Genomic DNA, 49,616 nt, shown 5'->3' with positions numbered 1-49,616 from the left:
GTATGCAGAAGCGAGACGATAGCCGTGGTCGGGAAGTACACGTGGTGAATGCGTTGTCCGGAATCGCAAAGCAACTGCTCCGTGCGCAACTGGACGAGTTCCAGATGGGGAGCAAGAGCCTGCCATTCCTGAGTCGGAAGTGCGGCCAGCAGATGGTTGCCATGCAGATCGGATTGAAGGGTCAACATTTTTTATTCGCTTTATAAGAGCGCTTTCGCGCCGTACTTTTATCTGGTCCGCTCGCAGGTTTCGTGAGCGCATCTGGTGGCGTACATCGAAACATGTGGGGCCAGCCCCGTGAGCCTTGCATCGCCGCTTCGTGCCGTCATCGGCTACAGTGATGTTCGTGCTTTGTCGTACATAAGCGAGAGACGTGCCAGGAAGTGTCCGATCTATGTCCGATAAGGCATAGACGGCGATGCACGGAAGATGCGCGGCCGGCGGCCAAGCGCGCGATGCATTTTTGATTCAATTCTGAACATTTGCTGAAGGGGCGCAAATGGCGGGGCACGACCGGCCGAAACGGCTTTCGTCTGTGGGATGCCTTGCCGGGCTTAGGTTTCCGGCGCGTTTCACCTTATCAAACGTAGATTGCGCGCGATGCAAACGTGCCTGGAAGCACGCGTCAGCGGGAACGGCCAAAAATGTTGCAAACCTGTTCATTCCGCGAAGGCGCGAGTCGCGGAGCACGAGCAAGAATGTGGCCAGTAGCCCGGTGAGGCACGCTCGGCGCGACTTCGACCGTTTGCCTGGCGGGTTGTGAACGATGCCAGGCGGCCCGCAAGCGAAATTGCTGAAAGTGTTGCATCGCGCACAAGAGCGCTGCGGCTCTTCCGCAATATCGGCAAAAAGTGTTCAAGACTGAACCACTTTGAGGAGAGCAAGGTTTTGTCGAAGCGCGAAGGTCCAATCGGCATCGCGCGTTCATGTTGCTCACGCCACCAGTTCGCCTTCGAGAACCGATGCCAGGATCATCGCGTAGGCGTTGCGTGGCGCGGTGCGCCGACTCGGCCGATAAACCGCGTCGCCGATCAATACCGGCTGGCCGCTCATTGCGCAGACGCCGGTAGTGCGTGCATGCGAGACGCGCCACATCTGATCGCCATAACAGCAGTGCGTGGAATCGCGCCACGCGATGATCGCCGTCGTCGACGAAGGACGTTCGATCAGGCTGATCGACAACCCGCGCTTCTCCAGCAGATCGCTTTTGGTCAGACGCTCGGGCGGCTTCTTCAAGATGCTGCTCAAACTCGCGTCTTCTGTCTTCACGCCCAGCATGAAAATGGTCCGTGCCCACGGGTCCATGATCTTCGCGCTTGCCTGCATGGTCTGACTCCTCAAAAATGGATGAACCTGCTCGATTAAGAATTTGCAAATGGCGTATGAAACGTCAGACCAGAGCGCGCGTCTTCACGCGCCCGCTGATGACGTGGCGCTGACCGTTCGTTCGCTTGAATGCCGAGGTGTGACGAGGCTGAAAACGAATACCGCACGAAAGCGCGATATCGATAATGTGCTGCGATAACAAGAGCAGTTCTCGCGCCTGTTCGATGCACCGCACCGAATGACGTGCGCGCTTCGCGATGCGGTGACGCGCATCGCCGCTGCCTGAAGTTTGCTGGAAGAGAATCATGGCGAATCCGTTCGTTTCCTTGAGGCTTGCCGGCTCAGTCGGAAGACCGGAACCCATGCATCAAAGTTAATCAAACGGACCCGCTGCGACTAGCCGTACCTTGGGTTGCCGGCGTCGCTGAAAGGTTTGGACAACCTATATCAAGGTTTAGTGTGGTTGATGCTCAGGTGCGCTGCACGCGCGACGGCGTGGTCGCGGACGCGGATGGCTTCACGCCGAGCGCTTCGGCCTTGAGCACGAAGTCGGCGAGCGAGCGCGACTCCATCTTCTTCATCGCCGCACCGCGATGAATCTTCACCGTGATCTCGCTCAGGTTCATCTCGGCGGCGATCTGCTTGTTCATCAGACCACTCGCGACGAATGCCATCACCTCGCGTTCACGCGGCGTAAGGCGAGCGTAGCAGCGGCGCAAGTCCGCCACGGAGCGGTCTTCGTTGCGCCGCACTTCGTCTTTCGCGAGCGCGTTCGCCACGGCGTCGAGCATGTCCTGGTCGCGGAACGGCTTGGCGAGAAAGTCGATGGCGCCGCCTTTCATCGCCTTCACCGACATGGCGATATCGCCGTGCGCCGTGATGAAGATGATCGGCACGGACAGGTCGCCCGCCGCAATCTGCTCCTGCACGGCAAGCCCGCTCTGTCCTTTGAGGCGCACGTCGAGAATGAGGCAGCTCGGAACGTCCGGCATGTCGAAGGCCATGAACTCCTGCGCGGACGCGAACGCCTGCACCTGCAGGCCGACCGAGCGCAGCAGCATGGTGAGCGCGGTGCGCATGGAGTCGTCGTCGTCGACCACGTAGGCGATCGACTGGCTCGCGCCTTCCTCAGTTTCGTGGCTCACTGCATGTCTCCTCTTCGAGCGGCAAGACGAACTGCATCGACGCGCCCTGACCTTCCTGCGATTCGGCCCAGATGCGGCCGCCGTGTGCCTCGACGATGGATCGGCAGATCGACAGCCCCATGCCCATGCCATCTTTCTTGGTGGTGAAAAACGGGTTGAAGAGCGAGCCCGCATCTTTCTCGCTGATGCCAATGCCCGAATCTTCGACCGAAAGCTGCGCGTGACGCTCGTCCGCGAGCCGGGTGGTGACGCGCATGAGGCGCTTGCGTCCGCTCACGCCGGACATGGCCTGCACGCCGTTCATCAGCAGATTGATGACGACTTGCTGAAGCTGCACGCGGTCGCCGCAAACCACTGGCGCGGGCTCGGCAAACGCAGCGGAAAGCTCGACGCGCTGGCTTTGCAATTCGCGCCGCACGAGTTCGACCGATTCTCTCACGATCATATTCAGATCGACCAGCGCGGGTTGCGGATCGCGCTTTTGCGCCATGGAACGAATCTGGCGAATGATGTCCGTCGCGCGCTTGGCGTCGCTCGTCATCTGACTGATCGACTGCACCGCCTCGTGTACATTCGGCGGCTGACGGTTGAGCCAGCGCAACGCGGCGTCGCCCGCGGTTACGATGGCGGCGAGCGGCTGCGTGACTTCGTGCGCAATCGACGCGGCCATCTCACCGAGCGTCGTCACGCGCGTGACATGCGCGAGTTCCGAGCGCGAGCGGTCGAGCGCCTGTTCCGCGCGCTTGCGTTCCTCGATGTCGGTGTTCACGCCATACCAGCGCACGAGATTGCCTTCGGAATCGCGCAGCGGCGCGGCACCGATGTGCATCCAGCGAAACACGCCGTCGCCGCGCCGGATGCGCGCCGTCACTTCGAAGCCGCTGCTGGTGGCGAGCGCTTCGCGCCACGCGGCCTGCAACGCGGCGAAGTCTTCCGCATGCACGATCTCCTGCCAGATGTCGTGGCCGTCGTCCGCGAGCTTCACGCCGTACTCGTTCCAGCGGCGGTTGAGATAAATGAGGCGGCCATCGTTCGATGAACTCCACACCATGCCGGGAATGGCGTCGATGGTCGCGCGCAGTTCGTTCTTCTGGCGCAACAGCTCGCCTTCCATGCGCTTGGCGTCGGTGATGTCGTTGTTCGTCGCGAGAATGGCGAGCGGCTTGCCCCATTTGTCGCGCGAAAGCGTCCAGCGGCTCGACACGACCACCGTCTCGCCGCTCTTCTTCACGCGCTTGAGTTCACCTTGCCAGCTCCCACGCGTAAGCGTTTCGCGGCGAATGTCGTCCACGGGCATGGCCGCATCCGTCTGCGTGAGTCCGTGAATGGGCTGGCCGATAGCCTGCTCGGAAGTCCATCCGTACAGCCGTTCCGCGCCCTGATTCCAGAACGTGATGCGGTCGTCCATGTCGTACACGACGACCGCGTCGTGCGTGAGATTGAGCAGTTCGACCTGCTTGCGCAAGGTGGCGGTGCTCGTCTGATTGCGCAGCGCGAGAAACGACACGGTCAGAATGGCGATGAGACTCACACCGCAACGCGCGATGGAACTGCCTGGGTCCTGCGCGTTGTGCGAGAGCATGAAGCCGAGCACCGTCGCCGCGACGCAGGCCCACGCGACTGCAATCGTGACAGGCCGCGATGCGACCGAAGCCACGAGCAGCACCACTACGACATACAGCACGGCAATGGCGATATCGAGCGGCGTGAATGCGTCGATGAGAAACACCGCGAGGCCGACTACCGTGGCCATCGCCTTGAGGGTGGTGGGATTGCCGAGGAAAGACTGCTCGGCTGCCTGATCGAGCTTCATCGCGGCCTCATTGCGGAAAGCGGCCGCTCATTCACGCCCGATGGCCCGAGTAACGGACTGCCCAGATTCACATTGCGCGGATCTTTCATAGGACGAGAGAGCCTGAGCCCGGAAAGCGGGCCACTTCAAGGATGAGCGCCAGCGCCGCTGGCCCGGATGTCGTCGAGACAGTGCATTACCTGTGCGCCGTCGACAGGCTTGCCGAGCACGCACAGCGCGCCGACGTCCAGCGCCTGTTTGCGCATGGCGTCCGAAGCGAACGCGGAGATGAAGATGATAGGTGGCGCGACGCCGCGATCGACGAGTCTGCGGTACATCTCCACGCCCGAGATGCCTGGCATCTGGACATCCGAAATGATACACGCGACATCCGCGATCGAACCCGAATTCAGGAACGCTTCGCCGGAGTCGTAGAGCCGAACCTCCCAGCCAAGCGAGCGAACCAGGCTTGAGGTCGCGATGCGGACGGATTCGTCATCGTCGATGATCGAAACGACTGGGTTATTGAACACGCAACAAAGTCCTCGGGCCTAGTGTGCGGTGGCGGCGATAAACCAGGCGGCGGGCCGTCGACCGTGATGCCATGTTAAGTAAAAGCATCGGACGTGAGAATCATATTTATGTATGAGACGAAGCCAGTCTAATACCTTCGTATGAGCCGTTTAACCTTGCGTCTCATACCGCTTCATACGCGCGGCCTAACCATTCGGCGCAGGCAACGACGCCGTGCCGACTACTCATGCAAAGGTTTAGGCGCGTCATCTCTAACGGCCGCATGAGCGAACGCACGTAGGGATAGGCTCACCGCGCATCCGGACATAAAGTTACTCCAAGGTCGCAGCAACGAAAGCCTCACCGCTCAAGCAGACGACCTCAACGTATGCGAAGCCAGTGAATCGGCTTCCTAAGTAATGCCATCTGTCCATTACGTCATTCGGCTCCACACGGAAACGCCGAGCCTTTAAAGGAGTATCACAATGAGCAAGTTTCTCGTCAGTCTCGCTTTCGCAGTCAGCGCCGTTGCCGCTCCCGCCATGTCGTATGCGCAGTCGAATCAGCCGGTGACGCGCGCCGAAGTGCGCGCCGATCTCGTGCGCCTGGAGAAGGCCGGGTACAAGCCCGCAGTGAACGACGACGCAACCTACCCCGCAGACATCCAGGCAGCCGAAGCCAAGGTCGCGGCGAGCTACGCGGCCACGCACGGCACGAGCGATGTAGGCGGCGCGGCATTGACCGGTGCGTCCGCCAGCGGCTCGAAGGTGTCCGCCGCTTCCAGAAACTGCGTCGGCCCCGCGGACTACTGCGTGCCGTATTTCGGCAGCTAAAGCCAAGCGGTCCGGCGCCGGTCACTGCGGCATGCCGGACCGCACACGCGTACTGAATGCCACTCGGAGTTCCACATGAAAAACCTGTTGCTCTCTGCCGCGATGTTCGCGGTATCCGCCGCTTTTCTCACCTCGGCGCCCGTCATGGCGCAAGGCGAAAAGCCCGTGAAGAACATCGTGCTCGTGCACGGCGCCTGGGTCGACGGTTCCGGCTGGCAACCGGTCTACGACATTCTGAAGAAGGACGGCTACCACGTCAGCATCGTGCAGGAGCCGCTGACTTCGCTCGATGACGACGTCGCCGCCACCAAGCGCGTGCTCGACTTGCAGCACGGACCGACGATCCTCGTCGGACACAGTTATGGCGGTTCGGTGATCACCGAGGCAGGCGAGCATCCGGATGTGGTCGGACTCGTGTACGTGGCCGCGCATGCGCCAAATGTCGGCGAGGACGAAAGCACGCTCGGCAAGGGCAAGCCGAGCTTCACCTCGAAGCAGGCCGGCGCGATCGAGAAGACGAGCGACGGTTATACGTTCCTGAATCCTTCCGCGTTTCCCAAGGACTTTGCCGCCGATCTTTCTTCAAAGGAAGCGACCTTCGAAGCGCATTCGCAAATGCTGACCGCAGCGAAAGTCTTCTCGGAGCCGCTCACGTCCGCTGCGTGGACCACGAAGCCGAGCTGGGGCATCGTCGCGGGCGCGGACAAGATCATCAATCCGGATCTGGAGCGCTGGTACTACGAGCGCGCGCATAGCCACATGACCGTGATTCCGGGCGCGAGCCACTCGGTGTACGAATCGCAGCCGGTTAAGGTGGCCGCAGTGATCGAGGACGCCGCGAAGCACGCGCAATAACCTGCAATAACGCGACCTTGGATAGACGAGACATCGACACTTCAAAGGTGCCGATGTCTTTTGCATGGCGTACGAGCCGCGACTGTGCAGGATTCAGGCGCGGTTTTTCTTCTGCTGTTAAATTAGGGGCCAGCCAAACCACCGATCGAGAGAATCCGATGGCTGAACAACCCGCATCCCCAATACGCCCGCTCATTCTTATCGCTATCGTCGTGGCCGTCGTGGTCGCCGCGTTCGCGTACACCGCCGGCTGGCTGTCGCCTACGCGACTCACGCCTGCGAAGATCGTCAATAGCCTCGCGCCACCGGGCGGACCCGCGCTCGGCTTCAGACGCAACCATGCGAAGGGCGTCTGCTTCACGGGCAACTTCGAGTCGAATGGCGGCGCGGCTTCGCTATCCAAGGCGCAGCTTTTCGCGCCTGGCAATTACCCCGTGACCGGCCGATTCAACCTTGCGACGCCCGACCCGAAGACCGCCGATTCATCGGCGCGCGTGCGCGGACTGAGCTTGCGAATCGTCATGCCGGACCACAGCGAGTGGCGCTCCGCGATGATCGACGCGCCCTTCTTCCCCGTCGCCACGCCGGAAGCGTTCTATGAACTGCAGCGCGCATCCGCCCGCAAGGACGATCCCGACGCGATGAAGCAGTTCGCCGCCGCGCATCCGGAGATCGGCGCATTCGGCAAATGGGCGTCGAGCGCGCCGTTCACCGGCTCCTTCGCGGACGATCAGTACAACAGCCTCAATAGCTTCGTCTTCACGGACGCCTCCGGGCAAGACCGCGTCGTGCGCTGGTCGTTCGTGCCGGTGGCCAAGCCCGAGACCTTGACGGGCGATCAGCTGAAGCAGAAAGGCGCGAACTTTCTCGATGCCGATATCACGCAGCGCGTGCAGAGCGGGCCGCAACGCTGGACCATGGTCGTGACGGTGGCCAATCCCGGCGACCCCACGGCGGACCCGAGCAAGGCGTGGCCGGACGATCGCCAGAAGGTCGAAGCGGGCACGCTGGTCGTCACCGCGATCGAGGCCGAGCCGGATGGCCCATGCCGCGATCTGAATTTCGATCCGGTGGTGCTTCCGCCCGGCATGCACGTTTCCGACGATCCGTTCCCTGCCGCGCGTTCGGCTGCCTATTCGGTGTCGTTCAACCGGAGGACCGCCGAGGACAAGGACTATCCGCATCAACCGGCGCAAGGAGCGAATCAATGAGCACGATCCACACACGCTTCTCGCCCCTGCAACGCGCGCTGCACTGGCTCATGGCGATTTGCATTCTGGCAATGCTGTTCATCGGCGTCGGCATGGTGTCCACCGTGCGGCCCGACTATCTCACGCTGGTGTCGATCCACAAGCCGCTCGGCGTGACGATTCTCGTGCTCGCACTGATCCGGCTGGTCGTGCGGCTCGTGCGCGGCGCGCCACCGTTGCCCGCCAATATGCCGGAGCCGATGAAGCTCGCCGCCCACCTCTCGCATCTCGCGTTTTATGCGCTGATGATCGGCTTGCCGCTCATCGGCTATGGCATGTTGTCGGCGGCGGATTATCCGGTCGTGGTGTTCGGCGTGCGATTGCCCTCCATTCTTCCGCATAGCAACTCGCTGCATTCGCTGCTTTGGGACGCGCACAAGTACCTGGCGCTTTGCTTCTTCGCGCTGATCGTCGTGCATCTCGCGGCGGCGCTGTTTCATGCGCTCGTCCGGCGCGACGGCGTGTTTCAGGCAATGGCGCCGTGGAGCGATCGCTGACGCGTACACAGGCGGCGCTTCTGTATGATGGCGGACCACCATCATTCGAGGATTCATCGCCATGAGCGCAGCATCGCAATTCGATCAGGTTTCCGTCATCAAGCGCGCGAACGTTTATTTCGATGGCAAGTGCGTCTCGCATACGGTGCTTTTCGCCGACGGCTCGAAGAAGACGCTTGGCGTGATTCTGCCCGGCACGCTCGACTTCGGCACCGATGCGCCGGAACTGATGGAAGTGCAGGCGGGCCAATGCCGTATCCGTCTTCAAGGTAGCGATGAATGGAAAACCTACGGCGCCGGCGAGTCTTTCTCGGTGCCGGGGAAGAGCCGCTTCGATATAGAAGTGGTCGAGACGCTGGATTATGTTTGCAGTTATCTTTGACCTGGTTTAGAGGCTAGGGGCGAAGCGGCTGATCCGGCATGATTGGCCGTTTTTCTCGGCGCCTACGGTCAGACAGCACCGATCATCGACCAGACGCTGAAGATGAGAATCGCGAGAGAGACTGCCGACGCTATCCAGCCGGCCATCGCGCTCGTTCCGCCGCGCAGCTTCAGTTGCTCTGCGCGCTCGCCCGGCAGCAACACCTCAGCCTTGATCCGTTCGACTGCTTTCTCGACATGCGCGCGATAAATCAAGTTGCCTGAAAAAGCCCACGCGAACATCAATGCGTAACTCGACACCTCGCCAAGCGAATCGCTCATCAAGCCGAGCAGCAGGTTCAGCAACGTGCCGCCAACGAAGACCGCGACCGCCTGCCAGTACATCTTGCGATACGCAAACCATACGGGACCGCCAAAGAACGCCGCGACATTCCACGTCGGCTTAATGTTTCCATTCTTGTCCTTGGCTGACCACTTCCCCGCGTAATACTCCACGTTCTTTCCGACAAAAGCGGCCATATCCTTATCCAAGCCAGCCGCTGCCGCAGTCGTAACCGTTCCCTTGATGCCTTCGTTGTTATCGAATTCCATGTCTTGCTTTAGTTGCTGTTGCATCTGTCCGCATGGAAGCGGACTCGAATTACCGAATGCGAACGACGTTTAGAACGCGTTTAATTCGGGCAGCAGACAATACACGCGCGACCCGCACTTGAAAAGTCAGGACGCGCGAGCCTTACAAAAATTTGCGCTTGCTTGTCGCCGTGTTCAGGCGAGCTTCGAAGCCAGACCGCTCACTGAAACACCACGGGCACCGGCCTCGTCAGCAAGTCCACGTACAGCTTGAAGAATCGATCATTATCGAACTTCGTGACATACGTGATCTTTTGCGGCGATGCCCCCGCAGCAGGCGTGTCCGGATACACCCGCACATGGCCCTGGTCCTCGCCGGGCGTCGTGTCGATATCCAGGTACGCGCTCTGAGTCTGCGTCGCGTAAGTTGGATCGCTGAAGTAAGCGATGGTCAGCGTGTCGTAGAGATCCGTGCTCGATGCGAACGCACCCGCATTCACGGTTGCATACGCCTTCGTCACGGCCGTCTGCCCGGTTGGCGGGTTGACGATCTGGTTGTAGATGCTCTCGGTCAACGGCACGGTGTTGGTCACATCGAGCGGAATGACGGTTTGCGGAATCGACGTCTGCAAGAGCGTGCGCACCGCGAGCGGATCGAACCACCAGTTGAGCTCGCCGACTGCATTGGCGTTGCCCGGCACGTTCATCGCGCCGCCCATGTAGACGATCTGCTTGATGAGCGGCACGATCTCCGGCGCCTTCTGCACCGCCGTCGCGAGATTGGTGGGCGGCCCGACTTCGAGAATCGTCACTTCATGCGGATAACGTTTGATCGTGTCGATGAGAAAGTCGGCGGCGGCTTGCGTCTGTAGCTTGGTCGAGGTTGCGAAGCCGTCCGGCGGCGCGGTGAGCTGCGCTTGCGAAGTCGGCTCGGGACGCGACCACGCGCCGAAGTATCCGTTCGGATTCGCGGCCTGCTGCGCGCGGATGCTCGTCACATCGTATTGCAGCGGATAATCCGCGCCACCGTACACGCCGACCTTGTTCTGCACGCCCATGCGTTCGACGGCCTTCAACGCATCGGCTTCTTCTTGCAGCAACCAGTCGTTGCCCGTCACCACGCACAGGCCGAGCAGATTCACCTTGCCCTGTCCCATCAACTGCGTGGTCATGGCGAAGAGCTGGCCGTCGTCGCCCATCGTGTTGAAGTCGGAGTCGATCACGATCTTCGGCGCGTTCGTGTATGCGTTGTGGTCGTCGGATGAGCCGCCGCAAGCGGCAAGCACCGCGACGACACAAAGGGAAAGGGTCAAGCCTGCTGCAGTGCAACGTCGCATGATGCTGTCTCCGGATCGTTATATTCGAGTGATCACGTCATCGCGGACGGTGATTCATTCTACGACCGTTTGAGCAGATACGACTACGCTTCGATCGGCGAGCCGTCCTTGCGCACGAACCGGCCATCGGCGTTGGCACTCATCATGTCGATGTCGGAACACGTGGTGAGATCGGGCCACGCGCGCGAGCCGACTTCGAGATACACGGCCATTTCCCGCGACCGATTGATCATGTGATGCCCGTTGCCCGTGCCTTTAGTGAACGCGGCGCAATCGCCCGCACGCAACATGGTTTCGCCTTCGTCTTCGATCAGCACGAGTTCGCCCTGCAGCACATACACGAACTCGTCCTCGTGCGAATGCCAGTGACGCTGACTCGACCAGCTTCCCGGTGGCAAGTGCATCAGATTCACGCCGAAGTCCGTCAAGCCGCCAGCATCGCCAAGACGCCGACGGATGCGCGCGGCGCATGGCTGATCGTAAGGCGGTGGATAGCCGGAGCCTTGGTGCTCGGGCACATTGGCAAGATCGATTTTCGGCATGATGCGGCTCCTTTGGAAAGTCGCGGAAAAAGCGCTTGTGCAAGGGTGTAGAAAGAATACGCTACGATGCACGTTTTCTTCGCGCAAGCCCGCCGTATCTTCGTGACCGCTTCTGAATTCAAAGCCCTGGCGCGCGCATTCCTCGTTCGCCTTGCCGTCGAGCTTCGCCCGCATGCGCGTGTGCGCACGCTGCTGCTATTGCCCGCGCTTTTCGTGCTCTATGTGCTGGTGCTGATTCCCTTCACGCCCGGCATTCGCGATCTGCGCCGCGCGAAGGTGGATCAACCCGCGCAAATCTATTCCGCCGATGGCAAGCTGCTCGCCGAATTCAAGCCAACGCATCGCGAATGGGTGAGCCTCAAGGACGTCTCGCCGCAAGTGGTCGACGCGCTCATCGCCACTGAAGACAGGCGATTTCATGAGCATCATGGTATTGACTGGCGACGCACGGCATCGGCCGCGCTGCATACGTTCAAAGGCCAGAAACAAGGCGGTTCCACGCTTACGCAGCAGCTCGCGCGCAATCTTTATCCCGATGACATCGGCCGCTCGCAGACGCTCACGCGCAAAGTGAAGGAGGCCATCACCGCGTTCAAGATCGAAGCGGTCTATTCGAAGGAAGAGATTCTCGAAACGTATTTGAACACGGTGCCGTTCTTGTATAACGCGTATGGCATCGAGATGGCCGCACGCACTTACTTCGATAAATCCGCGAGCGAACTCGACGTGCTCGAAAGCGCGACGCTCATTGGCATGCTGAAGGGCAACAGCTACTACAACCCGGTGATCAACCCCGAACGCGCGCTCGACAGACGCAATATCGTGCTCGGGCAGATGGTGCGCTTCGGCCATCTCGCGCCTGCGAAGCTCGAAGCGTTGCAGAAGAAGCCGTTGCGCATCGACTTCGAACGTCAGACCGAGGAGCCGGGACGCGCGCCGCATTTCGCGCAACAGTTACGCAAGTGGCTGATCGCGTGGGCCGACGACAACGACTTCAACATCTATTCCGATGGTCTCGTCGTGCGCACGACGCTCGACTCGCGTTTGCAGACGATGGCCACGCAATCGCTTACGTGGCAAGGCAATCAGTTGCAGTCCATCGCCAATGCGGCTTGGGGCGGGCGCGGTGGCTGCGCGAATGCGAACGCGGACCTTGCACATGCGTTCATCCGCGAGACGAGCGAGTATCGCGTGGCGCGCGATGGCGGCGCGAACGACGCCGACGTCATCAAGAGCCTTAGCGCGAATCGCACGTTCATGCAGGCGTTATGCGAGAACAAGACGCGCGTGCAGGCCGGCTTTTTAGCGCTAGATCCGCGCAACGGGCAGATCAAGGCGTGGGTCGGCAGCCGCGACTTCACGCAAGACCCGTTCGATCATGTGCAACAGGCGCGCCGTCAGCCGGGCTCGACATTCAAGCCGTTCGTGTACGGCGCGGCCTTCGCGCGCGGCTCGAAGCCCACGGATACGATCATCGATCAGGCGGTGGAGATTCCCATCAAGGGCGAGGAGACCTGGCGTCCCACCGACGATTCGCCGCCAAGCGGCCGGCCGGTGAGTCTGCGCGACGGCATCGCGTATTCGAAGAACCGCATCACCGCGCAACTGATGCAGCAAGTGGGTCCGGCGCGCGTGGCGCGACTCGCGCGCGACATGGGCGTGCGCGAAAGTCATCTCGACGTGGTGCCTTCGCTTGCGCTCGGCACGAGTCCGGTGACGCTCAAGGAGATGGTGGCGGCTTACGGCACCATCGCCAACGACGGCAACTACATGGAGCCACTGCTCGTAACGCGCATCGAGAACAAGGATGGCGAGGTGCTCGCGCAATTCGAAAGCAAGCCGGAACGCGCGCTGTCGGTCGATGCCACGCGCAAGCTCGTCGACGTCATGCGCGATGTCATCAATCGCGGCACGGGCACGCTGATCCGCACGCGCTTCGGCATTCGCGGCGACGTCGCGGGAAAGACCGGCACGACGCAAGACAACGCGGACGGCTGGTTCATCCTGATGCAACCGCAACTCGTGGCGGGCGCTTGGGTCGGCTTCAACGACAGCCGCGTGACCTTGCGTAGCGATTACTGGGGACAAGGCGCACACAGCGCATTGCCGATGATCGGCGACTTCACGCAACGGGCGATGCGTTCGCATCTGATCGATGCCCGTGCGCGCTTCGATACGCAGGAAGTGCCGGGCATGTGGGACATCATGGCGACGCGTGTGAAGACGTGGTTTGCCGAGACGTTTTCGAAAGCGCCGAAACCCGCGCAGACGCCTCAGCACGCACCGCGCGCGCGTCGTTCACCCGCCACGCGTACCGCGCCCGCTGCTGAAGTCACGGAAGAAAAAGCGCAGCCGCCCGTCTTCGACACATTGCCGCCGATACTTCCCGCGCCTGCGGAACCGGCCTCGTCGACACGTCAGGAATAAGGTTAGCAAACGTTTTTTCTAAAGTTTCCTTGTACCGCTCCGTTAACTCGGATGTCTCCTGACATGACCGCGTGAATCATGGCGTCCGCCTCTCCGGCGGCAATTCTTGCCATATCGCACAGACGCGCTCGGGTCTTATCCTCAAGGAATTCTTGCAATGATGAAAACGTTGGTCGCGCTTGCGGCGGGTATCGCCGCGCTTTCCGCCCCTCTCGCGCACGCACGCGAAATCTATGGACAAGTCGGCACCGAAGGCGTGGGTATCGGCTATTCGGAACCGCTTGGCACGCGCGATAACGTGCGCGCCGAATTCAACGGCATCGCCTTCTCGCACAACTTCAATGCGGGCGGGCTGCATTACGACGGCACCGCGCACATCTATCACGGCGGTCTTTATCTCGACTTCTTTCCCGCACCGAACACGGTGGCCTTCCGCCTGACCGCTGGCGCGCTGATCGGCGGCGACAACGTGGACGCCGTCGCGACGAGCCCGACCGACACCTACACGTATCACGGCACGACCTACAACGTGGCCGGCGAGCAGATCCACGCGAAGGCGCGATTCCCGACGGTGCGCCCGTATGTCGGCATCGGCTTCGGTCACACGCCGGTGGCGCAGAAAGGCTTCTCCGCGTTCTTCGATGCAGGCGTGGCTTTTGGCCGTCCGCATGTCGATTACGACGTGCCCGCCGAAGTCGTCGCGATCACCGGTCAGGCTTTCGTCGATCAGGAAAAGCAGGACTTGCAGGACAAGGCCGACAAGTTGCGCTTTTATCCGATCGTCAAGGTCGGCGTGACGTATCGCTTCTAAGCGGCTTTCGCTTCAGATCCACAAGTCGTTCGGCACCGTGCGCTCGTTTCGCGAGTCGCCGGTGTTGACGACGCCGCGCGGCTCGATCAGCATGATCTTCACTTCGCGCGCGGCATGGGGTTTGTGCTCGACGCCCTTCGGCACGATTCCCATCTCCCCTGCTCTCAGCACCATCTCGCCATCGCGAAAGTCGATGCGCAATTCGCCTTCCAGCACGATGAACGTCTCGTCGGTATCGGCGTGCGCGTGCCACAGAAACTCGCCTTCCAGACGCGCGACCTTGAACTGATAGTCGTTCATCTCGGCGATCACGCGTTGCTGCCAGAAGCCGTCGATCAAACGCGCTTTTTTTAATGGATCGATGGCGGCGCGCTGGCCACGTGTAGCTTCGGCTGTCGCTGCGTGTGTTTGCATGATGCGGCTCCCTGACGATGAATTCGTTCAAGGCTACCGCTGTCACACGTAAAGGGTCTTGAACGATCATGCAAGCTCTAACGCGTACTAACGCAGGCCCGCCAACGCGCGGGCGGCATGCCGAAGGTGCGTGTGAATTGCCGCGTCATATGGCTCTGATCGGCGAAACCGGCGCTCGCGGCGACATCCGCCAACGATGCGCCCGTGAGCACGAGACGGCGCGCGACATCGAGACGGCGCATTGTCAGATAGCGGTAAGGGCTCGTGCCGAAAAAGAGCCTGAAGTCGCGCGACAAGCTGTAGCGGTCGCGTCCCGTCGCGCGTTCGAGTTCCTCCATCGTGACGATACGATCGCAATTGGCGAGCAGAAAGTCTTTCGCCAGCACGGCGCTTGCGTAGTCGCCCGTGTCGCGCGAGGTGGTCACGCCCGCTGCTTGCGCCAGCGCGAATGCGAGTTCGGCGAGCGCATCGTTTTGTGCGAGCGGTTCGCGCAGCGTCTGTGCGAGCAGCGCTTCGGTGGCGGCGCTGACGCGCGCATCCATCGTCGTTCCACCGGCGATGAACGGCAACGCGCGACCGCCGAGCGCGGCCTGGATCATCGCGGGTTCGACATAGAGCATGCGATACCGAAAGCCATCGCCCGTGCCCGCGTGGCCGTCATGTGCTTCGTCGGGATGAAGCACCATCGTCTGGCCGGGCAAGCTGTGACGCAATTCGCGCCGGTAATTGAAGCTCTGCACGCCCGTCATGGTGCGGCCGATGGCATAGGTGTCGTGCCGATGCCAGCCGTATGCCTTGCCGCCGAAAAAGGCTTCGATCCGTTCGATGCCCGCCGATGATTCGGCATGGCGGACCCAGTCGGAATTCTGTGGAGCGGTGCGTCGGTTCATGGTTGCGGTATCGCGGAGACGATACGCAATGATATGCCCGAATGTGAAAAACGCCGCGCGAGACTGTTCGCGCGGCGCGTCGGCGCGACTAGCCGCCCAGTGCCGGATCGCTCAGGCTGTCCTTGCCCGTTTCGACGTGGCCCGCAAAACGGCGCAGAAAGGCGCTGTCCGTGTCCACCTTGACCTCGATGTCGTACCAGCCGTGCGCGCTGCGCAAGTCGAGGTACAGCTGCGCGGTGTCGCCGCCTCGCACACGCTTGGTGATGGTCTTCGCGGCATCGTAGGCATTCACGATACTGAAGGTGCACGCGCCCGAGCCCTTGTTTTCCAGCCTCAATTGCAGGTTGCCGTTAGCGACGTCGTAGCCTTCCGCGACTTCCGGCGCGGCGTCATCGTGCGACCACCAGCCGCCATGTTGCGCCTTCGCCTTGCCCGCGACACGGCGCAAGAAACCGTTCGGCCCATGCACGACGAAGTCGAAGCTGCCGTCCGCGTTTGCATCGATACGATCCGACAGGCGCTTGTGCGCTTCGACCGTGTAAGTGTGCGGAACAGCAGTACTGGCATTGCGATACAGTAAAAAGACCGCGCCTGCATCGCCCGTGTTGATGAAGTCGAACGACACCGCGCCCTTCGATGCATCCGGCTTCGAGCGCACGAACAATTCGTAAGGCAATGCACGCGACGGACGCACCCCGGGCTCTTGCACGGGCAATTTCTGATCGACGGGCGGCAGCGGCACGTAATCCGGATGACGCGCCTTGTCGGGCGGAACGTAAGAGGTCGTGGCAGGCAGCGTCGGCAGCTTGCTGTTGGGATTACGGAAGTCGAACGCTGAGGTCAGATCGCCGCAAATCGCGCGACGCCACGGCGAGATATTCGGCTCGGCCAGTCCATGCGCGCGGCCGAAGCGCTTCTGAATGAAGCGGATCACCGACGTGTGATCGAACGTCTCCGAACACACCCAGCCGCCTCTGGACCACGGCGAGACGACGAGCATCGGCACGCGTGCGCCGAGGCCATACGGGCCGCTCGCATACTTCGCGCTGCCGGGGAAAATCTCGAGACTCGTATCGACAGTGGAAAGACCGTTCGCGTTCGATGAAGGCGGGAACGGCGGCACGATATGGTCGAAGAAACCATCGTTCTCGTCGTAGTTGATGAGCAGCGCCGTCTTGCTCCACACCTCCGGATTCGACGTCAGCACTTGCAGCACTTGATCGATGTACCACGCACCATAGTTCGCGGGCCAGTTCGGATGCTCGGAGAAGGCTTCGGGCGCGACGATCCACGAGACTTGCGGCAGCGAGCCGCTCTGCACGTCGTTTTTCAGAATGGAGAAATAGTCGTCGCCCGCGGCGGCATTCGTGCCGCGCCGCGCCTTTTCATAGAGCGGATTGCCGGGCTGCGCGTTCTGATATTGCGTGAAGTAGAGAAGCGAGTTGTCGCCGTAGTTGCCGATATAGGCGTCGTCGGTCCAGCCCCACGAACCTTTCGAATCCAGTCCCGTGCCCTGATCCTGATAGACCTTCCACGAGATGCCCGCACGTTCCAACACTTCGGGAAACGTGGACCAGCCGTAGCCCGCTTCTGCGTTATCGACCACCGGCCCGCCGCCCGTGCCGTCGTTGCCCACATAACCGGTCCACATGTAATAGCGATTCGGATCGGTGGATGTATTTGTCGAGCAGTGATACGCGTCGCAGATCGTGAAGGCGTCGGCGAGTTGATAGTGGAACGGAATGTCGTCGCGACGCAGATGCGCCATCGTCGTCGTGCCCTTGTACGGCACCCACTGATCGTAAAGACCGTTATGGAACGCGCCCTGTCCGCTTACCCAGTCATGCGGCAAGTCCTGCAGAAACTGCAAGCCGAGATTCGATGGGCCCGGATGAAACGGCAGCACTTCGCCCGCACCCGCCGCGATAGGCTGGTGATAAACCGGCTTGCCGTTCGGCAGCGTGACGGCGGCTTTATCGCCGAATCCGCGCACGCCGCGCAAGGTTCCGAAGTAATGATCGAACGAGCGGTTCTCCTGCATCAACACGACGATATGCTCGATATCCTCGATCGAGCCATGTCGCTGATTCGCTGGAATGGCAAGCGCCTGGCGAATGCCGAGCGGCATTACGTTGAGCGCTGCCGCTGCGCCTGCGGCCTCCATCGCCGTGCGCAGAAATTCACGTCGGTTCTTCGTCATTTGAGTAGTGGGGAAGTAGAAGGGATGCTAGTCGACCGTATGGATCACCGGGGTTGCGAGCACTTCCGATGAAGCCCGCGCAATACCTCTTTGCTCGGCTTGCACCGGAGCACCGGACGTGGCTTGTTTCGCCCAGTCCTCGAGATCGCTCGTTGCGTTTGTCGTGGGCGCTTCGCTGCTGGCTGCTGAGACGGATGCCGGCGGCTTGATGTCGGTCGAGTTCGAATCGCCGCAGGCACTCAGGCCAACGATTGCGCAGGCGCAAATAGCGAAGCGCGCCACGCTGAAGTAGCGACGTGATGAAGTCGACATGATCTTGGCTCCCGCAAAGCGCGTGAAGGTCTCACAGCGCCGGGAAGCTTATCGGTCGCTTATGTAAGCAATATGACGATTCTTTCCCGCATCATTCAGTTTCTCAAATGTAACCATGTCGATACATCTCGGCCATTTGGTAAATTGATTAGTTTTCCGATTTATTAATTACCGGATTTAACAGTTTCCAACTGATGATATGACCAAGCAAAAATGGCTGGTCGGTGACGGAATAATGCGTAAAAAATGTGACATCGGTTTACATCGAGTTCTGGAGGCAGTACTCTTTCGACCGCTGCAGGAGTTTCGGCAAGCCTTGCCGAAGCAGCGGAAAAATCGGTAAATCTTCAACAGCATCATTGCTGTTTGCAGTGCGGTACACGGGCGGGCTGCCATGACTGGCGGACTTCGCGCGTATCTCCTCGACCGTCTTGCACGACCTTCGACGAGCCTTTGAAGACATGCGCTTCACAGGCTGTCATCCGTCGGGCAGCGGCAGGCATGAGCCGCATCAGCACATACGTATTGCCGCCGCGGTTGCCCGCCAACGTTTATCCGTCTGGCGCAGGTCAGCCCCTTTTCAACTGCAGAAACGAATCGTTCGTTCTGCTAACGACCGTTCGCATCCCGTAGTAATGGGACATGTGGTTGGCGGTCGTCGAGGCATCCATCCTGCCGCATGCAGCATCGGCAAGCGCCTTTTCGCGCACGGACGCCCATACTTTCATTAGTACGCCGAAATCTTATGAAGAAACTTACATCGCTTCCGGTTTTTCCTTACTTCGCCACGCCTAAGGCCACGGTTATCGCTGCCGCCGTCGCAACGAGCCTGTTGCTCGCGGCATGCGGCGGCAGCAGCGACAGCGCGGTGGATGCCGCCACGGGCAAGAGCGCGTCCGAGCTCAAAGCCACGTCGAAAGCCGCGAACAATGGTTCGATTTTCTACGGCATGAACGGCCACAACAACGGCGGCGGCGCCTACGACGCATCCAGCCCGCAGCAACAGTTGTCGCAATTGCAGGATTTGGGCGCGAAGATTTATCGCAACGAGGTGTACAACCAGGCATCCGCGACGAAGCTCGCCGGCATTGCAAAGACGATGGCCGACGGCGGCGTGACGGTGTATCCCGTGATGATGATGGGTATCGACTTCAACAGCGAAGACGACGCCTACAACGCCGCGTTCACGCTCGGCCAGCAAACGGCCAACGCGTATCACTACCCGTACTACGAGATCTCCAACGAACTCGAAGCCAATACGCTGAATGGCAACGTCGACGGCGTTTTCTGGCAGCAGTACAACAACCACCAGTATCAGGTTGCACGCGGTGTCATTCGCGGCCTGATTGCGGGCGTGCGCTCGGTGGATAGCGGCGGACAGATCGTGCTTGGCGGAACGTGGCTGCACTACTCGTTCTACCAGATGCTCGCGGACGGCTCGCAGCCTGACGGCACATGGGGCCATCCGACAGTCAGCTGGGACATCACCGCATGGCACTGGTATTCGAACGAAGGCGACATCACGAACGCATGTGGCGGCACGGGCTGTCACGATGTGCTCGCCGTGCTTCACAACATGGGCAAACCGATCTGGATCAACGAGTTTGGCGTGCGTCCGAACTATGGCTCGGATCAGCAGATCGCGTCGTATCTGACGGGCAACGACATGATGGCGCAGTTCGTGAGCGTGGCGTCGAAGTACAACATCCAGTCGATCCAGGCGTACGAGCTATACGACGACAGCGAAGGCAACTACGGCATGCTGCAAGCGGACGGCAAGACGCAGAAGGACGCGTACTGGGCCTACCGGAGCTTCGTGCAGAGCAACCCGAGGTGATGCAGAGAGCGGGCGGACCGCGCCGGCTTCAGAAATCGGCCGGTCTGCCCGCGCCGAAACCCTTGTTCGCCCACGGCGGTGCACGGCCCACGCTGCCGTTGATACCGGCGGCGCGTGCAAGGATCGCCTTGGTGCCGGGCGTAACCGGCATGGTGTGCAGCAGGGGGATGTTGACCCAGCGCACCTCGTCGACGCCCTGCCCCGGATTCGTGAACAGCCGAGCATCCGCTGGAATGGCAACGCGAAAAACATGATGCAGATGCTGCGCGGATACGTGCTGCCACATAAAGGCCGCCGCGCTCGCCTCGGCGCCGGTTCCCTCGTGCAGTTCGCGGATCGCCGCGGCCATCACCAACTCGTTATGCCTTACTTCACCGCCCGGCAGATACCACGGGCCACCGCGTTGCCTGACGAGCAACACCGCGTCATGGCGAACCACCAGCACAGTTGCGCGAACCCTCATTGTCCCCGTCTCCCAGTCGTGATTTGCATGCTTGCTTTGGCCGCGCTTGTCTGAGAATGATTCCAGATTCGGCGGGCATCGTTTCTTTTAACGCAGAACGTGCATGCGATGCAATCCGTGACGCCGCTATGGCCGTCATATTGACCGAAAGTAACTTGATATGAGGCGTATTTGCCGGGTCTTGCGGCTTGTTATGCAAACACGGCGGACGGAACGTTGCACAACAGTTTGAAGCACACGCCACTTGCGCCATAATGCGCGCACCCTCACGAGCCGCCACCGCAGAGACCATGATGTTCAAGCCGATCCTGCTCGTCGAGGACAACCCGAATGATCTCGAACTCACGCTGCTTGCGCTTGCAAAGACCCATCTCGCCAACGACATCGTGGTGGCGCGTGACGGCCAGGAAGGCATCGACTATCTTCTTGGCGATGGCGAGTGGCGCGAACGCGTGCCGGGCAATCCCGCCGTCATCCTGCTCGATCTGAAGCTGCCGAAAATCGACGGACTCGAATTGCTGCAGCTGATCCGCGCGAACGCGTCGCTGAAAACCATTCCCGTCGTCATGCTGACTTCGTCGCGCGAAGAACGCGATCTCATCCGCAGCTATGAACTCGGCGTGAACGCCTACGTCGTGAAGCCGGTCGAGCTTGCCGAGTTCTTCCGCGCGATCAGCGATCTGGGGATGTTCTGGGCCGTGCTCAACGAGACGCCGCCCGGTTCTCCCCGCCGCGAACCATAAGGCTCAACCTCCGCCGTTCGACGCGCTGCTGTCTTTCACCGTCGATCCGAACCGATCTGGAATCTCTTTTTCGAAGGTTTTGAGGTAGCGCGCACGGGCGGCGCTCGCCTCGACGCCGAGCATCGGTTCATATGGTGCCGACGCGCTTCCCTGCGCCTGCATGGCAAACCACGCGCTGGCGGCATCGCCAATTCTCGCTCCTTGCTCTTCCGAAAAGACAGCGCCTGCGTTCGTTACCAGCGCAGCGCCCATCAAGCTGAATATAAGCCGTTTCATTTTTTGAATATCCGCGTTAAATATAAAATCCGGACGCACGTGCCAAATCAACGCGCGCCGATATATCTTTTATCGGCTGATTCAAGCCAAAAGACAGGATTTACAACGAGACAAGTCTTTAAAAACGGCTAATCGGTAAAAACGAAGTAAGCGTTAACCATGCGGTCCAAAAATTTCCACAAAAAACCTAATGTCCTCAAGTTGACGGCCGTAATCAAAAATATGAAGTCAGGTTGCGATTCCGCCAGCAGCATGCCGAACTCGATAACCCTTACTTCTACTCACCCGACATACGGGCGAGAGTAATACCAGAGCCTTAGAGAGGCCTGGGCATTAGACGAAGCGTCTGCGCACACACAAACTTCGGATCCGTCAACTGAGAGAGGCGGCTACCGATGCAGACGAAGAATCCCGTGCACCGGGCAGAAGACAGCAAAACGTAGAACCCGAGGATCATCATGACGCACTTCTTCAAGCGCTATCTCAAGGATACGCGCGGCATTACCGCCATTGAATACGGCCTGATCGCCGGCGTACTTGCGCTTGGCATCATGACCGCTGTCGGCGGCCTTGCCGGTCAACTCGAGACCACTTTCAACAGCATCACGGCCAAGCTAGCGACCGTCCATTAAGTCCGGACGTCGTACTCCCGCCATTTCCGTCGGGAAGCGCCTTGCCGTCGATGAACCGCGATCACAAGTCGCGGTGGTCCGTGCACGCCTGTAGCCATTCCGCAGGCCGGCGCGCGTTTATTTACGCGCAATCGAATCTCCGATTTCATCCGCGCGCAAATGACGTGCTTTTAAAAAGCGGCATTCAAACCGGTATTTGCTCGATGCAATTACCACGGATAGCCGTCGAATCAAAAATATATATCTGAGAGAAAAATGAAGACATCCAGTCTCAAAGGCGAAACCATTCGCATGACCGGGGCAGCCGCGGCCGTGGCCCTGCTTCTGGCGTTGAGCGCCTGCGGGGGCTCGGGCTCGGTCAACAAATCGACGGGCGGAGCAGCCAGCCATCCGGCTGCCACCGCTTCGACCGACGGCACGCAGCAGGAGCATCCCACGACGGGCGCACGCGATACCAGCACCGCGTCGAACACCGACGCAAACGCCACGACAATCGAAGCCAGCGCAGGCGGTACTGTCGGCGCGACGGTCAAGACCGGTACGGGCGGCGGTAACGGCGGTGGCGGTAACGGTAACGGCGGCGGTGGTGGTAACGGCGGCGGAGGCGGTGGCGGCGGCAATGGTGGCAACGGCGGCACGCCCACCGTCACGCCGCAGCCGGTCGCGCAAGTGGTCGACAAGGCTAGCAACATCGTGACCGCCGCAGGCGAAACCGTCACCGGTCTCGGCACGGCTGTTGGCAGTGCTAAAGTGCCCGGCCTCTCCGACGGCACCACCAAGAACCTTGGCGGCGTCGTGCAAAACGTGGGCGCGGCGGTCTCGACGCTCGGCGACGGCGTGGGCAATGGCATCGGCTCGCTCGGCTCCAACCCGAACGCAGTCGGCACGACCGTGACGAGCGTCGGCGGCGTGGTGCAAAAACTCGGCGATGCCGTCACGAGCGGCGGAAACGCCGTCACGAGCCTCGGCAGTGGCCCGCTTGCTCCGCTCGCCGCCATCACGACGCCCGTTGGCGCGCTCACGAGCGGTGTCGGCGGCGTGGTCTCGCAAACCGGCGGCAATCTGACGGCCGCGTTGTCTAGCGCACCTGTCCAGCAACTGACGACGCAAGCGACGACCGCCATCGCTCCGATCACCTCGATAATCGGCACCGCGACGCAGACCGTCGGCACGGCAACCGGTGTCGGCGCACCTGCCGCTGGTCTTTTGACTGCGCTCGGTTCGAACCTCGCCGCGGGCGGCCAGAAGCTGACCGCGAGCTCGAATCCGGTCACGTCCGGCACGGGCACGCTGGTTTCGGCTGTCGGTACGACGGTCGCGACCACGGGCACGCTCGTCGGCGGCAAACCGGCAACGACGCTCGGCACTTCGCTTGGCAACACCGTCACCGGCGTGACGACTGCAACCGGCACCACACCGGTCGCGGGCGTCGTGAGCGGTGTCGTATCCACCGTGGCGGGCACCGTCAACACCGTGACGTCATCGCCTGCGACGACCTCGCTGCTGGCTCCGGTCACGACCGTGGTCAGCACGGTGCTCGCGCCGGTCACGAGCGGCGTCAGAACCGCGCCCGCGACGACGACCGCGCCCGCAGCCGCCGCCACGACCACGACGGCAACTGTCACTGCTGGCGTGGGCGCAACGGCGAGCACCGGTTCGACCAACGGCGGCGTCGTGGGCGGCCTGCTGACGGGCGTCACCACGACGCTCGGCGGCGCGCTCGGCGGCCTGCGTCGCTAAGTCGAAGCAACGAAGCACGAAGCAAGACACGCAGCCTCGCGATCCTGCAAATCACCGCAACTTCGCGAGGCGTGCGTCGCGCGATCAACAGTCAGACGACATACGAAGAGAATCGGAACTGAAATGGGTACCTGGAAAACGACCGCACTCGTGGCCGCACTCGCAATGACGCAGATTGCGCACGCCCAGACACCGGCCGCCGCGCCGCGCTCGAGCGTCGGCAGCAACCCGCTCGACGCTTTACCGCAAGTGAACGCTCCGGCGCGACCGCCCTCGGTCGAAGTCGAAGTCAAGGCGCCGCAACAACAGCTTCAGGAGCTGCTCGCGCGGCACATCACGCCATCGTCGATTCAGATCGAAGGCGTGAAGTCGATTCCCTTCGATGAAGTCGCCAAACGTTTCACGTCGTTCGTGGGCACCGACATCACCATCGGGCAACTGGTGGAAACCGCGAACGGCGTGACCGCGCTCTACAAGGAACGCGGCTACGCACTCTCGTTCGCGTTCGTGCCGGCGCAGACCTTCGAGAAAGGCGTCGTGCGCGTGACGATCGTCGAGGGCTACGTATCGGACATCAAGATCAAGGGCGAGCCCGGCAATCTCGAGAAGCGCATTCGTGCGATCGCAGAGCGCATTGCCGCCGACCGTCCCTTGCGTCAAGCCACTTTCGAGCGCTATATCAACGTGCTCGGCATGATTCCCGGCGCGAAGATCGATGCCACCGTCGCGCCGCCGCAGAACACCAACGGCGCCACGACGATGGAGCTCAACGTCACGCGCAAACGCTTCAACGTGAGCACGGGTATCGACGTGAATCATCCGGGGCTGCAGGGCATTTTCAGTGCGACGGAGAACGGGCTGCTGGGACTCGGCGAATCGATCACGGCATCCGCGCTCGCACCGAAGGGCCGCAACGATTCGACTTACTACGGCATCAATGCGATGGCGCCCGTCGGTTCCGATGGCTTCGCAATGAAAGTCGATGCCTCGCATTACTACGGCCATCCAGTCGATAACCCCGGCCTGCCTTCGTATATCGAGCGCACCGTGGTGAACGACAAGCTCGCGCTGTCAGCGATCTATCCGTTCATTTTGAGCAACTCGAAGAGTCTGCTCGGCACGGCGACCGTGTATGCCACGCATGACGAAGACCGCTTGAAGAACATGATTGTCGCGGGCAATCCGCAACTTACGCAACGTTCGCAAATTCGCGTCGCGCAGTTGTCGCTCGACTACACCGGCATTCAGACAGGCGTCACGCGTCGTGTGAATGTTCAGATAGCGAAGGCATTCGATGTGCTCGGCGCATCGAAGACGGCGGAGAGCAACATTGTCGGCCTGCAACTGCAGAACCCGGTTTCGCTGACCTTCCTGCGCACGGGCGCCACCTACACGCAGACCAACGACTGGCCGTTCAAGATCGGCACGGTGGTCGCCATGACGGGGCAGTTCTCGCCAGATACCTTGCCGACCTCCGAACAGATTTCGTTCGGTGCACAGCGCTTCGCGCTGGGTTATCAACCGGGCGAAGTGTCGGGCGATTCGGGCTCGGGCGCGTCCTTCGAAGTGAACCGGCCGCTGCCGCTCGAATGGGCGTATTTGAAATCGCTCACGCCGTATGCATCCGTCGACATGGCCCGCATCTTCCTGCATGGCGGTACGCCGACGCCGCGTCGCTTGTCTTCGGTGGGCATCGGCTTCCGCATTTCGGATGCGAAGCACTACAACATCGACCTCTCGGTGGCGCGTGCCATAGGCGATGCGCCCATCGAAAGTTCATCGCGTAGTCCGCGTGTCAACGCGACATTCTCGTACCAGTTGAATTGAGCGATAAGGCCTATTTTTACGGCGTTTATCGCGCTCAAGGACAGGTACTCAGTACCGTTAAGTAGTTATGAGCAGTCGAACATAACAGAGCATTGGCGAGCAGAGAACCATGAACCACACCACGATCCGAAACACGCACGACGAATCGACCGCAAGTCGCTTCGTGCCGCGTTTCGCGCGTGATGAAGAAGGCGCCACGGCCCTCGAATTCGCGATCGTGTTTCCGCTCTTCTTTCTCATCTTCTACGCGATCGTCACGTATAGCCTCATCTTCGTCGCGCAGCAGTCGCTCACGCTCTCGGCGGAAGAAGGTGCGCGCGCCGCGTTGCGTTATCAGCGTGGCGCGACCACCACGGCGCAAGCGCTCGATCTACGCACGGCTGCAACCTGCACCACGGCTAACGGCCTGAAGAACTGGCTCGGCTCTGCATCGACGTGTACGGCAAGCCGCGCGCCGTGCGCCTACGACACGACGATGCAATGCGTCGCCGTCGCGCTGTCTTACGACTACGCATCGAATCCGCTCGTACCGACGCTGCCGCTTTTATCGCTAGCGTTGCCGGCGAAACTCACGGCGAACGCGAGCGTGCAACTCAATCCCGACAGCGTGCTTTGAACGCTGACTTTTTTTGAAGAACCGATGTCATGGCCAACGTTTCCCGCATCATTGCAATCGCGCTGTTCGCGCTGGCTGCACTGCTCGGCCTCTATGCCGTCACGTTGACGCGCGCCGCGCCCGCGTCACGCGCGCCACTCGTCATGCCGGCCGGTTCGCCTGCGGTGACGGTGATCGTCGCGGCGCACGATCTCTTGCCCGGCAAGGCGCTCACCGCCGACGATCTCACCATGCAGACGCAAGCCGTTCTGCCCACGGACGCATTTAGTTCGGCATCCATATTGCTTGGCCGTGTGCCGGTTGTACGCGTTCCGGCTGGCAGCGCGTTGACCGATGGTGTGCTCGCGGGCGGACTCACGGCGGCTATCGAACCGGGCGAGCGCGCAATCGCGATTCGCGTCGACGAATCGAACGCGGTGAACAATCTCGTGAAGCCGGGCGATGCCGTCGATGTCTTCGTCGTGCTCAAGCGCGATTCCGTGACGGACGGAGAAATCCCCGCGAGCCACGCACGCTTGCTGCTTTCGAAAGTGCGCGTGCTCGGCTTTGGCGACAGCGTCATCGCGGGCGATGCAGCCACTAATGCCGCTAACGCCACCAACGCAACGAACCATGCAACGGCCGCGCGTACCGCCGTGCTCGGTGTGCGCGTCGACGACATCGACACGCTCACGCTTGCAGAAAACAGCGGCCGTCTCTTGCTCGCGCTGCGTAATCCCGCCGATACGGCCAGCACGGATTCGCAGGCACGCAATGCATCCGCTCAGTCGCCGATAGCGCGCGCCGCGGCGGGCGTCTCGCTCGCGACACTTTCGGGCGGCACATCGCGCCCTGCGCCACCAGCTTCCGCGATGCTCGCCGCCGCGCCGATGCTCCCGCCGCTTCCCGCCGCGCTCGCAACCGGCGGTGCAGTTGCGTCGCGCAAGGTCGCGTCGGCGAGCGGCATCGAAGTCATTCGCGGCTCGCATAGCGAAACCGTGTCGAACCCCTGATTGGCCATCGAGATCATGTATCAACTTCCTCTTTCCCGCGCCGCGCGTCGTATCGCATTCGCCTGCGCACTCTCGATGCTTGCGGCCACGCCCGCAGAAGCGCGTCATTCGCACGCGTCCTCGAAGAAGCCGAACGCACAGAAGCCGCAGACGACGCCAAACCAGTCGCCCGCGCAAGCCGAAGCCATCAAACTGACCAGCGGCGCACAAAAGCCGCTCATGCTGGGACGCGCGTTGCAACGCGTCGCCGTGGGCGATCCAGCCGTCGCGGACGTGCTCGTGCTGAAGGGCAACGACGGCGTGATGCTGGTCGGCAAAGCGCCCGGCAACACCGACGTCATGCTGTGGGAACAAGGCCGCAAGACGCCGCTCACCTGGCATGTGCAAGTCGAGTCTCAAGCAAGCGCGGCACTCGTCGATGGCGCGACGCCCACCGTCAACGTGCTCGGCAACACGGCGCTCGTGCAAGGCTCGGCCGCGACGATGGAAACGCATGAACGCGCGGTCGCGGCGGCGAAGGCATCGGTGGGCAAGGACGGCGCGGTCGTCGATACCTCCATCGTTGCCACCAAGAGCGTCGTTCAGGTCGATGTCAAAGTGGTCGAGTTCAGCAAGTCGGTGTTAAAGGAAGCGGGCTTCAACCTGTTCTCGCAGAACAACGCGGGCTTTGCGTTCGGTACGTTCGCGCCGAGTTCACTCGGCAGCGCGTCGCGCAATGCGGGCGGCACACTCGATGTCACGTCCGCCTCGCCAATCGGCGCCGCGTTCAACCTGCTGCTCAATTCGAGTTCGCGTGGTCTGTTCGCCAATCTGAGCCTTCTGGAAAGCAATAATCTCGCGCGCGTGCTCGCGCAACCGACGCTCGTCGCGCTCTCCGGACAAAGCGCCAACTTCCTCGCAGGCGGTGAAATTCCCGTGCCGGTGCCGCAGTCGCTCGGCACCACGACCATCACATACAAGCCGTATGGCGTGGGTCTCACGTTGACACCGACCGTGCTCGGACCGCATCGCATTGCGCTCAAGGTCGCGCCCGAAGCAAGCCAGCTCGACTTCGCGCACGCCATCACGCTGGATGGCGTCTCGGTGCCAGCGCTCACCACGCGCCGCGCCGAAACCACCGTCGAACTCGGCGATGGCGAGAGCTTCGTGATCGGCGGACTCGTGGATCGTGAGACCGCATCGAACGTGAGCAAGGTGCCGCTGCTCGGCGATCTGCCGATCATCGGCACGTTTTTCAAGACTTTGCAGTACTCGCAGACGGATCGCGAACTCGTGATTCTCGTCACGCCGCATCTCGTCACGCCTATCGCGAAGGGCGCAGCCGTGCCGCCGTTGCCGGGCGCGTCCGAGCAACGCGACGGCAACGTGTGGCGCAGCTTCGCGGCAGGCGCGGCATCCGATGACGAAGCACCGGGATTCTCCAAATGACCGCAGCCACGCAAAGCTTCGCACCTGAAGCCGTATCGGCGGATGAGCGCGCACGCCCTCGACTTCTGTGTGCAAGCGCGCAACCCGGACGCATCGCGCGTCTCGCCGCCGCGCTCGCCACGGTAGGCGAAGTCATGCTCGCCTCGACCGTTGCGGCGCAACTCGTGCAAGAGATTGTATCGGCCGCGCCCGCGCTCGTGTTCATCGACTTCGATACGCCCGTGGAAGCCACGATGCTCGTCGTCGAGGTTCATCGCGCGTTTCCATTGCTGCCCGTGATCGCGCTCGGTTCGGAAGCCGTCGGTGAAATCGCGCTTGCCGCAATGCGCGCGGGCGCACGCGATCTGCTCGACATCGAACCGCGCCACGCGACGCCCGAAGCCATGCAGATCGCCGCCTTGCGCGCGCTCGACATGGTGAGCCGCATCATGGCGCAAGCATCGGCAATGAGCGCGCCTGCAAGGCGCGGCAAGCTCACGGTACTGCTCGGCGCACGCACGGGCGCGGGCGTCAGCACGCTTGCGGCGAACCTTTCGGTGCTGCTGCAAAAACGCCTTGGCAAACGCAACCAGGGCGCGGCGCTGCTCGACCTCGGCCTGCCCGCCGCCGACAGCACGCTGCTGCTCGACACGCGCAGCGAACTGCATTTTCACGACGCGGTGCACAACCTGCGCCGCTTCGATGAAACCTTCGTGCATACCGCATTCGCGCGTCACGCGAGCGGCCTTGCGTTGATGACGCTGCCCGCCGATCTCGCCGAGATGCGCACCGTCTCTTATGCGGCCGCGGTCAAAACGCTCGAACGCTTGCGCGCGTTCTTCGATCATCAGGTCGTCGATCTCGGTGGCTTTTCGAATCTCGAATTCGTGAGCCATCTGATCGAAGCCGCCGACACGCTCTGGCTCGTCTGCGATGCCAACATCGCGTCGGCGGTATCGGCGGCGAGTCTTTGCACGGCGCTCGAAAGCGCGCGCGATGCCGAAAGCACGAGTCATCGCAAGCCGGAACTCATCGTCAACAAGCACGATCCGGCCTGCAATCTCGGACCCGAGGCGCTCGCCGCGCGTCTTGGGCTGCCGCTCGTGGCGACGTTGCCCGCGCGTGCGCAAGCACTCGTGCGCGCGGTGAATCAAGGTCAATTGCTCGGCGATACCGCGCCCGCCGATCCCTACGTCCGCGCCGTCGATGCCCTCGCCGCGCAACTCGCGGGAGAGCCCGTGCGCGCGTCGAACGATGTCGCGCCGGCAAGCCTCGCGCGTTTATCGGCCAGACTTTTCAAGCGAGCCTAAGCGATGATCTCTTCCTTCGATCAGGATGTTGCCTTCGCGAGCGAAGCGGGCCCCGAAACCGTGGCCTTCGCTCACTCGCAACAGTTCCAGGATGTGGCGAGCGCCGCGCACGAGCATCTGCTTACGCGCATCGAGGAATTGGGCGCCGAGTTCGGCCGCTGGTCGCGTCAGACGATTCAACAGTTCGTCGATACGGAAATGGACAGCTTCGTGCGGCAACGGCGCATACCGCTCAACGAAAGCGAAGTGCGCCTGGTCGCCGCCGCGTTGACTAAAGAGCTCGCAGGTTTCGGCCCGATAGAAGACTTGCTCGCCGATGCCGCCGTGGAAGACATCCTCATCAACGGCTATAGCGACGTGTACGTTTCGCGTCACGGCATGCTCGAAAAAGTGCCCGTGCGTTTCGCGGACAATGCGCATTTGCTGCGTATCGTGCGGCGCATTCTCGCGCCTATCGGCAGACGGCTCGACGAGTCGAACCCGATGGTCGACGCGCGTCTGCCCGATGGCGGCCGCCTGAACGTGATCATCGAACCGTTGTCGATAGACGGACCCGTGATCTCCATCCGCAAGTTTCGCCGCGACCCTTTACGTCCCGACGATCTGCTAGCCAACGGCACGTTCGATGAAAACATCTCAGCGGTGCTGAAGGCTGCCGTCGAAGCGCGCTGCAATATTTTGGTCTCGGGCGGCACGAGTTCGGGCAAGACATCGCTGCTCAACGCGCTCGCGTTCTTCATTCCGAAGCACGAACGCGTCGTGACTATCGAGGACACGGCCGAGTTGTCGCTCAATCATCCGCATGTGGTGCGGCTCGAAAGCCGTCCGGGCGGCTTCGATGGCGCGGGCGTCGTCGCTATCCGCGATCTCTTGCGCAATACGTTGCGGATGCGGCCGGACCGCATCATCGTGGGCGAAGTGCGCGGCGGCGAAGTGCTCGAAATGCTTCAGGCGATGAACACCGGCCACGATGGCTCGATGGGAACCGTGCACGCGAGTTCGCCGCGCGAGTGTCTTTATCGACTGGAGATGCTTGCGGGTTTTGCCGGCTTTCAGGGCACCGAAGCCAGCTTGCGCCGGCAGATCGCCAATGCCATCGACTTCATCGTGCAAATCGGGCGGCTCTCGAACGGCAAGCGGCGCATTCTCTCGGTGACGGAAGTGACCGGCCTGTCAGACGACATCATCGCGACGCAAGAGCTTTATCACTATGAAGCGGTCACGTCGGCGGATGACGTCGATACGGACAACTGGGCCTCGCTCGGACTGCAACCGCATTCACCGAAGCTCGCGAAGTTCCGTCAGTCGCTTGCCGCCTTGACGCGCGCCGAAGACTTCCCGCCGCAAGAAGGCCGCTTCAATTTCAGCGGAGGCTTCGGTGTCTAGCGGAATCGCACTCGTCTGCATGATCGCCGTGCTGTGCGCCGCAAGCGGCATGCTGCTGTGGATGCGCGGCTTGCAAAAACGCGACGCACGCCTCGCGCAGCATTTCTTCACGCGTCAGATGCAAACGGCAGGTACGCAGACACCGTTGCCGCCGCTTTCCGCGCGCGTGGCGCAAGCGCAGCATCGGCAAGCGGGTGAAGCCGTCGCGCCGCGCAGCGACGTTCATCGCGCGATAGAGCGCGTCATGGGCGAACTCGGCGCGCTCTTTCACCGCGCAAGCGTGCGCAAGCCGCGCGCGGCGCTCACCATGTGGGCGGCGTTCACTGGCGTGGCGGCGCTCGTATGCTGGACGCGTATCGGCATGGTGATGGCGCTCGTTGCCATCGCGATGTCGGCGGTCGGCTTCTACGCGATCCTCACGTGGCGCGCGCAGAAACGCAATCAGCGCATCGTGCGCCAGTTGCCTTCGTTTCTCGAAGGCATCGTGCGGCTCGTGACCATCGGCAATAGCGTTCCGGCGGCTTTTCAGGGCGCGGCCGCATCCGCCGACGATCCATTGCGTGAGTGCCTCGACCAGGTCATGCCGCGTCTGAAGGGCGGCGCGGATATCGATCAGGCGTTGACGGCCGTCGCGCGCATGTATCGCGTGGAGCAGTTTGAACTGATCGGCTCGGTGTTGCGCATCTCGGTCAAATTCGGTGGCCGCTCGGACGTAATGCTCGAACGCATGGCCGCGTTCATGCGCGATCTCGAACAGGCGGATCGTGAACTCGTCGCGCTATCCACCGAGACGCGGCTTTCGTCGTGGGTACTCGGCTCGCTGCCGGTCGGACTCGGCGCCGCGATCATCCTGCTGAACCCCGCCTATTTCGATGCAATGTGGACGGACGTGCTCGGCAAGAAGCTCGTCTACGGCGCGTTCGCTCTGCAGACGCTCGGCGCGTTCCTGCTGTATCGCCTCGCGCGTCTGCGCGATTGAAACAACACATGGACAACAGCATCGTGCCCGCTCAATTCGTTATCGCGCTTGCCGCCGTCGCCGCCGCACTCGGTTGCGTGCTTATCGGCGTGAACGCGTTCTCGCGGACCTTACGCTCGCGCCGCGCGTCCGGCGTGCTCGAACGCGCGCTCGACCGTCAGAGTGCGCCCGTGCAAAAAGACGACGCAAACCGGCGACCATTTCCGCGCTTTTTCTCGCTCACGGGAATGGCTCATGTCGTCGGCTCGAAGTGGCTCGAATCGCGGCTCGGACGGATGATCGTCGCCGACGAAGACCGCCGCCTGCTCGACCGCTGCGGCCATACCGATGCAAGCTCCCGCGCCCGTTTTCTCGCCGCGCGGCTCGTTGCATCGATCGTGCTACCGGCCTTCGTGGTGTTCGCATCGCACGGCAATGTGCACGGCTCGCGCTTCATGCTGACGTGCTTCGCCGCGCTCCTCGTAGGCTTCATGGCGCCGAAGTGGTATGTGAAGCGCAAGGCAACGAAGCGGCAACGGTCGATCATCGGTGAATTGCCAATGTTCGTCGACCTGTTGCGCATTCTTCAGGGCGTGGGGCTTTCGCTCGATCAGAGCATCTCGGTCATCGTCAGCGACTTTGCCAAGGTGATGCCGATTCTCACGCAGGAACTCGCGCTCGCGCAACGGCAATACGCGACAGGCCGCACGCGTGAGCAGGCCATGAAACGCCTTGCCACGAGCTACGAAAGCGACGATCTCGCCGCCGTGCTGCGCCTCATGATTCAAATCGAACAGCATGGCGGCGCGGTGCAGGAACCGCTGCGGCAATTCGGCGACCGGCTGCGCGAAATGCGCCGCACGGGCCTGCGCGAACGCATCGGCAAATTGACCGTGAAGATGACGGGCGTGATGGTGCTGACGCTCTTGCCCGCGCTTCTCATCATGACGGCGGGGCCGGGCTTCATCGCCGTATTCCATTCGCTGGCCGGCTTGCACAGGTAACGCGGCCAACCTTTTCAACGAGATCAGACATGAACTTCACGACCCACGCGCGCATCGGCGCCATTCTTCTCTGTGCCTTGCTTGGCGCATGCGCCTCGAAGCAGGATCGCGGCTATGGTCTCGGCGCGCAGGCCGAGCACGAAGCAACGCTCGAACGCACGAACCGTGAGAGCGCGTTGCCCGACACGCCCGGCATGTATCTGGCGTTGATCGACAAGATGCAGAGCGAAGGGATGTTCTATGCATCGCTCGCGCATATCGACGCTTTCGAGAAGCGCTTCAACCGCTCCGCCGATTCCACCTTGCGCCGCGCCGATGCATTGCGGCAGACGGGACAAGCGGCCGCGAGCCGCACCGCGTACGAAGCGCTTTTGTCGACGCCGCTCGCCGCGCGTGGCTATCGTGGACTGGGCTTGCTGTCGGGTCAGTCAGGCGATTTCGACGCGGCCGCCGCGCAATTCGCGCACGCCTCCGATCTCGCCCCGACCGATGCGCCGATTCTTTCTGATCTCGGTTATGCACTGCTGCGTGCAGGCGATGTGGAGGGCGCGCGCGTGCCGCTGATGAAGGCGTCCGAACTCGCGCCGAACAGCACGAAGACCATGAGCAATGTGGCGTTGTATCTGCTCGCGAGCGGTCAGGCCGCGAATGCGCAGAGCCTGATGACGCAGCAGAAGTTTTCGCCGAACGCGCAGCAGGCTATTGCCGACGATGCAAAACGCGTCGCGGATGCGGCGCGCTCGCATCGCCCGGCAAGCATGGCCAGCGCAGCGCTGTGAGGAACTACGCCGCGGCGCTGACGGCCGCCATGCGCGGCGTCGCGAGTTCGGCTTCGGCCGATATGGGCGCGAAGCGAAAGCCGTTGCGGCCCTTGCGCTTCGCTTCGTACATGGCGCGGTCGGCTTCCGCGAGCATCGTTTCCGTGGATGTCGCATAACCTGCCGCGCACATCGCGATACCCACGCTCGTGCCGAGCTGCGCCTCGCGCTGACCCAGATCGAACGTCTTGCCGATAGCGCGGCAGATATCCTGCGCGATACGGCTGCAAGCACTCGCCGATGCAATGTCGCGCGCCAGCAAGACAAACTCGTCGCCCGCGAGGCGGCAGACCAGATCGGTCGCGCGCGTCGCTTTCTTCAGGCGGTGCGCGACTTGTCTCAGCAAGGCATCGCCCGCGTCGTGACCGTACTGGTCGTTGATGGCTTTGAAACCGTCGAGGTCCATGAAGAAGAGCGCAAACGGAATTTCTTCATCGCGCGCGGAGTGCACCGCCAGCGACAGCTGCTCTTGTAACGCGCGGCGGTTCGGCAGGCCGGTCAATGCATCGAGCATGATTTCCGAATGCATTTGATTCTCGCGCTGCTTGCGCTCCGTGATGTCCTGCGACATCACATAGAAACCGACCACCTTGCCGCGCTCCATGTCGGGAATATAAGTCGCGCTCCACACACGTCCGGATTCCACGTTGTAGACGATATCCTCATGCGTCACGCGCTCGCCTGCCAGCACGCGCTGGAACAACGGATAACTGCACTCGAAAACTTCATCGCCCACGGTCTCGCGAACAGACTTGCCGCGCAGCGCCATGGGATCGAAGCCGAATACATCGCGATACACCTCGTTGTTGAAGCGGTAGCAGAGATTTGCATCGACGTGAGCGATCAGAATCGGCAGGTTGTCCGTGATCGTCTGCAACGCCATGCGGCTGCTCGTCAGTTCGCAGGTGCGTTCGAGTACGCGGCGTTCGAGTTCCTGCTGATAGTCGCGCAAAAGCTGCTCGCTATGTCTGCGGCTCGTGATGTCCTGCATGACACTCACGAAGTGGCTCGGCGTGCCGTCGTGATCGCGCAATAGCGCGACGCTCAGGTGAATCCACACGGTGCCGCCGTCTCGTTTGCGATAGCGTTTTTCAAGCGAATAAGTTTGACGCGCACCACTCAGCAGTTCCGCGACGAGTTGCAAGTCGGCGGCAAGATCCGCTTCTTCCGTGATCTCCTGGAAGGTCATGTGCACGAGTTCGCTCGCGCTGTAGCCGGTGATCTCGCACAGCTTCGGATTCACTTCGATGAAGCGCCCGTCGAGATCGACGATAGCCTTGCCCGTCGGCGTCTGCTGGAAGATCGTATGGAAGCGCGTTTCCGAAAGCCTCAAACGGCGGCGGTCGTTCTCCTGGACTTCGCGCGTATCGCGGGCCGCTTCGCGTTGCACGAGTTCGCGCTCGACTGTCGCCGCCAGATCGCACAGCGCGGCACGCAGATTGGCGGACAACGTGCGCGGCTTCGTATCGATAGCGCAGAGTGTGCCGAGCACGAGACCTTCGGCCGAACGCAGCGGCACGCCCGCATAAAAGCGCACGAAGGGCTCGCCCGTGACGAGCGGATTGCTCGCGAAGCGTTCATCCGCGAGGGCATCATCGACGACGAGAAGCGCCTCGGAATGCACCGCATGCGAACAGAACGATACGTCGCGCGCGGTTTCGCACACGTCGAGCCCTACTCGCGACTTGAACCACTGCCGGTGTTCATCGACGAGCGACACCAGCACGATAGGCACCTGCAACAGCTCCGCGACGACGCGCGTAATGCGGTCGAATACTTCTTCTGGCGGCGTATCGAGCACGTCGATACTCCGCAATAATCGCAGCCTCTTTTTTTCGTTCGCGGGCAGCGGCGCTACATGCCATGTATTCACGATCGGTCGAATGCTCGTTACGGTTGCGATGAACCGTTGCGCTGTCTGGCGACGCAACGGGGGTTTCTTGCATCGCACTCTAACGTTCTCGAATGAAAACCAATTCGCCGATTAGGGGCTTTTTCACGCCGTTTATCCGGCGCTTCGTGGAGTTTAAACGTCGACGATCACCGCGTCGGGCCACATCAGCAGCTCGAATTGCGCGGGCGGCACGGGCTCCGAATACAGGAAACCTTGCGCGAAATCGCAGCCCACGGCCGCGAGGAAATCGCGTTGCTCGATCGTCTCCACGCCTTCCGCAATCACCTTCAGGCCGAGCTTGTGCGCGAGTCCGACCATCGCTTCGCAAAGCGCCTGGTTGTCCCGGTCGGAATCGAGGTTGTGCACGAACGAGCGGTCGATCTTCAGATAATCGATATCGAAGCGCGTCAGATAAGCCAGCGATGAATAGCCGGTGCCGAAGTCGTCGATGGAAATGCGGATGCCCGCATCGCGGAAAGCCAGCAGCTTTTCGTCGATGTTTGCTTCGGCATGCAGCAACAGACCTTCGGTGATCTCCACCGCGACGCTTTGCGCGGACATGCCGTGGCGGGCGAGATAGTCGGACCACTCCGTGCAAATCTGGCTGTCGTGCCGAATCTGCACCGGCGACATGTTGATACTGATCTGGAAGTCTTGATGAAAGCGCTCGCGCCAGTCGCGCGCCTGATGCGCCGCCTGCCTGAACACCCAGTCGCCGATGGGCACGATCAGCCCCGTATCCTCGGCAAGCGGAATGAACTCCAGCGGGCTGATGGTGCCGCGTTCCGGATGCAGCCAGCGAATCAGCGCCTCGGCCTTATGAATTTCCCCGGTCGCGAGATCGACGATCGGTTGATAGTAGACGCGGAATTGCTCTTCGGCCAAGGCGGTGCGCAGATCGCTCGTAAGCCGCAGGCGCTTTTCCGCTGCCACTTGCAGGTCGGGCGTGAAGTAGCTGAAGCGATTGCGCCCGGCGTTCTTGGCCGCGTACATCGCCTGATCGGCATTCTTGAAGAGCACGTCGAGTTCGCCCGCGTCGTCCGGATAAAACGTCACGCCCACGCTTGCGGAAATGAACGCCTCGTCGGGACCGAGCGTGAACGGCTCCGCCAAGGTGTCGATGATCGTGCGCGCCATCTCTTCGATGCTTTCGCTGTCGTCATCCACGTTCGGCACGATCACCGTGAATTCGTCGCCGCCCAGACGGGCGACCGTATCGGTGCCGCGCACGCAGGACGTGATGCGGCGCGCGGCTTCGATCAGCAGGACATCGCCCGTGTCGTGACCAAGCGAGTCGTTCACTTCCTTGAAGCGGTCGAGGTCGATCAACATCAGCGCCATGCGCCGCCCCGACAGACGCGACATGCGCGCTTCGTATTCCAGCCGGCTCAGGAACATCTGCCGGTTTGGAAGATGCGTGAGCGCATCGAAATTGGCCTGCTTCCAGATGGTCGCTTCGAATGCCACGCGCTCGGAGATATCGCGGCCCACCACGAGCACGGAGATTACCTTGCCCGACCAGTCGATTTCCGGCGTCAGGCGAAAGTGCGTGCACTGCTCCTCGCCGTCGCTCGTCACCGCGCGCAGTTCGAATTGCGCGCTTCGTGCGCTCGCAATCACTTCGCGTACGCGTTCCTCGTAGAGTTGCGCGTTCGGACCGCCCGGAATCTCGGAAGGCCGCCTGCCGAGCAGTTCGCCAGGGTTGCGCCCGGTCCACGCACAGAACGCCGGATTGGCATAGATACGCCTCAGATTGCGGTCGTATCGCGTGATCGTGTCGGGCGAGTTCGTGATGAGCGTGCGCGATTCCTGTTCGCGCGTCACCAGTTCCGCCGTGCGTTCGATGACAGCCTGTTCGAGCGTCGTGTTGATCTCGTTGATCTTCTGGATCTTCTGCTTGATCGCTTCGCGCATTTTCTCGAAGCGTTGCGCGAGCCGGCCGAGTTCGTCTTTCGCGTCGTCCGTATGGTCTTGCGAAGGCGCGCCTGCGTCGGTGCCGGCATCGTTCATCTTGCGCACGAGGTCCTTGAGCGGCGCCGAGATGCTGTAAGAGATGAAGTACGCGAGAATGATCGAAAGCAGAAAGCCCGAGATACCGACCAGCATGATCTGGTTGCGCACGGACTGCACTTGCGCGGTCAGTTTCTCCTCGGGAATGGTGCTGACCACGAACCAGTTGGTGCCGGGAATGCGCGTGTAAGCCGCGAAATAGCGGTCCTGCCGCGTGCCTTCAAAGGGCACGAAACCGTTCGGCTGCGCGCCATCCCGCGTGTGCGCGATCTTCTCGACGAGGTCTTTTGCGGCGGATGCATCGGTGCTCGCGCCGCCTTCCGCGCGGACGATCACCTTGTTGTTGCCGGCATCGAGTACATAGATTTCGGTCTTGTTGCCGAGCGCGACGTCGGAGAAGATCGTCGAGAAATGCTCGGGGCGAATCACCAGCACGAGATTCCCGATTTGCCGATTGCTGTTCTTGCCAAAGATCGCGCGCACCATGCCGAGATTTTGCTGGCCGACGCCGTCGTCATAACTGCCCCAATAAGGGCGTCCGTTACGATCGGGCACCTGAGCGACGAGACGCGTGACGCCGCGCGACAATTGCGCGAACGCCTGTGTATCCATGATGCGGTTATGCTGATCCAGCAAATACTTCTGGTTGATATAACCGAGCGAACCATAGTGATCCAGCAAGAGGCGCGTCATGTCCTGCCGCGCTTCGCTGCGTTCCTTTGCGCTGCCATTCGCAGCCTTGGTCAATGCACCCTGCACGCGATCCGACAACACGAGCAATGCACTTTCCGTTTCCAGTTGCTCCATGCGCAGCGCGATATTGCGCGATACCTGCTTCACCACTTCCTTCGAAAACATCTCCGCATTCTGTTTGATCGCGGCCGTCGATTCCACGTAGGAGATATAGCCCGAAATCAGAATGGGCAGCAGCGCAACCAGAATGAATGCCGCGATCAGGCGATAGCGAATCTCGACGCGTCTCAGAAGATCTAGAGACAGCAATTCGAACGCGCGTCGTAGCGAACCAAGGATTGAGCTCATTTGTAATGCATCTTTGCTTCGTTCTTGACTGACTCATCCAGGAGGCGCGCGGCCTGCCGGGGCGTGATCTTTCCGAGCAGCACATCCTGCATCAGACGATGCAGCCGCTCGATCGAATTGGACGGCAGCACCGAATAATACGGGCTGGATGTCACGGGGTAATGACTGACCATGACGGTGTATTCGGCAATTTTCGGATCGCTCAGACTGGCGTCCGACGCCTGCGTGAATGGCGCGATATTGCGGCGTTTTCTCTGCATCACCGAAAAGCCCTTGCCCGCGATGAAATCCAGGAAACGCGTGGCAGCCGCTTTATTCGCCGTTTCGCAAACCGCGAAGCCCGTCTCGCTGCCGACGACCGGCACCGCTTCCTTGCCCGGCGCATTCCACGGCGGCACGAATACGCCGACTTCGAAGGGATTGCCGTGCAGCAAAAGACCGGCGGCCCAGCTTCCATGAAACGCCATCGCGACTTCGCCGTCCTTGAATAGACGGATGCCTTCGTCGTAATCGGTTGCCATATAACCGTCCTGCACGTAGTGACGCGCGGGCAATAAAAGAATCTTCGAGAAGATATCGGCGACTTCGGGCGTATTCAAATCGAGCGTACCGTCCGCGATTCTCGCTTTCCATGCCGGATCGCGGGCTACGACGTTATCCGCGAAGCCGGAGCCGAAAGGACCATTACCGAGCATGTTCGGAAAACCGCCGTTCCACATGATCGGTGTGAATCCCGCGCGTTTGAGTTGTGCGCAGGCGGCGAGAAACTCGCGGAAATTGGTCGGCGGCTGTTTTATGCCGGCGAGTGCGAACATCGCCTCGTTGTAATAGATGAGCGTCGTCGCCACGCCGCCGGATATGCCGAAGTGCCGGCCTTGACGGCTCGTCCAATCGCTCTTGAGCGGCGTGAGCATGGCTTTCCAAGCCGCCGTATTCCCGACATCCGCGAGAATGCCTTGATCGGCCAGTTCGGCGGCGTAAGCGTTTGGATTGACGCTCACGAAATCCGGCAGATTGCCCGATGCCACGCGCGGCTTGATATTTTCTTCAACGGAATTGCCGATCATGAACTGCACGTTCACGCGGATATCCGGATTCAACTTGCTGAATTGCGCCGCGATCTGGAGCATTTCTTCCGTCCAGTCGGGAGCCCAGACGAGCGCGGAGATCGTCGTGACCTCGTGCGCGGCCGCCGCGTTATTCGCGGAATCAGCGGACGTGGCGCGGTCGTCCTGACGGCAGCCCGCGAAGGACAGCAGTATCAGGCTCAAGAAACCCGCCAGCAGGGAAGCAAGCCCGATTCGTCGCACTTGCGCTTCGCTCGTTGTGTTTGTGTTGTTGTTGGACCGGATCGGCTGCGGTGTTGCGACGCAATTTGCCGATGCAGCACCAGCACTGCTTATCGGCAAACAATTTCAGTTCTTTAGTGACAACGCGCCGCTATTGCGCGACAGCGATGCTCGTTGACTTCAGGCCGCGGACGCCTGGTTGCTCTCGGGCGTGGACGATGCGGCGCCGTTTTGCGGATCGAGCGCGCCAGTCGGTTTGCTCGCGGCCGATTTCTTTCGCGGTACCGCGACGCGCTTTGTCGCGGTCGGCGCCTTGCTTGCCGCGTTGGCTTTGGTTTTCTTTGCCGCTGTTTTCTTTGCCGCTGTTTTCTTTACGGCGGTTTTTTTAACAGCCGCTTTCTTTGCTGCGGTTTTCTTGACGGCCGCTTTCTTTTCCACGGCTTTTTTAGCAGTCTTAGCCGCTTTGCCGATTAGATAAACAGAACGATCGCTTGCGCTTGCGATCCAGCCAGGTGCGCGGCCATGTCCGGTCCAAGTCGCGCCGCTCTCGGGATCTCTATATTGCGCGACGCCTGCGTTTTTGCTGGAAGCGCGCTTTTTGGCGCCCGTCTTGACGACACTGCTCGCTAAAGCCTCGCTTTTATCGATCAGAAATTTGCTGCGATTCTTCACGCTCGCAATCCATTTCGGCGGTCTTGCGCGGCCGCTCCATGTTTCGCCGGTTTTCGGATTGCGATATTTGACCGCGACTTTGCTATTGCCAGCCGACCCGGTTTGATCGCCCGTGTCCTTCGATGCGAGCGCCGTGCCCTGTCTGCGTTTGCGCGCGGCGTTTTCAATGTCGGACGTAGTGAGCCCATGCTCGAGCATGAGATTGCGAATCTGGTCGACCACCTTCTGCGCCTGCTTTGCGATGATGGCATCGGCCTGCTTTTGCAGCTTTTGTATTCTCGATTGAATCTGCTTGATGGTCGTCATGGCGCAGTTCCTTTGGAATGTTTGTGCTGAACTATGCCATCAAATCGGGACGCATAAAAGCTTGCTTCATAAAGTCCATGACGCGGCGCCGGACTTTAAGCTTGCCCGTCACGCATATAAAGATTCGCTTACGTGAACACTACGCGAACCAAAGCGTGTTTTCGCTAAAGAGGACGAAGCATTTTTTAGCGCGCACTCGTGGACGACGCGCCTCGCAAGGCTTACCGCCTGATAAAACGGTCGCCACTATTTCTTCTGACGAATTAAAAAACCGCCAGCTTCGCGGCTATTATTCCCATTCATGCTTCTTGCGAAATAGAGCCTCAACTCTGCGCCGAAAGTGCCGTTAGTACTCGAAGCGACAGGACTTTTCCTGCGCAGAAAGTCTTAGCCGGAGGTCAAGTAGGCTGCCATGCGGCAGGACCTGCATCGCCCCACCCCGGAATGAAACGGAAAAGAAAGGCTCGATATGCCTGCGGCCTCCCGAACCAATCGACAGTTGTTCAGAACGACATGGCCCTTCGTGGCCGTGGTGGTCTCGTTGCTCACGCTCGTGGCGACGAGCCTTTCGATCATGTCGTCGGTGCGCGCGTATATCGGCGGCGAAAGCACTTGGTCGAAAGGCCAGAAAGACGCCGTGTTCTATCTCATCCGCTACGCGCAAACGGGCGACGAAGAGGCATATCGGCAATATGAAAGCTCGATTGCAATCCCGCTCAATTTGAAGCGCGCGCGGCTCGCGCTCGACCGTGCTCACCCCGATGTCGAAACGGCGCGCGCCGCGCTGCTCGAAAGCGGCGTCTATCCCGCGGATGTCGGTTCGGTGATCTGGGTCTTTCGCACGTTTCGCCGCGCGAGTTACTTCGAGCAGGCCGTCGGCTACTGGACGAGCGGCGATCTTTACGTCGAACGGTTGACCGTCGCCGCGCGCGAGTTGCGCACGGCAAAGGCGGCGGGCGTTTCGGCGCGCAATGAAGTGGACTATTTGACGGGCGAAGTGTGGAACATCAACGCGTCCATCGCGCCAATCTCGCGCGCTTTCGCCGATGTTCTCGGCGCCGCGTTTCGGCAAACCGCGCTGCTTTTGTTCGTCTTGAATTTGCTCGTCGCCGTCATTCTCGTGTCGCTGTCGGTGTGGTACGCGCGGCGCTTCATCACCGGACGCATCGCCACCGAAAACGCCTTGCGTCGAAGCGAGGCGCGCGCAAAAGCGACACTCGGGTCGATTGGCGAAGCGGTCATTTCAGTCGGCCCGATGGGACTGGTCGAGTTCATCAATCCCGCCGCCGAACGCCTGCTTTGCCGCGAGGCCGCCGCTTGCGTGAAGCGCCCGCTCACGGATCTCGTAACCATCGTCAGGGAATGGGACAGACGGCCTGTCGATCTCATCGAGAAGGCGCTGCGCGGCGCGGATCGCGAGGAACCGGGCGGCGATCTCATTCTGACTAACGTGCATGGCGTCGAAACCGTCGTGCAGGCCATTACGTCGCTCGTGCACGATACGTCCGAAACGATCACCGGCGTCGTGCTGCTCTTGCGCAACATGACGCGCGAGCGCGAGTATGTGTCGAGCCTTTCATGGCAGGCATCGCACGATGGCTTGACGGGGCTGCTCAACCGCACGGAATTCGAACGGCGTCTCGCGGCATCGCTCGATCCGCAAGCGGACAGCGCAACCGAACGCGCCTGCATGCTGATGATGCTCGATCTCGATCAGTTCAAAGTCGTCAACGACACCTACGGTCACGCAGCCGGCGACACCATGCTGCGCGAAGTGGCCGCGCTCATCAAAAAATGTCTGCGCGACGAAGATTCGCTCGCGCGTCTGGGCGGCGACGAATTCGCCGCGCTCATGTTCGACTGCCACGAAAACCACGCCTTGCAGATCGCCGAACGTCTGCGCAGCGAAATAGCCGCTTTCGAGTGGTCGTGCGAGACGCACACGTTATCGACGAGCGTGAGCATCGGCCTCGTCGATCTCAAGGGACTCGATGTCGAAACCGCCATGCGCTTCGGCGATATTGCCTGCTATCTCGCGAAGGAACGCGGACGCGATCGCGTTCATCTCGCGCTGCGCGGCGACGCGGAACTCACGCGCCATGCAAGCGCGATGTCGTGGTGCGGGCGCATCAAGGACGCGCTCGCCAACAATCGCTTTTGCCTCTACGCGCAAGAGATTCGGGCGATTGCGCCCGAGCACTGCGAGTCGCATCCACGGCATGTGGAAGTGCTGCTGCGCATGGTGGGCGAAGGCGGCAAGATCATTCCGCCGAACTTCTTCATGCCGGCCGCCGAGCGTTATGGCCTCATGTCCGCCATCGATCGATGGGTCGTGCGCGCCGTGTTCGCGGTGCTCGCGAAGACCGGAAATCACGAGGGCGTGCAGTACGCGATCAATCTTTCGGGCGCCTCCATTGGCGACGAGCGCTTCCTGCAGTTCTTGAACGATCAGTTCGCGGTCAGCCATATCGCGCCTTCGTCGATCTGCTTCGAAGTGACGGAAACGACGGCCGTGGCCAACCTCGCGACGGCCGCGCGTTTTATCCGCGAACTCAAGAGCCGCGGCTGCAAGTTCTCGCTCGACGACTTCGGCGCGGGCATGTCCTCGTTCGGTTATTTGAAGCATCTTCCGGTCGACTACATCAAGATCGACGGAGGATTCATTAAGGACATGTTGAAGGATGCCGTTAACCGAGACATGGTGGCGGCAATCAACGATATCGGCCATTCGATGGGACGCTTGACCATTGCGGAATACGTCGAGAGCGAAGCGATCTTGCGCGCACTCGCCGCGATGGGCGTCGATTTCGTTCAGGGCTTTCACGTCGGCCGCCCGGCTCTCTGGGCGCAGAACGTCGAGTTCCTTGCGATCAACTAGGAGGAGTTTTGGATCCCACTTTTCAGCGGGTTGGTGACCTCAAGGACATTGCCAGCTATCCGGCATGGCTCGCGGATGTTCTGGCTGAAACACATGCGGCCAAGCAACGGGTCGTCGACCATCCCATTTTCGCGGCGATGCGTGAAGCGCGTCTTGAACCGCGTCAGGCCGAAGCGTTCCTCGTGAACGGCTGGCCGGTCGTCGAGCAGTTTCCGCAATACATGGCGATGAATCTGCAGAAGTTGCGCTATGGACATTCGCGCGGCGAAGATCTGGCGCGTCGCTATCTGACGCGCAACATTCGCGTCGAGCAAAACCATGCGGATTACTGGGTCGATTGGGCCGCGGCTCACGATGTCAGCAAGCGCGCGTTGATGAAGGGCAATGGCCCGTCGCTCGCTTATGCGCTCAGCCACTGGTGCTGGAAAAGCAGCAGCACGGATGCGCTGGCTGCGAGCATCGCCGCGACGAATTTCGCTATCGAAGGCGTCACGGGCGAATGGTCCACGCTGGTTTGCAGCACCGATACCTACGCGATGAGCCTTGCGCCGTCGATGCGTCGCAAGGCGATGCGCTGGCTCAGCCTGCACGCCCATTACGACGATGCGCATCCGTGGGAAGCGCTGGAGATCGTGGCGACGTTGCTCGGCAATGCGCCGGGCGTCGATGAAGTGCATGCGGTCAAGCGCAGCATCGAGATGAGTTACGAGTATTTCAAGGTGAGCCTCGACTGCTGTTTTTGAGGCTTGCTTTCCTTTGTGGTGCTCCGGTTCCGCAGGCGCTGCCTGAGCGGTTCGGATGCGCTCGGCCGTAATCCGAACCGAATCTGGAACAGCAGAATGAAGATCAAATTGATGGCATGTGCGGCAATGGCGGCGCTTTGCGCGACGGGTGCACACGCACAGGCCGCCGGGGATATTCAGCTCAACGCCGGCTGGATGCACTTTGCGCCGCAGGATTCTAGCGATCCGTTCAACATCTCGGCGCTCGGACAATCGATGACATCACCGGGCGCGGGCGCTTCCGTCAGTAACTCGGACACGCTCGGACTCACGGCGGCTTACTTCTTCACCGATCACATTGCGGTCGAGGGAATCGCCGGCGTGGCGCCGAAATTTCATCTCGATGGCAAGGGCACCCTCGGACGCCTGGGCGAACTCGGCACGGCGCGCGAGTGGAGTCCTACCCTCTTGCTGAAGTACTACTTCATGAGCGCGCAGAGCAAATTCCGGCCTTATGTCGGCGCGGGCGCGTCTTATGTATGGTTCTCGGATGTAAAGCTCAGTTCGGCGATGTCAAATGGCGCGTTTCTTTACTCGCCGCAATTTGGAACCGCGCTGACTGGACCGACGACGGCGCACATCAGCAGTTCGTTTGCGCCAGTGGTGAATGCGGGCTTTGCCTATAACTTCACGCAGCATTGGTCGGCGGCGTTTTCGGTGTCTTATATGTGGCTGTCGGCACGAGCGACGTTGACGACGAATTCAGCGGTGGGGACGGTGCGGAGTGAATCGAAGATCAAGCTCGATCCGATCGTGACGTTTCTTTCGGTGGGGTATCGGTTTTGATGGGTTGTTGTTTGTCGTATTTGATGTCGTGTTGGTTGATGACGTATGCGCGGGTGGCGATTTGGCGACGGGGTGAGTGCGTTGTTGCTGTTCGTGGTTATGATGGTCGCTTTGGTTAGGGACTTTTGATTCTTCGTGGGTCAGATTGGGTTCGGTGGGTGCTTGGGTGTGAGCGGCGGTTTATCAGCGTCGCGCGAGGGCTTTGTATTGCGACGAACTTTTTGAATAAACCCGATGCGTGTGTCGCTGTTGGTGTCCAACTTTCCGAAGCACCGAGGCGCGAGTCGGCGAGAGTTTTGATTGTTTTTGCTGAACCGCAGATGTGTTGGTTCGCCGATCAGCGGTTGCTAATTTGCGTCGGAGCTTATATGAGGCGTCTTGCGCACTCTCAAACTTAAATACGAAAAGCGTATTGTTTGATACGTCGAACTGAAATCAAGCGCTTGCATGTTGTTTTCCGTTCAGGTTTTGCCAAGTCGGCTAGTTCTGACCGGCCAAAGGCTGCTTAGTTGCGTGAAACAACTTGCATTTATACACATAACTATTTGATTTAAAAGAGATAAATTGGATTTATGATGCAAGGAGATTGTTTCACGCCAGCGATCGATTCGCTCTTGGAGATGCACGATAACGCAACATTTCTTCATGCGATTCTTGGGTTGCAATGCTGTTCAATCGTCGAGAGCTGAATCGGCCTCGACGCTCTTCGGCAGTCTCCGCTACGTGGAGTTCGTAACGCCTGCGTTTTAATTATCGTTGTATAACGCGACTACGCTTTCAACGGCACTCCGCGATATGAGCCACCATCTGGCATCGCTCGGTCGATCAATTGAACCAGGCCTTAATTAAAGGTCTTTCTTCCTTTGCAGGACCGTGCCTTGGTCGCCAACTAAACAACGTCTGGCTCCGTTTTTTCCCACCATGGATTGGCCATTACAGACTCAGCAAATGTGGCATGCGTCGCGCGCTTCCCCAGCAGCGTTACAACGATATGCGAAGCTGTGCAAACGTAGCCGGCGACTCGGCGCAAAGCCGCCGACTGCCATCTGTCATCGAATGCTGAATCCGCCAGTCGCTTTCCGCCTTGCTGTTCCACGAAGGTGCAGCGGTATTTCGTCTCTCTGATGCGCTGAAGCATTCATGGCCCCCGCCGCCATGTTGCGGCATACCTGAGGTGCCGTCTAGGCTAGCGCCATGGAAGTAGGCGTGCATGTCAATGCTGGTGCGCATGCAGGTGAGTCCATTCCTAGTGTTTCTTACCTGCCTTATTCGGCGAGGGGCGTGGAGGTTAAAGACACTCAAACCCAGCCAACCAGATGCGCCTGCTCTTTGCCGCCCCTCCCCTCTTCTCGAGCGCTACTCAAATCGGGCGGCGAATTGCGTCGTTGACTTAGATTTACGCAGATAACGTCGATATTGCGGTTATGCACATAGTTGCGATTGCACGTCCGGACTTCTTTCGCTTTTGGCCAGCTGGAGGGGACAGAGAGCGCGCCTGGAGCTTGCGTTCGAACACGGTTCGACGTATTCAGCGCCGGGGAAATTGGTCTCCAACGCAGCGCTTGAGTTAAATGTCCAGTCACTTACACATCGCCGAAGTAAGTCCGAGCATTCCACTCGCTTGAATATCCGTACTCCCCTTTGGAGGAGCAGTCGTCCCACGTGTTGCGACGCATACATCATCGACTTTAGATGCGCTCTTCTGTATCACGTATCGATCAGACGGGACTCGCAAACGCCATCGCGGACGCCTGCCCCCAAAGGGCCGTAATCGTTTTTTATTGAGTTGGAGCACTGCATCTCGTTTCAGCAGATCACTGGGTCCACGGCAATAACGGCACGGTTTTGATCGATGGTTAAGTTTCTGCGGCCAGGACGACCAACTGCTTTCGGGAGATGGGAGCACTCAGACGGCACTGGGGGGTCCAAAGCACTTATGCAGCATTTGTCAGCGACATATATCCGACCGCACTGCCTCATGTACTCGAAAAAAGCAGCGGCGATCAAGGAACGCGATCTTAAACGCGGATGGGGAATTACCGCCGCGCGAATGAGCAACAATCTGACCATAGAAAGTTTTGCTGCCTTACTGTTTATCGGCCGGCGATAGCCGCGACGCTAGCGCGAGATGAAAGCCAGGCCGACGCATGCCCATCAGCCTCACTGAACGAACCCTGAGCAGCGCCGTGATTTCATATGCCGTGACATGCACTGGATTGCGTGAGTCACCTGTTGTTTCGCGTGCGCGATCCGGTGATTAATAGCCGTCGAAACTCGGGAAGAATGTGCGAGCATCAGGAAAGCCATCGTCAAAGTCGCGCAAGAAGATGACCATGCATGCCTCTTGGACGAAAGAACCCTACAAGCCCATGTTCGCGTGTCCGAATTCGGACGCTGAGTCCCCCGAATAGGTCGGCATCGCGCCATTTTGCTGCGTCCGTTCATGCGTTGCAGATGCCTCAAAGTCAGGCGTATCAACTTCTCTTGCTACTTGTCCGAATTCGGACACCCAGCGTCCGGCGCCTTGAGACCGCTACACTCGATCCTGGCGTCTAGTGCGGGTTTTTCGGCGTACAACTGCACTCCATAACGTTCCGAGCGCTATCGCCTAAAGCTATGCAGACACGCAATGTCAAATGCTGCGAGAATGCGAGCGAGGCGTCATCCGTCCTGCACCGTAAATGTGTCTTCGCAAAGGCGCGTGATCGTGGACTCGCACGTGTGTCTCGATCTGCAAAATTCGTTCGCGGACGAGACTGTCCGAATTCGGACAGCCATAAGAAGCGCGGGCAAGGTGGGAGGCGTGCGTTGTATGTTAACTAAAGCGCTCGCTAGAGTGGCTCATTAGTTATTGCTTCGTACCACCGAAACGGAGCGTTGTACCGGTGGTGCGAAGGTCTCTTTAACTCGAATTTACTTAAGTATTGTTGGATAGCAGAGTGTTTGCGAGTGTCCGCATCGACGCCGGCAGGGTAGCGAAGGGGACCACGGGCAGGCGCCACGCTAATACTCGCAAAGCCGGTAGCATCTGTCGAAATATTCTGTCGCGCGGAAACAGAGAGATCTATCTCGCTTGTACATTCATCGCACAACGTCGAGTAACCTTTCCGCACTCATCGCGAGAAATTGTTAGAACCTCTGGACTCTAACGCGTCGACAATGCGCAAGAAGCACATGAGATGCGAAGCGAAAGTCGCCGCACCCGACCGAGTGTGACCCGCTTGCAAAAAATGTCTTCGTACGCTGAAGTGCGCACGCGTATTCCGAACACTGTCCGAATTCGGACACTTCGATGCGACTTCGGGATGGCTCGCGCAAAAAAACCCGCCAGCGGCGGGTTAAGAGTCTTCAAACATCACTCCGACCGAATCGAAAACATTTTCCCAATATGTTCTCTAAGCTGACTTTCCTGTTCCTCGGTCATCACACCAGACTTGAACTTAAACGTAAGTCCCTTCACGTCTTTGGTAATGCTTCCAGCCTGAACCTTCCCCGCGAAAATCTTTAAAATACTTCTTCCGCCGGCATCCGTAGAAGAACCACGCTGTCCCGCCTGCGCGCTCAAACTAGCCGCGAGCTTTGTTTGAACTAGATCACCCGACACAACCTGCGGCCACAACTCTTCGAGGGCCCGCACTCCAGATTCACCGGTCTTCTTGAGCGCATTAACCGTATCTTGTGCCGATGAAGCACCCAACACCGCCGGATTCAAATCAAGGTCACGCTTCACAAAATCCGGCAGATCGTCATAGGCCAAAAAACGATATAGGTCGCTACGCGAGATACCCATCGCTTGCGCGAGTCGGGTTCGATTAGGAAACTCTGCTTCAGCCCGTCGAATCGAAATTGCAATC

General features: G+C 60.5%; 42 protein-coding genes and 1 pseudogene (1 of these 43 running past the window's edge). 23 read left to right on the top strand and 20 right to left on the bottom strand.

The window, feature by feature from the left end; translation table 11 throughout:
- From NCR40_RS28430 to NCR40_RS28405, 6 genes and pseudogenes are all read right to left on the bottom strand, one after another.
- Nucleotides 1-188: pseudogene (locus tag NCR40_RS28430) on the bottom strand (Crp/Fnr family transcriptional regulator); the annotation flags it as partial.
- 745 nt (nucleotides 189-933) lie between these two features.
- Complete coding sequence (locus NCR40_RS28425; RefSeq protein WP_250511418.1) at nucleotides 934-1,326, bottom strand: DUF3331 domain-containing protein; 393 nt, start codon at nucleotides 1,324-1,326, stop codon at nucleotides 934-936.
- 64 nt (nucleotides 1,327-1,390) lie between these two features.
- Nucleotides 1,391-1,633 (bottom strand): hypothetical protein, encoded by a 243-nt coding sequence (locus NCR40_RS28420; protein WP_250511417.1) that lies wholly within the window; start codon nucleotides 1,631-1,633, stop codon nucleotides 1,391-1,393.
- 163 nt (nucleotides 1,634-1,796) lie between these two features.
- Nucleotides 1,797-2,471, bottom strand: a complete 675-nt coding sequence (locus tag NCR40_RS28415) for a response regulator transcription factor (RefSeq protein WP_309846378.1) — start codon at nucleotides 2,469-2,471, stop codon at nucleotides 1,797-1,799.
- Nucleotides 2,455-4,284, bottom strand: coding sequence for a PAS domain-containing sensor histidine kinase (locus NCR40_RS28410; RefSeq protein WP_250511416.1), 1,830 nt, complete (start codon nucleotides 4,282-4,284; stop codon nucleotides 2,455-2,457). The genes NCR40_RS28415 and NCR40_RS28410 overlap by 17 nt, the downstream gene beginning before the upstream one ends.
- A gap of 125 nt (nucleotides 4,285-4,409) precedes the next feature.
- The gene (locus NCR40_RS28405; protein ID WP_244831896.1) at nucleotides 4,410-4,796 is read right to left on the bottom strand and encodes a response regulator transcription factor; all 387 of its coding nucleotides are present in this window, start codon (nucleotides 4,794-4,796) and stop codon (nucleotides 4,410-4,412) included.
- Nucleotides 4,797-5,261: 465 nt separating this feature from the next.
- Between NCR40_RS28405 and NCR40_RS28400 the strand changes: the two genes are divergently transcribed.
- The 5 genes from NCR40_RS28400 to ppnP all read left to right on the top strand — a co-directional run bounded on the left by NCR40_RS28400 (nucleotide 5,262) and on the right by ppnP (nucleotide 8,593).
- Nucleotides 5,262-5,609 carry a DUF4148 domain-containing protein gene (locus NCR40_RS28400; RefSeq protein WP_250511415.1) on the top strand — a complete coding sequence of 116 codons (348 nt, stop codon included), beginning with the start codon at nucleotides 5,262-5,264 and terminating at the stop codon, nucleotides 5,607-5,609.
- Nucleotides 5,610-5,684: 75 nt separating this feature from the next.
- Nucleotides 5,685-6,464 carry an alpha/beta hydrolase gene (locus NCR40_RS28395; RefSeq protein ID WP_244831898.1) on the top strand — a complete coding sequence of 260 codons (780 nt, stop codon included), beginning with the start codon at nucleotides 5,685-5,687 and terminating at the stop codon, nucleotides 6,462-6,464.
- A gap of 158 nt (nucleotides 6,465-6,622) precedes the next feature.
- Nucleotides 6,623-7,675 carry a catalase family peroxidase gene (locus NCR40_RS28390; RefSeq protein WP_250467756.1) on the top strand — a complete coding sequence of 351 codons (1,053 nt, stop codon included), beginning with the start codon at nucleotides 6,623-6,625 and terminating at the stop codon, nucleotides 7,673-7,675.
- A complete protein-coding gene (locus NCR40_RS28385; RefSeq protein WP_244831899.1) occupies nucleotides 7,672-8,211 on the top strand; it encodes a cytochrome b in 540 nt (179 codons plus the stop codon). Before NCR40_RS28390 ends, NCR40_RS28385 begins: the two co-directional genes overlap by 4 nt.
- A 61-nt stretch (nucleotides 8,212-8,272) precedes the next feature.
- Nucleotides 8,273-8,593 carry a pyrimidine/purine nucleoside phosphorylase gene (ppnP, locus tag NCR40_RS28380; RefSeq protein WP_250467757.1) on the top strand — a complete coding sequence of 107 codons (321 nt, stop codon included), beginning with the start codon at nucleotides 8,273-8,275 and terminating at the stop codon, nucleotides 8,591-8,593.
- Nucleotides 8,594-8,661: 68 nt separating this feature from the next.
- On the opposite strand, the gene NCR40_RS28375 is transcribed toward ppnP, so the two are convergent.
- The 3 genes from NCR40_RS28375 to NCR40_RS28365 form a co-directional block, all read right to left on the bottom strand.
- Entirely contained in the window at nucleotides 8,662-9,111 is a 450-nt protein-coding gene (locus NCR40_RS28375; protein ID WP_250511414.1) for a DUF2628 domain-containing protein, read from the bottom strand.
- Nucleotides 9,112-9,383: 272 nt separating this feature from the next.
- Nucleotides 9,384-10,499: a nucleoside hydrolase gene (locus NCR40_RS28370; protein WP_250511413.1), complete on the bottom strand. Its 1,116-nt coding sequence runs from the start codon at nucleotides 10,497-10,499 to the stop codon at nucleotides 9,384-9,386.
- 83 nt (nucleotides 10,500-10,582) lie between these two features.
- A complete protein-coding gene (locus tag NCR40_RS28365) occupies nucleotides 10,583-11,041 on the bottom strand; it encodes a cupin domain-containing protein (protein WP_250511412.1) in 459 nt (152 codons plus the stop codon).
- A 66-nt stretch (nucleotides 11,042-11,107) separates the two neighbouring features.
- Here NCR40_RS28365 and NCR40_RS28360 point away from each other — a divergent pair, with 66 nt between their 5' ends.
- Entirely contained in the window at nucleotides 11,108-13,468 is a 2,361-nt protein-coding gene (locus NCR40_RS28360; RefSeq protein WP_250511411.1) for a penicillin-binding protein 1A, read from the top strand.
- Nucleotides 13,469-13,625: 157 nt separating this feature from the next.
- Nucleotides 13,626-14,279 (top strand): hypothetical protein, encoded by a 654-nt coding sequence (locus NCR40_RS28355; RefSeq protein WP_244831905.1) that lies wholly within the window; start codon nucleotides 13,626-13,628, stop codon nucleotides 14,277-14,279.
- A gap of 12 nt (nucleotides 14,280-14,291) precedes the next feature.
- On the opposite strand, the gene NCR40_RS28350 is transcribed toward NCR40_RS28355, so the two are convergent.
- The 4 genes from NCR40_RS28350 to NCR40_RS28335 form a co-directional block, all read right to left on the bottom strand.
- A complete protein-coding gene (locus tag NCR40_RS28350; protein WP_244831906.1) occupies nucleotides 14,292-14,693 on the bottom strand; it encodes a cupin domain-containing protein in 402 nt (133 codons plus the stop codon).
- 77 nt (nucleotides 14,694-14,770) lie between these two features.
- Entirely contained in the window at nucleotides 14,771-15,583 is an 813-nt protein-coding gene (locus tag NCR40_RS28345) for an AraC family transcriptional regulator (RefSeq protein ID WP_250511410.1), read from the bottom strand.
- Nucleotides 15,584-15,671: 88 nt separating this feature from the next.
- Nucleotides 15,672-17,783 (bottom strand): phosphocholine-specific phospholipase C, encoded by a 2,112-nt coding sequence (locus tag NCR40_RS28340; RefSeq protein WP_250511409.1) that lies wholly within the window; start codon nucleotides 17,781-17,783, stop codon nucleotides 15,672-15,674.
- Nucleotides 17,784-17,810: 27 nt separating this feature from the next.
- Nucleotides 17,811-18,095: a hypothetical protein gene (locus NCR40_RS28335; RefSeq protein WP_250467763.1), complete on the bottom strand. Its 285-nt coding sequence runs from the start codon at nucleotides 18,093-18,095 to the stop codon at nucleotides 17,811-17,813.
- Between the two features lie 745 nt (nucleotides 18,096-18,840).
- Between NCR40_RS28335 and NCR40_RS28330 the strand changes: the two genes are divergently transcribed.
- Nucleotides 18,841-19,932: a lipopolysaccharide biosynthesis protein gene (locus NCR40_RS28330; RefSeq protein WP_244831910.1), complete on the top strand. Its 1,092-nt coding sequence runs from the start codon at nucleotides 18,841-18,843 to the stop codon at nucleotides 19,930-19,932.
- 28 nt (nucleotides 19,933-19,960) lie between these two features.
- Here the strand turns inward: NCR40_RS28330 and NCR40_RS28325 are convergent, their stop codons facing one another.
- Complete coding sequence (locus tag NCR40_RS28325; protein WP_250493819.1) at nucleotides 19,961-20,395, bottom strand: NUDIX domain-containing protein; 435 nt, start codon at nucleotides 20,393-20,395, stop codon at nucleotides 19,961-19,963.
- A gap of 293 nt (nucleotides 20,396-20,688) precedes the next feature.
- On the opposite strand from NCR40_RS28325, the gene NCR40_RS28320 reads away from it, so the two are divergent.
- A complete protein-coding gene (locus NCR40_RS28320) occupies nucleotides 20,689-21,138 on the top strand; it encodes a response regulator (RefSeq protein WP_250468034.1) in 450 nt (149 codons plus the stop codon).
- 3 nt (nucleotides 21,139-21,141) lie between these two features.
- On the opposite strand, the gene NCR40_RS28315 is transcribed toward NCR40_RS28320, so the two are convergent.
- Nucleotides 21,142-21,453 carry a DUF3613 domain-containing protein gene (locus NCR40_RS28315; RefSeq protein WP_250511408.1) on the bottom strand — a complete coding sequence of 104 codons (312 nt, stop codon included), beginning with the start codon at nucleotides 21,451-21,453 and terminating at the stop codon, nucleotides 21,142-21,144.
- A gap of 419 nt (nucleotides 21,454-21,872) precedes the next feature.
- Here NCR40_RS28315 and NCR40_RS28310 point away from each other — a divergent pair, with 419 nt between their 5' ends.
- From NCR40_RS28310 to NCR40_RS28260, 11 genes are all read left to right on the top strand, one after another.
- On the top strand, nucleotides 21,873-22,046 hold the full coding sequence (locus NCR40_RS28310) for a Flp family type IVb pilin (protein ID WP_244831914.1): 174 nt from the start codon (nucleotides 21,873-21,875) through the stop codon (nucleotides 22,044-22,046).
- A 255-nt stretch (nucleotides 22,047-22,301) separates the two neighbouring features.
- Nucleotides 22,302-23,786: a collagen-like triple helix repeat-containing protein gene (locus NCR40_RS28305; RefSeq protein WP_250511407.1), complete on the top strand. Its 1,485-nt coding sequence runs from the start codon at nucleotides 22,302-22,304 to the stop codon at nucleotides 23,784-23,786.
- Nucleotides 23,787-23,897: 111 nt separating this feature from the next.
- On the top strand, nucleotides 23,898-25,613 hold the full coding sequence (locus NCR40_RS28300) for a ShlB/FhaC/HecB family hemolysin secretion/activation protein (protein WP_502801040.1): 1,716 nt from the start codon (nucleotides 23,898-23,900) through the stop codon (nucleotides 25,611-25,613).
- Nucleotides 25,614-25,722: 109 nt separating this feature from the next.
- Nucleotides 25,723-26,229: a TadE/TadG family type IV pilus assembly protein gene (locus NCR40_RS28295; RefSeq protein WP_250511405.1), complete on the top strand. Its 507-nt coding sequence runs from the start codon at nucleotides 25,723-25,725 to the stop codon at nucleotides 26,227-26,229.
- 29 nt (nucleotides 26,230-26,258) lie between these two features.
- Nucleotides 26,259-27,221, top strand: coding sequence for a Flp pilus assembly protein CpaB (cpaB, locus tag NCR40_RS28290; RefSeq protein WP_250511404.1), 963 nt, complete (start codon nucleotides 26,259-26,261; stop codon nucleotides 27,219-27,221).
- Nucleotides 27,222-27,236: 15 nt separating this feature from the next.
- The gene (locus tag NCR40_RS28285; protein ID WP_250511403.1) at nucleotides 27,237-28,649 is read left to right on the top strand and encodes a type II and III secretion system protein family protein; all 1,413 of its coding nucleotides are present in this window, start codon (nucleotides 27,237-27,239) and stop codon (nucleotides 28,647-28,649) included.
- Nucleotides 28,646-29,938, top strand: coding sequence for a CpaE/TadZ family protein (locus NCR40_RS28280; protein ID WP_250511402.1), 1,293 nt, complete (start codon nucleotides 28,646-28,648; stop codon nucleotides 29,936-29,938). The genes NCR40_RS28285 and NCR40_RS28280 overlap by 4 nt, the downstream gene beginning before the upstream one ends.
- A gap of 3 nt (nucleotides 29,939-29,941) precedes the next feature.
- Nucleotides 29,942-31,324 (top strand): TadA family conjugal transfer-associated ATPase, encoded by a 1,383-nt coding sequence (locus tag NCR40_RS28275; RefSeq protein ID WP_250511401.1) that lies wholly within the window; start codon nucleotides 29,942-29,944, stop codon nucleotides 31,322-31,324.
- The gene (locus tag NCR40_RS28270; RefSeq protein WP_250511400.1) at nucleotides 31,317-32,303 is read left to right on the top strand and encodes a type II secretion system F family protein; all 987 of its coding nucleotides are present in this window, start codon (nucleotides 31,317-31,319) and stop codon (nucleotides 32,301-32,303) included. The genes NCR40_RS28275 and NCR40_RS28270 overlap by 8 nt, the downstream gene beginning before the upstream one ends.
- Before the next feature lie 8 nt (nucleotides 32,304-32,311).
- On the top strand, nucleotides 32,312-33,286 hold the full coding sequence (locus NCR40_RS28265) for a type II secretion system F family protein (RefSeq protein WP_244831923.1): 975 nt from the start codon (nucleotides 32,312-32,314) through the stop codon (nucleotides 33,284-33,286).
- A gap of 29 nt (nucleotides 33,287-33,315) precedes the next feature.
- Complete coding sequence (locus NCR40_RS28260; protein WP_250511399.1) at nucleotides 33,316-34,065, top strand: tetratricopeptide repeat protein; 750 nt, start codon at nucleotides 33,316-33,318, stop codon at nucleotides 34,063-34,065.
- Between the two features lie 4 nt (nucleotides 34,066-34,069).
- Here the strand turns inward: NCR40_RS28260 and NCR40_RS28255 are convergent, their stop codons facing one another.
- The 4 genes from NCR40_RS28255 to NCR40_RS31545 all read right to left on the bottom strand — a co-directional run bounded on the left by NCR40_RS28255 (nucleotide 34,070) and on the right by NCR40_RS31545 (nucleotide 41,208).
- Nucleotides 34,070-35,905: a diguanylate cyclase domain-containing protein gene (locus tag NCR40_RS28255; protein WP_250511398.1), complete on the bottom strand. Its 1,836-nt coding sequence runs from the start codon at nucleotides 35,903-35,905 to the stop codon at nucleotides 34,070-34,072.
- 225 nt (nucleotides 35,906-36,130) lie between these two features.
- Nucleotides 36,131-39,049 (bottom strand): bifunctional diguanylate cyclase/phosphodiesterase, encoded by a 2,919-nt coding sequence (locus NCR40_RS28250; RefSeq protein ID WP_250511397.1) that lies wholly within the window; start codon nucleotides 39,047-39,049, stop codon nucleotides 36,131-36,133.
- Complete coding sequence (locus NCR40_RS28245) at nucleotides 39,046-40,320, bottom strand: extracellular solute-binding protein (RefSeq protein ID WP_284507882.1); 1,275 nt, start codon at nucleotides 40,318-40,320, stop codon at nucleotides 39,046-39,048. Before NCR40_RS28245 ends, NCR40_RS28250 begins: the two co-directional genes overlap by 4 nt.
- 198 nt (nucleotides 40,321-40,518) lie before the next feature.
- Nucleotides 40,519-41,208, bottom strand: a complete 690-nt coding sequence (locus NCR40_RS31545; protein ID WP_502801039.1) for an H-NS family nucleoid-associated regulatory protein — start codon at nucleotides 41,206-41,208, stop codon at nucleotides 40,519-40,521.
- Between the two features lie 607 nt (nucleotides 41,209-41,815).
- On the opposite strand from NCR40_RS31545, the gene NCR40_RS28230 reads away from it, so the two are divergent.
- The 3 genes from NCR40_RS28230 (at nucleotide 41,816) to NCR40_RS28220 (ending at nucleotide 45,762) form a co-directional block, all read left to right on the top strand.
- On the top strand, nucleotides 41,816-44,194 hold the full coding sequence (locus NCR40_RS28230; protein ID WP_250511395.1) for an EAL domain-containing protein: 2,379 nt from the start codon (nucleotides 41,816-41,818) through the stop codon (nucleotides 44,192-44,194).
- 8 nt (nucleotides 44,195-44,202) lie between these two features.
- Entirely contained in the window at nucleotides 44,203-44,937 is a 735-nt protein-coding gene (locus tag NCR40_RS28225; RefSeq protein ID WP_250511394.1) for an iron-containing redox enzyme family protein, read from the top strand.
- A gap of 102 nt (nucleotides 44,938-45,039) precedes the next feature.
- The gene (locus NCR40_RS28220; RefSeq protein ID WP_370652291.1) at nucleotides 45,040-45,762 is read left to right on the top strand and encodes an OmpW/AlkL family protein; all 723 of its coding nucleotides are present in this window, start codon (nucleotides 45,040-45,042) and stop codon (nucleotides 45,760-45,762) included.
- A 3,355-nt stretch (nucleotides 45,763-49,117) separates the two neighbouring features.
- Here NCR40_RS28220 and NCR40_RS28215 read toward each other — a convergent pair.
- Nucleotides 49,118-49,616, bottom strand: partial view of a ParB/RepB/Spo0J family partition protein gene (locus NCR40_RS28215; RefSeq protein WP_244831059.1) — the 3' portion only. 479 nt of this gene lie beyond the right edge of the window; the window shows 499 of its 978 coding nt (coding positions 480-978); its start codon lies beyond the right edge, outside the window; the stop codon is at nucleotides 49,118-49,120.

Source organism: Caballeronia sp. GACF4 (assembly GCF_023631025.1).
Classification (GTDB): Bacteria; Pseudomonadota; Gammaproteobacteria; order Burkholderiales; family Burkholderiaceae; genus Caballeronia.
The sequence above is the reverse complement of the archived record's forward strand: the minus strand, read 5'-3'. Positions and strand labels throughout refer to the sequence as shown.

What these genes read in the sequence shown, in the direction of transcription:
- NCR40_RS28425 (WP_250511418.1), bottom strand. Translation starts at nt 1,326, where the DNA reads ATGCAGGCAAGCGCGAAGATCATGGACCCGTGGGCACGGACCATTTTC.
- NCR40_RS28420 (WP_250511417.1), bottom strand. Translation starts at nt 1,633, where the DNA reads ATGATTCTCTTCCAGCAAACTTCAGGCAGCGGCGATGCGCGTCACCGC.
- NCR40_RS28410 (WP_250511416.1), bottom strand. Translation starts at nt 4,284, where the DNA reads ATGAAGCTCGATCAGGCAGCCGAGCAGTCTTTCCTCGGCAATCCCACC.
- NCR40_RS28400 (WP_250511415.1), top strand. Translation starts at nt 5,262, where the DNA reads ATGAGCAAGTTTCTCGTCAGTCTCGCTTTCGCAGTCAGCGCCGTTGCC.
- NCR40_RS28395 (WP_244831898.1), top strand. Translation starts at nt 5,685, where the DNA reads ATGAAAAACCTGTTGCTCTCTGCCGCGATGTTCGCGGTATCCGCCGCT.
- NCR40_RS28390 (WP_250467756.1), top strand. Translation starts at nt 6,623, where the DNA reads ATGGCTGAACAACCCGCATCCCCAATACGCCCGCTCATTCTTATCGCT.
- NCR40_RS28385 (WP_244831899.1), top strand. Translation starts at nt 7,672, where the DNA reads ATGAGCACGATCCACACACGCTTCTCGCCCCTGCAACGCGCGCTGCAC.
- ppnP (WP_250467757.1), top strand. Translation starts at nt 8,273, where the DNA reads ATGAGCGCAGCATCGCAATTCGATCAGGTTTCCGTCATCAAGCGCGCG.
- NCR40_RS28375 (WP_250511414.1), bottom strand. Translation starts at nt 9,111, where the DNA reads ATGGCCGCTTTTGTCGGAAAGAACGTGGAGTATTACGCGGGGAAGTGG.
- NCR40_RS28370 (WP_250511413.1), bottom strand. Translation starts at nt 10,499, where the DNA reads ATGCGACGTTGCACTGCAGCAGGCTTGACCCTTTCCCTTTGTGTCGTC.
- NCR40_RS28365 (WP_250511412.1), bottom strand. Translation starts at nt 11,041, where the DNA reads ATGCCGAAAATCGATCTTGCCAATGTGCCCGAGCACCAAGGCTCCGGC.
- NCR40_RS28360 (WP_250511411.1), top strand. Translation starts at nt 11,108, where the DNA reads ATGCACGTTTTCTTCGCGCAAGCCCGCCGTATCTTCGTGACCGCTTCT.
- NCR40_RS28355 (WP_244831905.1), top strand. Translation starts at nt 13,626, where the DNA reads ATGATGAAAACGTTGGTCGCGCTTGCGGCGGGTATCGCCGCGCTTTCC.
- NCR40_RS28350 (WP_244831906.1), bottom strand. Translation starts at nt 14,693, where the DNA reads ATGCAAACACACGCAGCGACAGCCGAAGCTACACGTGGCCAGCGCGCC.
- NCR40_RS28345 (WP_250511410.1), bottom strand. Translation starts at nt 15,583, where the DNA reads ATGAACCGACGCACCGCTCCACAGAATTCCGACTGGGTCCGCCATGCC.
- NCR40_RS28340 (WP_250511409.1), bottom strand. Translation starts at nt 17,783, where the DNA reads ATGACGAAGAACCGACGTGAATTTCTGCGCACGGCGATGGAGGCCGCA.
- NCR40_RS28335 (WP_250467763.1), bottom strand. Translation starts at nt 18,095, where the DNA reads ATGTCGACTTCATCACGTCGCTACTTCAGCGTGGCGCGCTTCGCTATT.
- NCR40_RS28330 (WP_244831910.1), top strand. Translation starts at nt 18,841, where the DNA reads ATGAAGAAACTTACATCGCTTCCGGTTTTTCCTTACTTCGCCACGCCT.
- NCR40_RS28325 (WP_250493819.1), bottom strand. Translation starts at nt 20,395, where the DNA reads ATGAGGGTTCGCGCAACTGTGCTGGTGGTTCGCCATGACGCGGTGTTG.
- NCR40_RS28320 (WP_250468034.1), top strand. Translation starts at nt 20,689, where the DNA reads ATGTTCAAGCCGATCCTGCTCGTCGAGGACAACCCGAATGATCTCGAA.
- NCR40_RS28310 (WP_244831914.1), top strand. Translation starts at nt 21,873, where the DNA reads ATGACGCACTTCTTCAAGCGCTATCTCAAGGATACGCGCGGCATTACC.
- NCR40_RS28305 (WP_250511407.1), top strand. Translation starts at nt 22,302, where the DNA reads ATGAAGACATCCAGTCTCAAAGGCGAAACCATTCGCATGACCGGGGCA.
- NCR40_RS28295 (WP_250511405.1), top strand. Translation starts at nt 25,723, where the DNA reads ATGAACCACACCACGATCCGAAACACGCACGACGAATCGACCGCAAGT.
- cpaB (WP_250511404.1), top strand. Translation starts at nt 26,259, where the DNA reads ATGGCCAACGTTTCCCGCATCATTGCAATCGCGCTGTTCGCGCTGGCT.
- NCR40_RS28285 (WP_250511403.1), top strand. Translation starts at nt 27,237, where the DNA reads ATGTATCAACTTCCTCTTTCCCGCGCCGCGCGTCGTATCGCATTCGCC.
- NCR40_RS28280 (WP_250511402.1), top strand. Translation starts at nt 28,646, where the DNA reads ATGACCGCAGCCACGCAAAGCTTCGCACCTGAAGCCGTATCGGCGGAT.
- NCR40_RS28275 (WP_250511401.1), top strand. Translation starts at nt 29,942, where the DNA reads ATGATCTCTTCCTTCGATCAGGATGTTGCCTTCGCGAGCGAAGCGGGC.
- NCR40_RS28265 (WP_244831923.1), top strand. Translation starts at nt 32,312, where the DNA reads ATGGACAACAGCATCGTGCCCGCTCAATTCGTTATCGCGCTTGCCGCC.
- NCR40_RS28260 (WP_250511399.1), top strand. Translation starts at nt 33,316, where the DNA reads ATGAACTTCACGACCCACGCGCGCATCGGCGCCATTCTTCTCTGTGCC.
- NCR40_RS28250 (WP_250511397.1), bottom strand. Translation starts at nt 39,049, where the DNA reads ATGAGCTCAATCCTTGGTTCGCTACGACGCGCGTTCGAATTGCTGTCT.
- NCR40_RS31545 (WP_502801039.1), bottom strand. Translation starts at nt 41,208, where the DNA reads ATGCTCGAGCATGGGCTCACTACGTCCGACATTGAAAACGCCGCGCGC.